This window comes from Thauera sp. DNT-1, assembly GCF_055393985.1.
The window spans coordinates 3,761,777-3,817,128 of record NZ_AP043752.1; the positions used below are offsets into that span (position 1 = coordinate 3,761,777).

The 55,352-nt window shown below is 69.6% G+C and carries 54 protein-coding genes (2 of these 54 running past the window's edge); 41 read left to right on the forward strand and 13 right to left on the reverse strand.

Annotated elements, in window-relative coordinates; translation table 11 throughout:
- From ACZ5PP_RS17390 to ACZ5PP_RS17440, 11 genes are all read left to right on the forward strand, one after another.
- Positions 1 to 1,980, forward strand: partial view of a GspE/PulE family protein gene (locus ACZ5PP_RS17390; protein ID WP_004322783.1) — the 3' portion only. Its footprint begins 366 nt before the window's first position; only the last 1,980 of its 2,346 coding nucleotides appear in the window; its start codon lies beyond the left edge, outside the window; its stop codon occupies positions 1,978 to 1,980.
- A gap of 70 nt (positions 1,981 to 2,050) precedes the next feature.
- Positions 2,051 to 2,746: a ribulose-phosphate 3-epimerase gene (rpe, locus tag ACZ5PP_RS17395; protein ID WP_004322782.1), complete on the forward strand. Its 696-nt coding sequence runs from the start codon at positions 2,051 to 2,053 to the stop codon at positions 2,744 to 2,746.
- Positions 2,743 to 3,423 carry a phosphoglycolate phosphatase gene (locus tag ACZ5PP_RS17400; protein ID WP_040829465.1) on the forward strand — a complete coding sequence of 227 codons (681 nt, stop codon included), beginning with the start codon at positions 2,743 to 2,745 and terminating at the stop codon, positions 3,421 to 3,423. The genes rpe and ACZ5PP_RS17400 overlap by 4 nt, the downstream gene beginning before the upstream one ends.
- A gap of 313 nt (positions 3,424 to 3,736) precedes the next feature.
- Complete coding sequence (trpE, locus tag ACZ5PP_RS17405) at positions 3,737 to 5,209, forward strand: anthranilate synthase component I (RefSeq protein WP_004322780.1); 1,473 nt, start codon at positions 3,737 to 3,739, stop codon at positions 5,207 to 5,209.
- A gap of 85 nt (positions 5,210 to 5,294) precedes the next feature.
- On the forward strand, positions 5,295 to 5,882 hold the full coding sequence (locus tag ACZ5PP_RS17410) for an aminodeoxychorismate/anthranilate synthase component II (RefSeq protein ID WP_004322779.1): 588 nt from the start codon (positions 5,295 to 5,297) through the stop codon (positions 5,880 to 5,882).
- A gap of 21 nt (positions 5,883 to 5,903) precedes the next feature.
- Positions 5,904 to 6,947 carry an anthranilate phosphoribosyltransferase gene (trpD, locus tag ACZ5PP_RS17415; RefSeq protein ID WP_004322778.1) on the forward strand — a complete coding sequence of 348 codons (1,044 nt, stop codon included), beginning with the start codon at positions 5,904 to 5,906 and terminating at the stop codon, positions 6,945 to 6,947.
- Positions 6,944 to 7,744, forward strand: a complete 801-nt coding sequence (gene trpC, locus ACZ5PP_RS17420; protein ID WP_464826374.1) for an indole-3-glycerol phosphate synthase TrpC — start codon at positions 6,944 to 6,946, stop codon at positions 7,742 to 7,744. Before trpD ends, trpC begins: the two co-directional genes overlap by 4 nt.
- A gap of 9 nt (positions 7,745 to 7,753) precedes the next feature.
- Positions 7,754 to 12,040 (forward strand): translocation/assembly module TamB domain-containing protein, encoded by a 4,287-nt coding sequence (locus ACZ5PP_RS17425; RefSeq protein WP_464826375.1) that lies wholly within the window; start codon positions 7,754 to 7,756, stop codon positions 12,038 to 12,040.
- Positions 12,041 to 12,118: 78 nt separating this feature from the next.
- Entirely contained in the window at positions 12,119 to 12,688 is a 570-nt protein-coding gene (msrA, locus tag ACZ5PP_RS17430; protein WP_004307886.1) for a peptide-methionine (S)-S-oxide reductase MsrA, read from the forward strand.
- A 33-nt stretch (positions 12,689 to 12,721) separates the two neighbouring features.
- Positions 12,722 to 13,066, forward strand: a complete 345-nt coding sequence (locus ACZ5PP_RS17435) for an FKBP-type peptidyl-prolyl cis-trans isomerase (RefSeq protein WP_004307885.1) — start codon at positions 12,722 to 12,724, stop codon at positions 13,064 to 13,066.
- A gap of 100 nt (positions 13,067 to 13,166) precedes the next feature.
- A complete protein-coding gene (locus ACZ5PP_RS17440; protein WP_004307883.1) occupies positions 13,167 to 13,625 on the forward strand; it encodes an Lrp/AsnC family transcriptional regulator in 459 nt (152 codons plus the stop codon).
- Between the two features lie 222 nt (positions 13,626 to 13,847).
- Here ACZ5PP_RS17440 and ACZ5PP_RS17445 read toward each other — a convergent pair whose 3' ends face one another.
- The gene (locus ACZ5PP_RS17445; RefSeq protein WP_464826376.1) at positions 13,848 to 15,188 is read right to left on the reverse strand and encodes a sodium-dependent transporter; all 1,341 of its coding nucleotides are present in this window, start codon (positions 15,186 to 15,188) and stop codon (positions 13,848 to 13,850) included.
- Positions 15,189 to 15,663: 475 nt separating this feature from the next.
- Here ACZ5PP_RS17445 and ACZ5PP_RS17450 point away from each other — a divergent pair, with 475 nt between their 5' ends.
- From ACZ5PP_RS17450 to ACZ5PP_RS17475, 6 genes are all read left to right on the forward strand, one after another.
- Complete coding sequence (locus ACZ5PP_RS17450) at positions 15,664 to 19,260, forward strand: indolepyruvate ferredoxin oxidoreductase family protein (RefSeq protein ID WP_012584803.1); 3,597 nt, start codon at positions 15,664 to 15,666, stop codon at positions 19,258 to 19,260.
- A gap of 549 nt (positions 19,261 to 19,809) precedes the next feature.
- A complete protein-coding gene (locus ACZ5PP_RS17455) occupies positions 19,810 to 20,859 on the forward strand; it encodes a Glu/Leu/Phe/Val dehydrogenase dimerization domain-containing protein (protein WP_004307877.1) in 1,050 nt (349 codons plus the stop codon).
- A gap of 469 nt (positions 20,860 to 21,328) precedes the next feature.
- The gene (gene coxB, locus ACZ5PP_RS17460; RefSeq protein WP_012584805.1) at positions 21,329 to 22,495 is read left to right on the forward strand and encodes a cytochrome c oxidase subunit II; all 1,167 of its coding nucleotides are present in this window, start codon (positions 21,329 to 21,331) and stop codon (positions 22,493 to 22,495) included.
- Between the two features lie 3 nt (positions 22,496 to 22,498).
- Positions 22,499 to 24,109 carry a cytochrome c oxidase subunit I gene (gene ctaD / locus ACZ5PP_RS17465; RefSeq protein WP_004307874.1) on the forward strand — a complete coding sequence of 537 codons (1,611 nt, stop codon included), beginning with the start codon at positions 22,499 to 22,501 and terminating at the stop codon, positions 24,107 to 24,109.
- Positions 24,110 to 24,137: 28 nt separating this feature from the next.
- A complete protein-coding gene (locus tag ACZ5PP_RS17470) occupies positions 24,138 to 24,665 on the forward strand; it encodes a cytochrome c oxidase assembly protein (RefSeq protein ID WP_012584807.1) in 528 nt (175 codons plus the stop codon).
- A 46-nt stretch (positions 24,666 to 24,711) separates the two neighbouring features.
- Positions 24,712 to 25,596, forward strand: coding sequence for a cytochrome c oxidase subunit 3 (locus ACZ5PP_RS17475; RefSeq protein ID WP_004307870.1), 885 nt, complete (start codon positions 24,712 to 24,714; stop codon positions 25,594 to 25,596).
- A 17-nt stretch (positions 25,597 to 25,613) separates the two neighbouring features.
- On the opposite strand, the gene ACZ5PP_RS17480 is transcribed toward ACZ5PP_RS17475, so the two are convergent.
- Positions 25,614 to 25,823 carry a DUF2909 domain-containing protein gene (locus ACZ5PP_RS17480; RefSeq protein WP_004307868.1) on the reverse strand — a complete coding sequence of 70 codons (210 nt, stop codon included), beginning with the start codon at positions 25,821 to 25,823 and terminating at the stop codon, positions 25,614 to 25,616.
- 23 nt (positions 25,824 to 25,846) lie between these two features.
- Between ACZ5PP_RS17480 and ACZ5PP_RS17485 the strand changes: the two genes are divergently transcribed.
- From ACZ5PP_RS17485 to cyoE, 4 genes are all read left to right on the forward strand, one after another.
- On the forward strand, positions 25,847 to 26,632 hold the full coding sequence (locus tag ACZ5PP_RS17485) for an SURF1 family protein (protein ID WP_004307865.1): 786 nt from the start codon (positions 25,847 to 25,849) through the stop codon (positions 26,630 to 26,632).
- A complete protein-coding gene (locus ACZ5PP_RS17490; protein ID WP_004307863.1) occupies positions 26,619 to 27,179 on the forward strand; it encodes a hypothetical protein in 561 nt (186 codons plus the stop codon). Before ACZ5PP_RS17485 ends, ACZ5PP_RS17490 begins: the two co-directional genes overlap by 14 nt.
- A 10-nt stretch (positions 27,180 to 27,189) precedes the next feature.
- Positions 27,190 to 28,260 carry a COX15/CtaA family protein gene (locus ACZ5PP_RS17495; RefSeq protein ID WP_004307862.1) on the forward strand — a complete coding sequence of 357 codons (1,071 nt, stop codon included), beginning with the start codon at positions 27,190 to 27,192 and terminating at the stop codon, positions 28,258 to 28,260.
- 91 nt (positions 28,261 to 28,351) lie between these two features.
- Entirely contained in the window at positions 28,352 to 29,260 is a 909-nt protein-coding gene (gene cyoE, locus ACZ5PP_RS17500; RefSeq protein WP_004307860.1) for a heme o synthase, read from the forward strand.
- Between the two features lie 7 nt (positions 29,261 to 29,267).
- Here cyoE and recQ read toward each other — a convergent pair whose 3' ends face one another.
- The 4 genes from recQ to ACZ5PP_RS17520 all read right to left on the reverse strand — a co-directional run bounded on the left by recQ (position 29,268) and on the right by ACZ5PP_RS17520 (position 34,579).
- A complete protein-coding gene (gene recQ, locus ACZ5PP_RS17505) occupies positions 29,268 to 31,160 on the reverse strand; it encodes a DNA helicase RecQ (RefSeq protein WP_370695902.1) in 1,893 nt (630 codons plus the stop codon).
- Positions 31,161 to 31,244: 84 nt separating this feature from the next.
- The gene (locus tag ACZ5PP_RS17510; RefSeq protein WP_276661130.1) at positions 31,245 to 31,718 is read right to left on the reverse strand and encodes a YbjN domain-containing protein; all 474 of its coding nucleotides are present in this window, start codon (positions 31,716 to 31,718) and stop codon (positions 31,245 to 31,247) included.
- A 203-nt stretch (positions 31,719 to 31,921) separates the two neighbouring features.
- Positions 31,922 to 32,836 (reverse strand): MerR family transcriptional regulator, encoded by a 915-nt coding sequence (locus ACZ5PP_RS17515; RefSeq protein WP_004307857.1) that lies wholly within the window; start codon positions 32,834 to 32,836, stop codon positions 31,922 to 31,924.
- A 144-nt stretch (positions 32,837 to 32,980) separates the two neighbouring features.
- Positions 32,981 to 34,579 (reverse strand): Na/Pi cotransporter family protein, encoded by a 1,599-nt coding sequence (locus tag ACZ5PP_RS17520; protein ID WP_041589790.1) that lies wholly within the window; start codon positions 34,577 to 34,579, stop codon positions 32,981 to 32,983.
- Between the two features lie 277 nt (positions 34,580 to 34,856).
- Here ACZ5PP_RS17520 and ACZ5PP_RS17525 point away from each other — a divergent pair, with 277 nt between their 5' ends.
- The 11 genes from ACZ5PP_RS17525 (at position 34,857) to ACZ5PP_RS17575 (ending at position 44,556) form a co-directional block, all read left to right on the forward strand.
- Positions 34,857 to 35,123 carry a hypothetical protein gene (locus ACZ5PP_RS17525; RefSeq protein ID WP_004323826.1) on the forward strand — a complete coding sequence of 89 codons (267 nt, stop codon included), beginning with the start codon at positions 34,857 to 34,859 and terminating at the stop codon, positions 35,121 to 35,123.
- Positions 35,120 to 35,926, forward strand: coding sequence for a GTP cyclohydrolase FolE2 (gene folE2 / locus ACZ5PP_RS17530; protein ID WP_464826377.1), 807 nt, complete (start codon positions 35,120 to 35,122; stop codon positions 35,924 to 35,926). Before ACZ5PP_RS17525 ends, folE2 begins: the two co-directional genes overlap by 4 nt.
- Before the next feature lie 5 nt (positions 35,927 to 35,931).
- Entirely contained in the window at positions 35,932 to 37,305 is a 1,374-nt protein-coding gene (locus ACZ5PP_RS17535; RefSeq protein WP_464826378.1) for an NAD(P)/FAD-dependent oxidoreductase, read from the forward strand.
- A complete protein-coding gene (locus ACZ5PP_RS17540; protein ID WP_043744554.1) occupies positions 37,305 to 38,075 on the forward strand; it encodes a DUF1365 domain-containing protein in 771 nt (256 codons plus the stop codon). Before ACZ5PP_RS17535 ends, ACZ5PP_RS17540 begins: the two co-directional genes overlap by 1 nt.
- Complete coding sequence (locus ACZ5PP_RS17545) at positions 38,075 to 39,316, forward strand: SAM-dependent methyltransferase (RefSeq protein ID WP_004323818.1); 1,242 nt, start codon at positions 38,075 to 38,077, stop codon at positions 39,314 to 39,316. Before ACZ5PP_RS17540 ends, ACZ5PP_RS17545 begins: the two co-directional genes overlap by 1 nt.
- Positions 39,317 to 39,402: 86 nt before the next feature.
- Complete coding sequence (locus tag ACZ5PP_RS17550) at positions 39,403 to 40,020, forward strand: chalcone isomerase family protein (protein WP_004323816.1); 618 nt, start codon at positions 39,403 to 39,405, stop codon at positions 40,018 to 40,020.
- Positions 40,017 to 41,561: an MFS transporter gene (locus ACZ5PP_RS17555; protein ID WP_464826379.1), complete on the forward strand. Its 1,545-nt coding sequence runs from the start codon at positions 40,017 to 40,019 to the stop codon at positions 41,559 to 41,561. The genes ACZ5PP_RS17550 and ACZ5PP_RS17555 overlap by 4 nt, the downstream gene beginning before the upstream one ends.
- Positions 41,562 to 41,723: 162 nt before the next feature.
- Positions 41,724 to 42,257 carry a DUF3833 domain-containing protein gene (locus tag ACZ5PP_RS17560; RefSeq protein ID WP_004330039.1) on the forward strand — a complete coding sequence of 178 codons (534 nt, stop codon included), beginning with the start codon at positions 41,724 to 41,726 and terminating at the stop codon, positions 42,255 to 42,257.
- Entirely contained in the window at positions 42,254 to 43,156 is a 903-nt protein-coding gene (locus ACZ5PP_RS17565) for an SDR family NAD(P)-dependent oxidoreductase (RefSeq protein ID WP_464826380.1), read from the forward strand. Before ACZ5PP_RS17560 ends, ACZ5PP_RS17565 begins: the two co-directional genes overlap by 4 nt.
- An 11-nt stretch (positions 43,157 to 43,167) precedes the next feature.
- The gene (locus ACZ5PP_RS17570) at positions 43,168 to 43,647 is read left to right on the forward strand and encodes a nuclear transport factor 2 family protein (RefSeq protein ID WP_197068775.1); all 480 of its coding nucleotides are present in this window, start codon (positions 43,168 to 43,170) and stop codon (positions 43,645 to 43,647) included.
- A gap of 303 nt (positions 43,648 to 43,950) precedes the next feature.
- Entirely contained in the window at positions 43,951 to 44,556 is a 606-nt protein-coding gene (locus ACZ5PP_RS17575) for an SCO family protein (RefSeq protein WP_464826381.1), read from the forward strand.
- 63 nt (positions 44,557 to 44,619) lie between these two features.
- On the opposite strand, the gene rpoH is transcribed toward ACZ5PP_RS17575, so the two are convergent.
- The 5 genes from rpoH to ACZ5PP_RS17600 all read right to left on the reverse strand — a co-directional run bounded on the left by rpoH (position 44,620) and on the right by ACZ5PP_RS17600 (position 47,029).
- Entirely contained in the window at positions 44,620 to 45,471 is an 852-nt protein-coding gene (rpoH, locus tag ACZ5PP_RS17580; RefSeq protein ID WP_012584822.1) for an RNA polymerase sigma factor RpoH, read from the reverse strand.
- Between the two features lie 85 nt (positions 45,472 to 45,556).
- Positions 45,557 to 45,976 carry a type II toxin-antitoxin system VapC family toxin gene (locus tag ACZ5PP_RS17585; protein ID WP_004303911.1) on the reverse strand — a complete coding sequence of 140 codons (420 nt, stop codon included), beginning with the start codon at positions 45,974 to 45,976 and terminating at the stop codon, positions 45,557 to 45,559.
- Positions 45,973 to 46,236 (reverse strand): antitoxin, encoded by a 264-nt coding sequence (locus ACZ5PP_RS17590; protein WP_004303913.1) that lies wholly within the window; start codon positions 46,234 to 46,236, stop codon positions 45,973 to 45,975. The genes ACZ5PP_RS17585 and ACZ5PP_RS17590 overlap by 4 nt, the downstream gene beginning before the upstream one ends.
- Positions 46,237 to 46,377: 141 nt before the next feature.
- Positions 46,378 to 46,788 carry a putative toxin-antitoxin system toxin component, PIN family gene (locus tag ACZ5PP_RS17595; protein WP_464826382.1) on the reverse strand — a complete coding sequence of 137 codons (411 nt, stop codon included), beginning with the start codon at positions 46,786 to 46,788 and terminating at the stop codon, positions 46,378 to 46,380.
- Complete coding sequence (locus ACZ5PP_RS17600) at positions 46,781 to 47,029, reverse strand: type II toxin-antitoxin system Phd/YefM family antitoxin (protein ID WP_004303917.1); 249 nt, start codon at positions 47,027 to 47,029, stop codon at positions 46,781 to 46,783. Before ACZ5PP_RS17600 ends, ACZ5PP_RS17595 begins: the two co-directional genes overlap by 8 nt.
- Before the next feature lie 132 nt (positions 47,030 to 47,161).
- Between ACZ5PP_RS17600 and ACZ5PP_RS17605 the strand changes: the two genes are divergently transcribed.
- From ACZ5PP_RS17605 to ACZ5PP_RS17615, 3 genes are all read left to right on the forward strand, one after another.
- Positions 47,162 to 47,428 (forward strand): type II toxin-antitoxin system Phd/YefM family antitoxin, encoded by a 267-nt coding sequence (locus ACZ5PP_RS17605; RefSeq protein WP_004303919.1) that lies wholly within the window; start codon positions 47,162 to 47,164, stop codon positions 47,426 to 47,428.
- On the forward strand, positions 47,425 to 47,826 hold the full coding sequence (locus tag ACZ5PP_RS17610; protein ID WP_004303921.1) for a type II toxin-antitoxin system VapC family toxin: 402 nt from the start codon (positions 47,425 to 47,427) through the stop codon (positions 47,824 to 47,826). Before ACZ5PP_RS17605 ends, ACZ5PP_RS17610 begins: the two co-directional genes overlap by 4 nt.
- A 173-nt stretch (positions 47,827 to 47,999) precedes the next feature.
- Positions 48,000 to 49,139, forward strand: coding sequence for a porin (locus ACZ5PP_RS17615; protein WP_004303922.1), 1,140 nt, complete (start codon positions 48,000 to 48,002; stop codon positions 49,137 to 49,139).
- Between the two features lie 681 nt (positions 49,140 to 49,820).
- Here the strand turns inward: ACZ5PP_RS17615 and ACZ5PP_RS17620 are convergent.
- On the reverse strand, positions 49,821 to 50,171 hold the full coding sequence (locus tag ACZ5PP_RS17620) for a type II toxin-antitoxin system YhaV family toxin (RefSeq protein ID WP_004303924.1): 351 nt from the start codon (positions 50,169 to 50,171) through the stop codon (positions 49,821 to 49,823).
- 259 nt (positions 50,172 to 50,430) lie between these two features.
- On the opposite strand from ACZ5PP_RS17620, the gene tnpA reads away from it, so the two are divergent.
- From tnpA to tnpC, 3 genes are read left to right on the forward strand one after another with little or no spacing between them, the layout of a single operon-like run.
- The gene (tnpA, locus tag ACZ5PP_RS17625; protein ID WP_464826383.1) at positions 50,431 to 50,688 is read left to right on the forward strand and encodes an IS66 family insertion sequence element accessory protein TnpA; all 258 of its coding nucleotides are present in this window, start codon (positions 50,431 to 50,433) and stop codon (positions 50,686 to 50,688) included.
- Positions 50,688 to 51,047 (forward strand): IS66 family insertion sequence element accessory protein TnpB, encoded by a 360-nt coding sequence (gene tnpB / locus ACZ5PP_RS17630; RefSeq protein ID WP_464826384.1) that lies wholly within the window; start codon positions 50,688 to 50,690, stop codon positions 51,045 to 51,047. The genes tnpA and tnpB overlap by 1 nt, the downstream gene beginning before the upstream one ends.
- 29 nt (positions 51,048 to 51,076) lie before the next feature.
- Positions 51,077 to 52,693, forward strand: coding sequence for an IS66 family transposase (tnpC, locus tag ACZ5PP_RS17635; protein ID WP_464826385.1), 1,617 nt, complete (start codon positions 51,077 to 51,079; stop codon positions 52,691 to 52,693).
- On the opposite strand, the gene ACZ5PP_RS17640 is transcribed toward tnpC, so the two are convergent.
- Positions 52,676 to 52,933, reverse strand: a complete 258-nt coding sequence (locus ACZ5PP_RS17640) for a type II toxin-antitoxin system PrlF family antitoxin (protein ID WP_464826386.1) — start codon at positions 52,931 to 52,933, stop codon at positions 52,676 to 52,678. The genes tnpC and ACZ5PP_RS17640 overlap by 18 nt on opposite strands.
- A 209-nt stretch (positions 52,934 to 53,142) precedes the next feature.
- Between ACZ5PP_RS17640 and ACZ5PP_RS17645 the strand changes: the two genes are divergently transcribed.
- From ACZ5PP_RS17645 to ACZ5PP_RS17655, 3 genes are all read left to right on the forward strand, one after another.
- Entirely contained in the window at positions 53,143 to 54,030 is an 888-nt protein-coding gene (locus ACZ5PP_RS17645) for a transposase (RefSeq protein ID WP_051021687.1), read from the forward strand.
- A complete protein-coding gene (gene ampD, locus ACZ5PP_RS17650; RefSeq protein WP_043744388.1) occupies positions 54,027 to 54,554 on the forward strand; it encodes a 1,6-anhydro-N-acetylmuramyl-L-alanine amidase AmpD in 528 nt (175 codons plus the stop codon). The genes ACZ5PP_RS17645 and ampD overlap by 4 nt, the downstream gene beginning before the upstream one ends.
- Positions 54,555 to 54,912: 358 nt before the next feature.
- Positions 54,913 to 55,352: the beginning of a lytic transglycosylase domain-containing protein gene (locus ACZ5PP_RS17655; RefSeq protein WP_464826387.1), read on the forward strand. The gene runs 469 nt beyond the window's last position; the window shows 440 of its 909 coding nt (coding positions 1-440); it begins with the start codon at positions 54,913 to 54,915; its stop codon lies off the right edge, out of view.

Here is a 55,352-nt window from a genome sequence, read left to right on the forward strand (position 1 = left end):
GACGCCAGCACCGGCTTCCACTCGCGCCAGATGCTGGTCGCGCCCATCCGCGATCCCGACACCGGCAGCCTGCTCGGGGTCGTGCAGCTCATCAACACGCTCAACCGCGAACCCTTCTCCAAGATGACCGAGGAGGGGCTGATGGGGCTCGCACAGACGCTCGGCGTCGCCTTCCTGCGCCACAACCGCCAGGCCGGGCGCCTGCGTTCGCGCTTCGAGGCGCTGGTGGTCGATGGCCGCATCACCGCCGAGGAGTTCGCCGACGCCACCCGCGAGGCGCGCGAGAGCGGGGCGGGCACCGAGAACCTGCTGATCGAGCAGCTCGGCCTCAGCCACGCCGAACTCGGCGCAGCGGCCTCGCGCTATTTCGGCGTGCCCTATCAGCCCTTCGTCGCCAACCACGTCAAGCCGATGGACCTGCTGCGCAACATCAAGCGCGAGTTCGTCGAGCGCAGCCTGTGGCTGCCCTGGGAGGAGAACCCCGAGGGCGTGGTGATCCTGTGCGTCGACCCCGAGCAGGTGCGCAGCTCGGGCGTGGCGCAGAACGTGCTGCCGAAGAAGCGGCTGACCTACCGCGTCACCACCCAGCGCGACTTCGAGCTGACGGTCGAGCAGTTCTTCGGTGTGACCCTGGACGACGCCTCGGTCTCGGACCTGCTGTCCGGTCTCGACGATCACGAGGAGGACGCCCTCTCGCTCCGGGACGAGGTCAACGCCGCCGCCGACAACGAGCTCGTCAAGCTGGTCAACAAGATCATCATCGACGCCTATCGCCAGGGCGCCTCCGACATCCACATCGAGCCCCGCCCGGGCAAGGAGAAGACCCAGATCCGCTTCCGCAAGGACGGCTCGCTGGTGCCCTACATCGAGATCCCGGCAAGCTACCGCAACCCGCTCGTCACCCGCATCAAGATCATGTGCGACCTCGACATCTCCGAGCGCCGCAAGCCGCAGGACGGCAAGATCCGCTTCCGCAAGTTCGCCCCGGTCGACCTGGAGCTGCGCGTGGCCACGCTGCCCACCCAGGGCGGCATGGAGGACGTGGTGATGCGCCTGCTCGCGCACAGCGAGCCGATCCCGATCGACCAGCTCGGCCTGCTGCCCTTCAATCTCGAGCGCCTCAAGAGCGCGATCGCCAAGCCCTACGGCATCTTCTTCGTGTGCGGCCCCACCGGCTCGGGCAAGACCACCACGCTGCACTCCATCCTGAGCTACATCAACACCCCGGATACCAAGATCTGGACGGTCGAGGACCCGGTCGAGATCACCCAGAAGGGCCTGCGCCAGGTGCAGGTCAACCGCAAGGCCGGCATCGACTTCGCCACCATGATGCGCGCCTTCCTGCGCGCCGACCCGGACGTGATCATGGTCGGCGAGATGCGCGACCACGAGACCGTCTCGGTCGGCATCGAGGCCTCGCTGACCGGCCACCTGGTGTTCTCGACCCTGCACACCAACAGCGCGCCCGAATCGGTCGTGCGCCTGCTCGACATGGGCATGGACCCGTTCAACTTCGCCGACGCGCTGCTCGGCGTGCTCGCCCAGCGCCTGGCCAAGCGCCTGTGCCTGAAGTGCCGGGTACCCTACCGCGTCGGCGAGGACGAGCTCGCCAGCCTGCTCGACGAATATTGCGAGGACATGCACCTGACCCCGGACTTCGCCGCCGACCCGAAGACCGCCCGCGAGCGCGTGCTGGGGCGCTGGCGCGAGGCCTTCGGCGACAAGGACGGCGGCTTCAGGCTCTACCGCGCGGTCGGCTGCGAGCACTGCAACCAGGGCTACAAGGGGCGGGTAGGCCTGCACGAGCTGATGCTCGGCTCCGACGCGATCAAGCGCCAGATCCAGTCGCGCGGCCGCGTCGACCAGATCCTCGGCCAGGCGCTCGCCGAAGGCATGCGCACGCTGCGCCAGGACGGCATCGAGAAGGTGCTCGCCGGCATCACCGACATGAAGCAGGTGCGCAAGGTCTGCGTGCGCTGAGCGCGGCAGGGGCGGCCGATCGGCGGGGCGCGGGTTAGAATCCGCGCTGCCACCCGCACCGGAGCCCACCATGTACCGCATCGCCCCCAGCCTGCTGTCCGCCGACTTCGCCCGCCTCGGCGAGGAGGTCCGCGACGTCATCGCCGCCGGCGCCGACTGGATTCACTTCGACGTGATGGACAACCACTACGTCCCCAACCTCACCATCGGCCCGCTGGTGTGCGAGGCCATCCGCCCGCACACCTCGGCGCCGATCGACGTGCACCTGATGGTGAAGCCGGTCGATCGCATCGTGCCCGACTTCGCCAAGGCCGGCGCCAACGTCATCACCTTCCACCCCGAGGCCTCCGAGCACGTCGACCGCACGCTCGGGCTGATCCGCGACGCCGGCTGTCAGGCCGGCCTGGTGTTCAACCCGGCCACACCGCTCGACTGGATGGACCACGTCATGGACAAGCTCGACGTGGTGCTGCTGATGAGCGTCAACCCCGGCTTCGGCGGGCAGAAGTTCATCCCCGAGACCCTCAACAAGCTGCGCGCCGCGCGTGCCAGGCTGGACGCCTACGAGGCGCGCAGCGGTCGCCGCATCCTGCTCGAGATCGACGGCGGGGTGAAGACCGACAACATCGCCGCGATTGCCCGCGCCGGAGCCGACACCTTCGTCGCCGGCTCCGCGGTATTCGGTGCCGCGAAGGCCGCCGATCCGCACCGCTACGACTCGATCCTGGGTGCGCTGCGCGCCGAGCTCGCCGCGGTGCAGGCATGAGGATGGACGCGCGCTTCGCGCCGCGCGCGGTGCTGTTCGACCTCGACGGCACCCTGCTCGACACCATCGCCGACCTCGCCGACGCCGCCAACCTCATGCTCGCCGAGCTCGCCCGCCCGGCGCGCAGCCTGGAGGAGATCCACAGCTTCGTCGGCAAGGGCATTCCCAACCTGGTGCGGCGCTGCCTCACCGAGGGCACGCACGCCGATGAGGACGAGATCGACTCCGCCGTGGCCGTGTTCCGCCGCCACTATGCTGTGGTCAACGGCGCGCGCACGCGCATCTACCCCGGGGTCGGCGAACTGCTCGAGCGCCTGCGCGGACACGGGCTGCCGCTGGCGGTGGTCACCAACAAGGCCGAGGCCTTCACGCTGCCGTTGCTCGAGCGCATGGCGATTGCGCACTATTTCGACGCCGTGGTCAGCGGCGACACCTTGCCGGTCAAGAAACCCGACCCGGCGATGCTGCACCTGGCCTGCGCGCGCCTCGGCGTGGCCGCCCGGCAGGCGCTGATGGTCGGCGACTCGGCCAACGACGCCTTCGCCGCGCGCGACGCGGGCATGCCGGTGCTGCTGGTGCGTTACGGCTACAGCGAAGGCATGCCGGTGGACAGCATCGAATGCGATGGGCTACTATCGAACGCACTCGAAGTGCTGGACCATATCGGTCCTGCATAGGCGCAAACCGGCGGCAGGGGCGGCGCAATCCCTCGCAATCCCGCTGCGGGCTCGCAAGGTCCAGTGGCTGCGCCGGCGCCCTTTCATCCGCCCTCGTCCGTCTCTCCACCAACGACTTCATCGTGATGCTCGCACCCCGGGATCGCCTGTTCTCCGCCTCGTCCTCCGCCCAGCCCGACTGGCGCGGCGGCTGGCGTTGGCCTTTGGGCCACTGAACGCGACCTCCCCCTGCGGGGCCCGCCGCGCACGCTGCGCGACGCCTTCCCCGCCCGCTGCAAGCCCTTCCGATCGATCCGTCCCACGTGGAGCCCCCATGCTCGAACACGAATTCAACGCCCTCGCCGCCGAGGGCTACAACCGCATCCCGCTCACCCTCGAGACCTTCGCCGACCTCGACACCCCGCTCTCCATCTACCTGAAGCTCGCCAACGAGCCCTACACCTACCTGCTCGAATCGGTGCAGGGCGGCGAGCGCTTCGGGCGCTATTCCTTCATCGGCCTGTCCTCGCCCACCCGCATCGAGGTCTATGGCCGCTCCGCCCTGCTGCTCACCGGCAACCGCCTGGTCGAGCGTCGCGACTACGGCGACCCGCTCAACTTCGTCGCCGAGTTCATGAACCGCATCAAGGTGCCGCCGCGCCAGCACCTGCCGCGCTTCGCCGGCGGTCTGGTGGGCTGTTTCGGCTACGACACCGTGCGCTACATCGAGCCGCGCCTGGCCAAGACCGAGAAAGCCGACACCGTCGGCACGCCCGACATCCTGCTGCTGCTGTCGGAAGAGGTCGCGATCGTCGACAACCTCAGTGGCAAGCTCACCCTCGTCGTCTATGCCGAGCCCGAGGTGCCGGGCGCGTACAAGCGCGCGCAGAGGCGCCTGCGCGAGCTCCTCGCCCGCCTGCGCGAGGCGGTGGCGATCCCCGAGGAGTTCCGCGGCGAGTCCGCCGAGCCGGTGTCGAGCTTCGGCGAGGAAGCCTTCAAGGACGCGGTGCGCCGCGCCAAGCAGTACATCGTCGACGGCGACCTCATGCAGGTCGTGCTGTCGCAGCGCATGAGCAAGCCCTACGCCGCCAGCCCGATGGCGCTGTACCGCGCGATCCGCTCGCTCAACCCCTCGCCCTACCTGTTCTACTTCAACCTCGAGGACTTCCACGTCGTCGGCGCCTCGCCCGAGATCCTCACCCGGCTCGAGGACGACGTCGTCACCGTGCGTCCGATCGCCGGCACCCGCAAGCGCGGCGCCACCCCGGCCGAGGACCTTGCGCTCGAACAGGAACTGCTCGCCGATCAGAAGGAGATCGCCGAGCACGTGCAACTGCTCGACCTCGGCCGCAACGACGCCGGCCGCGTCTCCGAGGTCGGCACGGTCAGGGTCACCGAGCGCTTCACCGTCGAGCGCTACTCGCACGTGATGCACATCGTCTCCAACGTCGAGGGCAAGCTGCGCGAGGGCCTCGACGCGCTCGCCGTGCTGCGCGCCACCTTCCCCGCGGGCACCGTGTCGGGCGCGCCCAAGGTGCGCGCGATGGAGATCATCGACGAGCTCGAGCCGGTCAAGCGTGGCATCTACGCCGGCGCGGTGGGCTACCTCGGCTTCCATGGCGACATGGACCTGGCGATCGCGATCCGTACCGCGGTGGTGAAGGACGGCCAGATCCACGTCCAGGCCGGCGCCGGCATCGTCGCCGACTCCGACCCCGACGCCGAGTGGAACGAGACCCAGAGCAAGGCGCGCGCGATGCTGCGCGCCGCCGAGATGGCCGAAGGCGGACTCGACACCCGCTTCTGAGCGCGGCGCCTGCGCCGTTCTCCGTCCACCACGCCTCGATACTGGCGATGCCCGCGCGGCGCGCGGCTTCGCGAAGGGAAAGACCATGCTGCTGATGATCGACAACTACGACAGCTTCACCTACAACCTCGTGCAGTACTTCGGCGAACTCGGCGCCAAGGTCAAGGTGTACCGCAACGACGAGATCACCCTCGAGCAGATCGGCCGCCTCGCGCCCGAACATCTCGTCATCTCGCCCGGGCCGTGCTCCCCGGCCCAGGCCGGCATCTCGGTGGCGGCGATCAAGGCCTTCGCCGGCAAGCTCCCCATCCTGGGCGTCTGCCTCGGCCACCAGAGCATCGGCGAGGCCTTCGGCGGGCGCGTCGTGCACGCGAAGCGCCTCATGCACGGCAAGACCTCGCCGGTGCATCACATCGACCAGGGCGTCTTCCGCGGCCTGCCCAACCCGCTCACCTGCACGCGCTACCATTCGCTGGCGATCGAACGCGCCAGCCTGCCCGATTGTCTGGAAGTGACGGCGTGGACCGAGGACGGCGAGATCATGGGCGTGCGCCACAGGACGCTCGACGTCGAGGGCGTGCAGTTCCACCCCGAGTCCATCCTCACCGAGTGCGGCCACGCGCTGCTGAAGAACTTCCTCGACCGCGGCGCCAGCCAGCCGGCGGCCGCCTGAAACGAACGCTGCGAGAGCCCCATGACCACGATTACCGCCCAGCAAGCCCTGCAACGCACGATCGAACACCGCGAGATCTTCTTCGACGAGATGCTCTCGCTGATGCGCCAGATCATGGCCGGCGAGATCTCCCCGGTGATGACCGCCGCCATCCTCACCGGCTTGCGCGTCAAGAAGGAGACCATCGGCGAGATCACCGCCGCCGCCACGGTGATGCGAGAGATGTCCACCAAGGTCGTGGTCGAGCCGCCGCACGACCACTTCCTCGACGTCGTCGGCACCGGTGGCGACGGCGCCAACACCTTCAACATCTCCACCACCACGATCTTCGTCGCCGCGGCCGCCGGCGCGCGCGTCGCCAAGCATGGCGGACGCGGGGTGTCGTCCAAGTCGGGCGCGGCCGACGTGATCGAGGCGCTCGGCGTCAACCTGGATCTCACCCCGCAGCAGGTCGCCGAGTGCATCGAGGCCACCGGCATCGGCTTCATGTACGCGCCCGCCCACCACAGCGCGATGAAGAACGTCGCCCCGGTGCGGCGCGAGATGGGTGTGCGCACCATCTTCAACATCCTCGGCCCGCTCACCAACCCGGCCGGCGCGCCCAACACGCTGATGGGCGTGTTCCATCCCGACCTGGTCGGCATCCAGGCGCGCGTGATGCAGCGCCTCGGCGCCAACCACGTGCTGGTGGTGCATGGCCTGGACGGCATGGACGAGGTCAGCCTGGGCGGTGCCACCCTGGTCGGCGAGCTCAAGGACAACAAGGTCGTCGAGTACGAGATCCACCCCGAGGACTTCGGCCTCGCTATGGCGGGCAGCCGCCAGCTGCGCGTCGAGGACGCCGCCGAGTCGCGCGAGGTGCTGCTTGGCGTGCTCGACAACCGCCCCGGCCCGGCGCGCGAGATCGTCGCCTTCAACGCCGGCGTGGCGCTGTACACGGCCAACCTGGTCGACACCATCGGCGCCGGCATCCTGCGTGCGCGCGAGATCATCGAGAGCGGCGCCGCGCGCGCCAAGCTCGACGAGTTCGTGCGTTTCACCCGGCAGTTCGGGAGCGGCCGATGAGCGACATCCTGCAGAAGATCTGCGCGGTCAAGGTCGAGGAGGTCGCCGCCGCCGCCGCCGCGCGGCCGCAGTGTCTGGTGCGCGAGGACGCCGCGGCGCAGCCGCCCGCGCGCGATTTCGTCGGCGCGATCCGCGCCAAGCACGCCGCCCGCCGTCCCGCGGTGATCGCCGAGATCAAGAAGGCCAGCCCCTCCAAGGGCGTGATCCGGCCCGACTTCCACCCCGCCGAGATCGCCGCCGACTACGAGCGCGCCGGCGCCGCCTGCCTGTCGGTGCTCACCGATCGCGGCTTTTTCCAGGGCGCGCCCGAATACCTCCAGGCTGCACGCGCCGCCTGCCACCTGCCGGTGCTGCGCAAGGACTTCCTGGTCGATCCCTACCAGGTCTTCGAAGCGCGCGCGATGGGGGCCGACGCCATCCTGCTGATCGCCGCCTGCCTCGACCTGGCGCGGATGCGCGACATGGAGCAGCTCGCGGTCGAGCTCGGTATGGCAGTGCTGGTCGAGGTGCATGACGCCGCAGAGCTCGAGCACGCGCTGCAGCTCGAGACCCCGCTGATCGGCATCAACAACCGCAACCTGCGCAGCTTCGAGGTCTCGCTGCAGACCACGCTCGACCTGTTGCCGCGCATCGCCAGCGGCGCGGCGGGCCGCATCGTGGTCACCGAGTCGGGCATCCTGAAGCCCGAGGACGTCGCCCTGATGCAGGCCAATGCGGTGCACACCTTCCTGGTCGGCGAGGCCTTCATGCGTGCGCCGCATCCGGGCGCCGAGCTGCAGGCACTGTTCGGCCGCTGAGGCGCCCGGGTGAGCGCGCACGACCACGACGCCTCGCCCGCGCCCGCCGCGCCGCCACGCCGGCGCCGGCTGGCGCGCGCGCTCGGCTGGGGCGTCGCGCTGCCGCTGGCGCTGCTGTGCGGCGGCGGCGCCTGGCTCGCCGGCACGCAATCCGGCCTCGACGCCGCGCTCGGCCTCGCCGCACGGGCCACTTCCGGCGCGCTGCAGGTCGAGGGCGCGCGCGGCCGGCTGTTCGGCCGTCTCGACGTGGATCGGCTGGCCTGGCGCGGGCCGGGGCTGGAGCTCGAAGTGCGCGCTCTCTCGCTCGCGTGGACGCCCGCGGCGCTGCTGCAGCGCCGCGTCGATATCGAGCATCTGACCGCGGGTCGCGTGCTGCTCGCCCAGGCGGTGGCCGAGGACCCGCCCGCCTCTGCGCCCCTGGCGGCGCCATCCTCCTTGGCGCTGCCGGTCGCGATCGCGCTGCGCCGGCTCGCCGTCGGCGCCTTCCTGATGCGCGAGCTGCCCGCAGGCGGTGACCTTGCCGTGCCGCTCGCCGGCGCCGCACCGGGTTCGGCGGATGCTGCCGTGCCGGTGCAGGGCGAGGTCGCGGCTGCGGCGGGCGAGGCGGCGCAGGCGCTCGATCGCGCCGCCGACGTCGCCAGCGACCCGGCGCTCGCCGCCGAGGCCGCGACCGAGGTCGCCGCCGAGCAGGGCCTGGTGTTCTCCCGCCTGGAGGCCGCGCTCTCCAGCGACGGCCGCCATCACCGCCTCGAATCCCTCTCCGTCGCGCTGCCGCAGGGCCGCGCTCGCGCGGCGCTCGCGCTCGACGGCGTGGCGCCCTTCGCACTCGCAGGCGAGGCGGGCTTCGACGGCGTGGTCGAGACCCACGCGGTCGCGGTGCAGGCGACGCTGGCCGACAGCCTGCTCGAACCGCGCCTGCAGGCCAAGGCCACGCTGGGTGCGGCGCATGCCCAGATCGAGGCCCGGGTCGAGAGCTTCGCCGCCGATCCCCTGCGGCAACTGCGGCTGAAGGCCGGCGGCATCGATCCGGCGGCCTTCGCTGCCGGTGCGCCCAGCGGCGAGTTCGCCATCGAGGCCGAGCTCGCCGCCCCCGCCGCGGGCGAAGGCCTGCTCGCCGGCCCGATCCGCGTCACCAACGCCCGCCCGGCTGCGGTGGACGCCGGCGGGATTCCGCTCGAGGCGCTGTCGGCGCAACTCGACTGGAAGCGCGCCGAGCTCGCCCTCGACGCCGTCGAGTTCCGCCTCGCCGGCGGCGGCACCATCGCCGGTCGCGTGGCCTGGCACCCGCCTGCGCTGCCCGACGCGACCGCCTCCGCCGCGCCAGCGGCCGAGGCCGGGTTCGGCCAGTTCGTCGCTGCGCTCGAACTCGCCGGCATCGATACGCGCGCGCTCGACGGCCGCCTGCCGCGTCAGATCGTCGCCGGCCGGGTGGATGCCGAGGCCGGCGCGCAGCGCCAGACGGCGCGGCTGGCCCTCATGGTGGGCGCGGCGCGCATCGACGCCGACGCCAGCCTGAGCGTCGTGCCCGCCGCGCCCCCCTCGCCGGTGGCCGCTGCGAGCGCCGCCGGCGAGGGGGGGGCGCAAACCGCTCGTGAAGGCGCCGCTGCCCCCCCTGTTCCTGCGCCGGCAACGGACCTGCCCGCCGCCGTGCACGCCGGAGCGGCACGCAGCTTCACCCTCTCGGCCCGCCTGCGCGGCGTCGATCCGCGCGCGCTGCGGTCCGAGCTGCCGAGCGCTCGCCTCGACCTCGATCTGGACGCGCGCGGCGACCTGTCTGCCGAGGGGCTGCCGCAGGCGGTCGCGCTCGACTTCACCCTCCCCGACAGCCGCCTCGACGGGCGCCCGCTGCGCGGCGAGGGCCGCCTGCGTGTCGAAGGCCTGCGCGTGCCCGAGGCGAAGATCGACCTGAACATCGCCGGCAACACCCTGCGCGCCGAGGGGGCTTTCGGCGCGCCCGGCGACAGCCTGGCGCTGCGCCTGGACGCGCCCGCGCTGGCGGCGATCGGCTTCGGGCTCGGCGGGCGCGCCGGCGCCGAGGGCCGCATCGGTGGCACGCTGGAAGCGCCCAACGGGCGCCTGGACCTCTTCGGCGAGAACCTCGCCCTGCCCGGCGACGTGCGCCTGGCGGGCTTGAACGCCCGTGTCCGCCTCGATTCCGGCATCGACGGCCCCTTCGAGCTCGCGCTCGGCCTCAGCCGGCTCGGCAGCCGCGCGCGCGGCGCCGACGGCGCGCCACCGCCCGACTGGCTGGCGAGTGCGCGCATCGAGGCCGGCGGCACGCGCGCGCGCCACCGCCTCGACGCCGACCTCGCCACACCGAAAGTGGAGGGCGTCGCCGACACCCTGCGCCTCGCGCTCGAAGGCGGCCTGCCTGCGGGCGAGGCGCCGCGCTGGAGCGGCCGCCTCGCCGCGCTCGAGGTCGGCGGACGTTTCCCCGCCCGTCTGCAGGCGCCGGCCACGCTCGAGCTCGGCGCCGATCGCGTGCGCCTCGGTCGCGTCGAGATCGAGGCCGGCGACAAGGGCCGCATCCGCCTGCTCGAGACCGCCTGGTCGCCGACGCAGAGCGTGCTGCGCGGCGACCTCGCCGGGCTGGTGGTCGAGACCGAACCCCGGCGCCGCGACGGCCGTCCGCGCCGCAACGCCGACCCGCTGAGCCTGGGGGCGCGCTGGGACCTCGCGGTCGGGCGCACGCTGGAAGGCGAGGCGCGCGTGTTCCGCGAATCCGGCGACATCAGCGTGGAGGGCGAGCTGCGTACCCGGCTCGGCCTGGAGAAGCTCGAGGCGGTGCTGAACGCGCGCGGCGATCGCATCGACCTCGCCGTCGACGTGCAGGGCAAGGAGCTCGGCAGCGTGCAGGGCGAGGCCGGGCTGCGCGCGCGACGCGGTGCCGACGGCCTGTGGAGCGTGCCGCCGGCGACCGCGATCCGCGGCGCGGCGCGGATCGACATGCCCTCGCTCGCCTGGCTCGGGCGCCTCTCGCAGGAGAGCGTCGAGCTCGCCGGGCGCATCCGGGGCGACTTCACCGTGGGCGGCACGATCGAGTCGCCGCGCGCGAGCGGCCGCATCGAGGGGCGCGAGCTCGGCTTCACCCTCGTCGACCAGGGCCTGATGCTCGCTGGTGGCGAGCTCGATGTCGACTTCGACCAGGAGCGCGTGCGCCTGGAGCGGCTCGAGTTCGTCTCCGAGAACCGCGTGCGTCCGCGCGAGAATCGCATCCCCTTCGAGCGCCTCACCGCCACGCCCGGGCGCTTCACCGCGCGCGGCGAGCTTGCGCTCGACAGCGGCGCGGGCGATTTCCGCTTCGACGCCGACCGCCTGCCGCTGCTGCAGCGCGACGACCGCTGGATGCTGCTGTCGGGCGGCGGCACGGCGCGCAGCACCTTCGAGTCGCTGGCGCTGGACGCGGAGTTCCGCGCCGACGCCGGCTACCTCGAGTTCGCCGAGGCGCTGCCGCCCAGCCTCTCCGACGACGTCGTCGTGCTCGGGCGTGAGCCCGCACCGGCGCAGCAGGGCGGCGGCTTCGCGGTGAATGCGGATGTCAGCGTCGGCCTCGGCGACGCGCTCTACCTCTCGGCGCTCGGCCTCGAGACGCGGCTCGCCGGCGGGCTGCGCATCCGCCTGCAGCCGGGGCGGCCGCTGTCGGCGGTGGGCACGATCGAGACCGTGGGCGGCGGCTACCGCGGCTATGGGCAGAACCTCACCCTGGAACGCGGCCTGATCAACTTCCAGGGCCCGCTCGACGCGCCCGGACTCAACATCGTCGCGCTGCGCAAGGGCCTGGAGGTGGAGGCCGGGGTGGCGATCACCGGCAGCGCCAAGCGCCCGCAGATCAAGCTGGTGTCCGATCCCGAGGTGCCCGACCCCACCAAGCTGTCGTGGATCGTGCTCGGGCGCGCGCCGGACGCCGGCTCCGGCGCCGACCTCGGCCTGCTGCTCCCGGCCGCCGCGGCCCTGCTCGGCGGGCCGGGCGGCGGCATGACCGAGGAGCTCTCGCGCAGCCTCGGCTTCGACTCCTTCTCGATCGGCCAGGGCGAGCTCAACAGCACCACGCGCACGCGCAGCAGCCGGGTGCTCGGCAGCGGTCAGACGGTCTCGGGCGGGCCCTCGGTCGCCGGCCAGGTGCTGAGCCTGGGCAAGCGCCTCGGGCCGGACCTTTTCCTCAACTTCGAGCAGGGCCTGGGCGGGGCCGCCACCCTGGTCAAGCTGACCTACCAGGTCTCGCGCCGCCTGTCGGTGATCGCCCGCGGCGGCACCGACACCGCCCTCGACCTCCAGTACGGCTTCTCCTTCCGTTGAGGCGCGTGGCGGGCGGGGAATGATTCCCCTCCCGTGCGGTCTCTCCGATGCCATGACCAACCCCGATGGAGCGAACAGATGACAGAGAGCAAGAACGATCCGGTACGCGAGACCGCCATCCTGGGCGGGGGCTGTTTCTGGTGCCTGGAGGCGGTGTTCGACCTGGTGGCCGGCGTGGATGAGGTCGTGCCCGGCTATTGTGGCGGCCACGTCGAGCTGCCGAGTTACCGCGACGTGTGCTCCGGCGGCACCGGTCACGCCGAAGTGGTGAAGATCGTGTTCGATCCGGCGAAGGTGAGCTACCGTGAGCTGCTCGACGTCTTCTTCACCATCCACGACCCCACCACGGTCGACCGCCAGGGCAACGACGTGGGCCCGCAGTACCGCTCGGTGATCTTCGCCACCTCCGAGGCGCAGCTGCACACCGCGCTCGCCACCATCGAGGCGCTCGGCGAGCGCCGCGTGTTCCCGAAGGCGATCGTCACCCGGGTCGAGCGTGCGCCGCGCTTCTGGCCGGCCGAGCCGGAGCACCACGACTACTATGTGAACAACAGCGACCAGCCGTATTGCCAGTACGTGGTGGCCCCCAAGATCACGAAATTCCGCAGCCACTTCGACCTGCGCCGCTGGCCCGAAGGCAGCAGGTAGAATGCGCGCTTTCACTCACGGCAGGAGAACGGCATGACCCAGACCACCACCGCCAGCGGGCTCGTCATCGATGAACTCGAGCTCGGCAGCGGCGATACCGCCGAGAAGGGCCGCATGGTGTCGGTGCATTACACCGGCTGGCTCACCGACGGGCGCAAGTTCGACTCGAGCAAGGATCGCAACGATCCCTTCGTCTTCCCGCTCGGCGCCGGCCACGTGATCCGCGGCTGGGACGAGGGCGTGCAGGGCATGCAGGTGGGCGGCAAGCGCAAGCTCACCATCCCGCCCGAGCTTGGCTACGGCGCGCGCGGCGCCGGCGGTGTGATCCCGCCTAACGCCACCCTGGTGTTCGAGGTCGAACTGCTCAAGGTGCTGTGATCCCACGCGGGGGCGGGCGCCCCCGCCGCGAGGCGGTGCGGCCGCCTCGCCATCGACACCAGGAGAACCCGGCGTTTCGAGCCGGGCAAGGCAGGGAGACATGAAACTCGACCCGGCGCAGCGTCACATCCTGACCCTGCTGCAAAAGGACTCCACCCTCAGCACGCAGGCGCTCGCCGACAAGGTCGGCATGTCGCCGACGCCGTGTTGGCGGCGTGTGCGCGAGATGGAGGAGGCGGGCGTGATCCGCGGCTACGTCGCGCTGGTCGACCGCCACAAGGTGGGCCTGGGCACCTGCGTGTGGGTGCGCGTCAAGCTCAAGCAGCACAGCGCCGACGTGCTCGATCGCTTCGAGCGCGTGGTCAAGGCCTGCGAGCAGGTGGTGGAGTGCTACGAGCTGCTTGGCGAGACCGACTGCCTGCTCAAGCTCTACCTGCCGAACCTCGAGGCCTTGTCGGTGTTCATGCACGAATTCCTGCTCAAGATCCCCGAGATCGACGTCACCCATTCCGCGGTGGCGCTGCGCGAGATCAAGAACGAGACCGCCCTGCCGCTGTGAGGCGGGCAGGGCGGTCGCGGTGTCGGCACGATGCAGGCTGCGCGCCGCGCTTTCTGGAGCGCCGGATCGCGACTCGCGTCGCTCCTGCGGGCGCGGCAGGATCGCGACTCGCGTCGCTCCTACGGGCGGGGCAGGATCGCGACTGGCGTCGCTCCTGCGGGTGCGGCCGGGAGTGCCGCGATGTTGTAGGAGCGACGCAAGTCGCGATCGGTGCGTCGGTTCCTACAGATTGCTCCAGAACACGAACAGCACACCCACCGGCGCGACGTAGCGCGACAGCAGCGTCCACAGCCCGAATCCTGCATCGCCGAGGCCCAGCTCCGCCTTGACACCCTGCTGGTCCAGCTTCCACGCCGCGAACACGATCGCCCCCAGGCCGGCGAGCGGCAGCATGAACTTGCTGGTCGCGTAGTCGAGCAGGTCGAAGATGTTCATGCCGAACAGCTTGACGTCGCTCCACACGTTGAAGGACAGCAGCGCGGCAATGCCCAGCGCCCAGATGGTGATGCCGGCGATCAGCGTGGCGGCGACGCGGCCGAGCGGGGTGCGCTCCTCGATCAGCTCCACCACCGGCTCGAGCAGCGAGATCGACGAGGTCAGCGCGGCGAAGGTCAGCAGCAGGAAGAACAGTGCGCCGATCACCAGGCCGCCGCCCATGTGGCCGAAGGCCAGCGGCAGGGTCACGAACACCAGGCCGGGGCCGGCCGCGGGGTCCAGGCCGTTGGCGAACACGATCGGGAAGATCGCCATGCCGGCGCACAGCGCGAACACCGTGTCCATGATCACCACGGTGCGCGCGGCGCGCAGCAGGTTCACCTCCTGCCCGAGGTAGGAGCCGTAGGCCATCATGATGCCCATGCCCAGCGACAGGGTGAAGAAGGCGTGGCCGAGCGCGGCGAGCAGCACCTTGCCGTCGAGCTTGCTCCAGTCCGGGTTGAAGAGGTAGGCGAGGCCCTGGCCGAAGCTGCCGGTGGTCATCGCGTAGCCGACCAGCACCAGCAGGATCACCCCGAGCGCCGGCATCATCAGCTTGGTGCCGCGCTCCAGGCCGGCGGACACGCCGAGCGCCACGACGACGACGGTGAGCAGCATGAAGATCGAGTGCCAGGTCAGCAGCTCGGCCGGGCGGGCGAGGAAGCCCTCGAAGGCGCCGCCGATCGCCGCCTTGTCCAGGCCGATGAAGGCGCCGGTGGCGGCGTCGCGCATGTAGGCCAGCGCCCAGCCGCCGATCACCGAGTAGAAGGACAGGATCAGGAAGGCGGCGAGCACGCCGATCGCGCCCACCACGGCCCAGTTGGTGCTGTGGCCGTTGTCGCGCGCGACCTGGGCCATGGTGTTGATCGGGTTCTTCTGCCCGCGCCGGCCGATCATCCACTCGGCGACCAGGATGGGCACGCCGATGAAGGCGATGCAGGCCAGGTAGACCAGCACGAAGGCGGCGCCGCCGCTCTGGCCGACCATGTAGGGAAACTTCCAGATGTTGCCGAGGCCGACGGCGGAGCCGGTGGCGGCGAGCACGAAGCCCATCCGCGACGACCATTGGCTGTGTGCGTGCTTGGCCATGTCAGCGTTCCCTGCGGAGAGTGGGTGCGACGGGGGCGTGCGGCCGCGCGGGGGCGGCGCCGCGGGTGGCGGCGTTCGGGTTCATGCAGGTCTCCTCGGATCGTTTCACGCTCGTGGCGTGTGGAGGGAAAAGGCGCGGATTCTAAACGTCCGAGGCCTGCCGCCCAAGCGGGGATGCCTGCGCCGCGACGTGTGCGGATCCGTGCCGACCCCTTTTGTGGTCGCCGGACGGTTGGGTCCGGATGGCGCGCATCGTACGGCTTGATGCGTGAAATAATTTTTCTTATATCGGCGTCCGCAGCCCCGATTGCGCAAAATCTTTTCCGCCGCTCGCCCTAGCATGTGCATCCACGAGCGCCGCAGGCCGAGCCGGCCGCGGTTGCGCACCGACCCACCCGCAGAGGAGACCACGCCGACCCGCCGGCAGCCCGCGCCAGACGCGCAGGCCTGCCGACCGGCGGCGGTTCACGCCACCATGTCGAACATCGCCCCCACCGTCAGCCTCGACGATAAATACACCCTCAAGACCGGCCGCGCCTGGATGACCGGCATCCAGGCCCTGGTACGCCTGCCGATGATGCAGAAGCTGCGCGACGAGGCCGCCGGCCTGAACACCGCCGGCTTCGTCACCGGCTACCGCGGCTCGCCGCTCGGCAGCGTCGACCAGGAGTTCTGGAAGGCGAAGCGCTTCCTCGAGCCGATGAACATCCGCTTCCAGCCCGGGCTCAACGAGGACCTCGCCGCGACCTCGGTGTGGGGCACGCAGCAGCTCGGCCTCGACCCCAACGCCAAGGTCGATGGCGTGTTCTCCATCTGGTACGGCAAGGGACCCGGCGTGGACCGGACCTGCGACGTCTTCCGCCACGCCAACGCCGCCGGCACCTCGCAGCATGGCGGCGTGCTGGTGATCGCCGGCGACGACCACGCCGCCAAGTCCTCGACCCTGCCGCACCAGACCGAGCACGTGTTCAAGGCGCTGATGATGCCGGTGCTCGCCCCCGCCGGCATCCAGGAATACCTGGAATACGGCCTGCACGGCTTCGCGATGTCGCGCTACTCGGGCTGCTGGGTGGCGTTCAAGGCGCTGACCGACACGGTGGAGACCTCGTCCTCGGTCGACATCGATCCCTTCCGCGTGGACATCCGGGTCCCGAGCGCGCAGGAGTTCCCGCTGCCGCTCGACGGCCTCAACCTGCGCTGGCCCGACCCCCCGCTGGTGCAGGAGGAGCGCCTGCTCCACCACAAGCTCTACGCCGCGCTCGCCTACGGCCGCAAGAACGGGCTGGACCGCATGGTCATCGACCCGCCGCAGGCGCGCCTGGGCATCCTCACCAGCGGCAAGAGCTACCTCGACGTGCGCCAGGCGCTCGACGACCTCGGCATCGACGAGACCACCGCCGCGGCGATCGGCCTGCGCCTGTACAAGGTCGGCATGGTGTGGCCGCTCGACGCCGAGGGCGTACGCCGCTTCGCCGACGGCCTCGACGAGATCCTCGTGATCGAGGAGAAGCGCCAGTTCCTCGAGTACCAGCTGAAGGAAGAGCTCTATAACTGGAAAGATGAGGTGCGCCCGCGCGTGATCGGCAAGTTCGACGAGAAGGGCGAGTGGAGCCTGCCGCACGCCGACTGGCTGCTGCCCGCCGCCGGCGAGCTCACCCCGGCGATGATCGCGCGCGCGATCGCCGGCCGCATCGCGCGCTTCCACACCTCGGACCGCATCAAGGCGCGGCTCGCCTTCATCGAGGCCAAGGAGGCCGCGCTCGCCAGGCCGCGGCTGTCCATCCAGCGCGTGCCGCACTACTGTTCCGGCTGCCCGCACAACACCTCGACCAAGGTGCCGCAGGGCTCGCGCGCGATCGCCGGCATCGGCTGCCACTACATGGCGACCTGGCTGTCGCCCGAGCACACGCAGACCTTCTGCCAGATGGGTGGGGAGGGCGTGCCCTGGATCGGCCAGGCGCCGTTCACCAACACCCCGCACGTGTTCGCCAACCTCGGCGACGGCACCTACATGCACTCGGGCATCCTCGCCATCCGCGCCGCGGTGGCGGCGAAGGTGAACATCACCTACAAGGTACTCTACAACGACGCGGTGGCGATGACCGGCGGCCAGCCGCACGACGGCACGCTGTCGGTGCCGATCATCGCCCGCCAGCTGCTCGCCGAGGGCGTGGGCACGGTGGTGGTGGTCAACGACGGCACGCCGCGCGCCTACGGCCCGGCCGATCTGCCGCACGGCGTGGCGGTGCGCCACCGCGACGAGCTCGATGCCGTGCAGCGCGAGCTGCGCACCGCGCCGGCCGTCACCGCGATCATCTACGACCAGACCTGCGCCGCCGAGAAGCGCCGCCGCCGCAAGCGCGGCAAGTTCCCCGACCCGGCCAAGCGCGTGGTCATCAACGACCTCGTGTGCGAGGGCTGCGGCGACTGCAGCGACAAGTCGAACTGCATGTCGGTGGGCGCGGTCGAGACCGAGTTCGGCCGCAAGCGCTTCATCGACCAGTCCTCGTGCAACAAGGACTATTCCTGCGTGAAGGGCTTCTGCCCGAGCTTCGTCACCGTCGAGGGTGGCAAGCTTCGGCGTGGCAAGGCGAGCGGCGCGAGCGCCCTCGGCGGCCGTCTCGCGGACGAGCTGCCCGAGCCGCAGCTGCCCGACACCGCCGCGCCCTGGGGCATCCTCATCACCGGTGTCGGCGGCACCGGCGTGGTGACCATCGGCGCGCTGCTCGGCATGGCCGCGCACCTGGAAGGCAAGGGCATCTCGGTGCTCGACATGGCGGGGCTGGCGCAGAAGGGCGGCGCGGTGTGGTCGCACGTGCGCATCGCCGACCGCCAGGAGCAGCTCCACGCCGCGCGCGTCGCCGCCGGCGAGGCCAACGCCGTGATCGGCTGCGACCTCGTGGTGGCGGCCAGTGACGAATCGCTCGCCAAGATGCAGCATGGGCTCACCCGCGTCCTCATCAATCGCGATCAGACCAACACCAGCGAGTTCGTGCGCGGCTTCGCCGCCCAGGCGCGCAGCGGCGATGTGCTCGCCAACCCCGACCCGCAGTTCCCGGCGGCGGCGATGGAGGCACAGATCGTCGACGCGGTCGGTGCGGACAAGGCCGAGTTTCTCGACGCCACCGCGCTCGCCACCGAGCTGCTCGGCGATTCGATCGCCACCAACCTGTTCATGCTCGGCTTCGCCTGGCAGCGCGGCCTGGTGCCGCTTTCGCGGCAGGCGATCGAGCGCGCGATCGAGATCAACGGCACCGCGATCGAGGCCAACAAGGCCGCCTTCCTGTGGGGCCGGCGCGCCGCGGTCGACCTGCGTGCGGTGCGTGAGGCCGCCAAGCCGCGCTTCGGCACGCCCGCGCACCACCGCCTGTCGACCAGCGTCGACGAGCTGATCGCGCGTCGCAAGACCCATCTGACCGACTACCAGGATGCCGCCTACGCCGAGCGCTACCTGCGCCTGGTCGAGCGCGTGCGGGTCGCGGAGGCGAAGGTCGCGCCCGGCATCACCCTGCTGACCGAGGCGGTGGCGCGCGGCTACCACAAGCTGCTCGCCTACAAGGACGAGTACGAGGTCGCGCGCCTGTATACGGACAGCGACTTTCTCGCGCGCGTCGAGGAGCAGTTCGAGGGCGACTACAAGCTCGTCTTCCACCTCGCGCCGCCGATGCTGGCCGACAAGGACCCAGCCAGCGGCGAGCTGAAGAAAAAGGCTTACGGTCCCTGGATGCTGAAGGCGATGCGTGTGCTGGCGAAGCTCCGCCACCTGCGCGGATCGAGGCTCGACCCCTTCGCCCGCAGCCACGACCGCAAGCTCGACCGCGAGCTGATCGCCGACTACGAGCGTGTGGTCGACGAGATCGTCGTCAACCTCGACCGCGCCAACCACGAGGCCGCGATCGAGCTGGCGGCCCTCCCCGAGCAGATCCGCGGCTACGGCCACGTGCGCGAGCGCTACCTCGCCGGCGCACGCAGGCGCCAGGCCGCGCTGCTGGAGGACTTCCGCCACCGCCGCGCACCGGGCACGCCGCTCGCCACCAAGGCGCGCAAGACCATCGCGATCATCCCGGGCTGAGGCACGCCGCCGTATTCGCGACTTGCGTCGCTCCTACGAAGATCGCCGCGCTGGCGCAGGCGCTGTGGGAGCGACGCCAGTCGCGATCGACGATCGCGAATCGAGCGCGGTACAGACCGGCAGCGCCGTAATCGCGACTGGCGTCGCTCCTACGGAAAACCGGCGCGCTTCCGGAGGTGCCGGTGGGAGCGACGCAAGTCGCGATCGACGATCGCGAATCGAGCGCGGTGCAGAACGGCAGCGCCGTAATCGCGACTGGCGTCGCTCCTACGGAAAACCGGCGCGCTTCCGGAGGTGCCGGTGGGAGCGACGCAAGTCGCGATCGACGATCGTGAATCGAGCGCGGTGCAGAACGGCAGCGCCGTAATCGCGACTGGCGTCGCTCCTACGGAAAACCGGCGCGCTGGCGGAGGCGCTGTGGGAGCGACGCAAGTCGCGATCGACGGCGAACCGGAACCCCTCTTCACCCCTGCCGCAGCGCCGGCGTCGCCACCCCTGGCGCCGGGACTGCGGAAATCATCCACGTTCCCACAAGGAAGGAGACACAGCATGGCCGTATTTTCCCTGAGCGACTTCGCCGACCACGAGCAGGTGGTCTTCGTCAGCGACGACAAGAGCGGACTGAAGGCGATCATCGCCGTCCACAATTCCAACCTCGGCCCCGCGCTCGGCGGCTGCCGCATGTGGCCCTATGCCAGCGAGGAGGAGGCGGTGCGCGACGTGCTGCGCCTGTCGCGCGGCATGACCTACAAGTCGGCGATGGCCAGGCTCAAGCTCGGTGGCGGCAAGTCGGTGATCATCGGCAACCCGCGTACCGACAAGACGCCCGCGCTGCTCGCCGCCTTCGCGCGCGCGCTCGAGCAGCTGAACGGCCGCTACATCGCCGCCGAGGACTCCGGCACCAGCGTTGCCGACATGAAGTACATGACGCAGTTCACCCGTCACGTCGCCGGCATCCACGACAAGCCTTCGGACGAGGGCACGCGCAGCGGCGACCCGTCGCCGGCCACCGCCTACGGCACCTTCGTCGGCATCCAGACGGCGGTGAAGGAGCGTCTCGGCCGCGACTCGCTCGAAGGCCTGCGCGTGGCCGTGCAGGGCGTGGGCAACGTCGGCTTCGATCTCGCCCGCCAGCTCGGGGAGGCGGGCGTGAAATTGTGGGTCACCGACATTCACCGCGAGCCGCTGGTGCAGGCGGGCAAGGAACTGGGTGCCACCGTGGTCGCGCCGGAGGAGATCTTCGGGCTCGACGTCGATGTGTTCGCGCCCTGCGCGCTCGGCGCCATCCTGAACGATTCGACCATCCCGCAGCTGAAGGCGAAGATCGTCGCCGGCGCCGCCAACAACCAGCTCGCCGAGCCCCGCCACGGCCTCGAGCTGATGAAGCGCGGCATCCTCTATGCGCCCGACTACGTCATCAACGCCGGCGGCATCATCGACGTGTATCACGAGCGCATCGGCTTCGAGCGCGCCGCACTGATCCGCCACATCGAGGGGATCCGCGACAACCTCATGGAAGTCTTCGAGCGCGCGCGCGAGGAGGAACGTCCCACCGCCGAGGTCGCCGACGCGATCGCCGAGGAGCGCTTCCGGCGCTGAGCCGCGGGCGTCGCGCGGGGCGGTTGCACGGCACGGCACGTCCACCATGCCCCGAGCGAAGGCACGATCGAACGCTCGGAGGCGTTCGGATCGCGCCCGGGCACGGCAAAGAACGCCTCCGGGCATTCGGCCATGCCCGAGGCTCGGTGCAGCCCCCAGCGGCCCGGCCGTGCGCGTCCCTGTGCTGCGCGCGCGAGGCATCGTCTTGCGCTTGCCGATGCGCCTGCATGCAGTGCGAATGCGAATGGCTCGCGCTGCCGTTCGCATCCATCCTTGCCTTTCGTATTTTCCCGCATATATTGACGTAAGAGTTCCGCCCGTCGTGATGGCGGCCGCCCAGGCAAGGCCTGGCGGCCCGGGTCCGTTCCCCAGGACCGCGCACCACGCCATGACGCCGACTCGGGACGGCGGACCTTCGTGCACGCATTCGCGGCGGTTTCACGCCCATAACGATAAAGGGGGGTCGGCAGTGAGACACCATTCATCCGGGGCGAGGCCCGGGACGCTCCCTCCCGGCCGTGCCCTGGTCGCGGCCTCGATGCTGGTGGCCGGCGTTCCTGCGGGCGCGCAGGACATGCGCCTGAACATGACGCGCGGCGCCACCGAGCTCAGCCGGCAGGTCTTCGACCTGCACATGACCATCTTCTACATCTGCGTCGCCATCGCGCTGGTCGTGTTCGGCCTGATGTTCTGGTCCATCGTGCGTCACCGCAAGGCCAGGGGGGCAGTGCCGGCGCAGTTCCATGGCAGCCTGAAGGTCGAGATCCTGTGGACCGCGATCCCGGTTCTGATCCTCGTGGCGATGGCGGTTCCGGCCACCCGCACGCTGATCGCGATGGAAGACACTTCCGCATCCGAGCTCACCGTGCTGGTGACCGGTTCGCAGTGGAAGTGGCACTACAAGTACCTCGACTACCCGATCGAGTTCTACTCGGTGCTCGCCACGCCGCGCGCGCAGATCGCCAACGCGGCGGACAAGACGCCGGACTACCTGAGGGCGGTGGACAAGCCGCTGGTGCTGCCCAGTGGCAAGAAGGTGCGCTTCCTGCTGACCGCCGACGACGTCATCCACTCGTGGTGGGTACCCGACTTCGCGATCAAGAAGGACGCGGTGCCCGGCTTCATCAACGAGACCTGGGCGCGCATCGACAAGCCCGGCTTGTACTACGGCAAGTGCGCCGAACTGTGCGGGCGCGACCACGGCTTCATGCCGGTGGCGGTCGAGGTGAAGACGCCCGCGGACTTCGAGGCCTGGGCGGCGCAGCAGGTGGCCGCCGCCGAGCAGGCCAAGGCCGAGGCCGAGAGCGCCGGACCGATGAGCATGGACGAACAGATGGCGCTCGGCCGGCAGGTCTATGAGCGGGCCTGTGTCGCCTGCCACCAGGCCGGCGGCGAGGGCCTGCCCGGCGTGTTCCCGGCATTGAAGGGCAGCGCGATCGCCACCGGCGAGCCGGCGGCCCACCTCCACATCGTGCTGTTCGGCAAGACCGGCACCGCGATGCAGGCTTTCGGCAAGCAGCTCGGTGTCAAGGAGCTGGCCGCGGTCATCACGTACGAGCGCAACGCCTGGGGCAACGCCAAGGGCGACCAGGTGCAGCCGGCCGACATCGCGGCCGCGATCGCGAAGGGGGAGTGAGTCATGAGCACCCAGGTCACCGGCACCCTCGATGCACACGGCGCTGCAGGGCGTCCGCGCGACCACGACCACAAGCCGCGCGGCCTCGCGCGCTGGCTGTTCAGCACCAACCACAAGGACATCGGCACGCTCTACCTGCTGTTCTCGCTCGCCATGCTGTTCACCGGCGGCAGCCTGGCGATGGTGATCCGCGCCGAGCTCTTCCAGCCCGGGCTGCAGTTCGTCGATCCGCACTTCTTCAACCAGATGACGACGGTGCACGGCCTGGTGATGGTGTTCGGCGCGGTGATGCCGGCCTTCGTCGGCCTGGCGAACTGGATGATCCCGCTGATGATCGGCGCTCCCGACATGGCGCTGCCGCGGATCAACAACTGGAGCTTCTGGATCCTGCCGTGCGCGTTCGCGATCCTGCTGTCCACGCTGTTCATGGAAGGCGGCGCGCCGGCCGCCGGATGGACCTTCTACGCGCCGCTGTCGACCAAGTACAGCGGAGATTCGACCGCCTTCTTCGTGCTCGCGGTGCACCTGATGGGGGTGTCCTCGATCATGGGGGCGATCAACGTCATCGTCACCATCTGGAACATGCGCGCGCCGGGCATGGGCTGGATGAAGCTGCCGCTGTTCGTGTGGACCTGGCTGATCACCGCCTTCCTGCTCATCGCGGTGATGCCGGTGCTGGCCGGCGTGGTCACCATGGTGCTGACCGACAAGTACTTCGGCACCAGCTTCTTCGACGCCGCGGGCGGCGGCGACCCGGTGATGTTCCAGCACATCTTCTGGTTCTTCGGCCATCCGGAGGTGTACATCATGATCCTCCCGGCCTTCGGCATCGTCTCCACCATCATCCCCACCTTCGCGCGCAAGCCGCTGTTCGGCTACGAGTCGATGGTGATCGCCACTGCCAGCATCGCCTTCCTGTCCTTCATCGTGTGGGGTCACCACATGTTCACCACCGGCATGCCGGTGGTCGCCGAGCTGTTCTTCATGTATGCCACCATGCTGATCGCCGTGCCCACCGGAGTGAAGGTGTTCAACTGGGTGGCGACGATGTGGCGCGGCTCGATGACTTTCGAGGTGCCGATGATGTTCTCGCTCGCCTTCATCGTGCTGTTCACCATCGGCGGCTTCTCCGGGCTGATGCTGGCCATCATCCCCGCCGACTTCCAGTACCAGGACACCTACTTCGTCGTCGCCCACTTCCACTACGTGCTGGTGACCGGCGCGGTGTTCGGCATCATCGCCGCGGTGTACTACTGGATCCCGAAGTGGACCGGCGTGATGTACGACGAGCGCCTCGCCCAGGTGCACTTCTGGTGCTCGCTGGTGTCGGTGAACATGCTGTTCTTCCCGATGCACTTCGTCGGCCTCGCCGGCATGCCGCGGCGCATTCCCGACTACGCGCTGCAGTTCGCCGACCTCAACGCCTTCATGAGCATCGGCGGCTTCCTGTTCGGCCTGTCGCAGCTGCTCTTCCTGTGGGGCGTGGTGCGCTGCATGCGCGGCATCGGCGACAAGGCCACCGATCGCGTGTGGGAGGGCGCACAGGGGCTGGAGTGGGAGGTGCCGTCGCCCGCGCCTTACCACACCTTCGACACTCCGCCGGTGGTCAAGTGAGCGCACGGCGGCACAGGGAGGACGCGAGATGTCTGCCCACCGTAGTTTGATCAACAAGCTGCTGCTGGCCTGTGCGGCGATGTTCGCCTTCGGCTTCGCGCTCGTGCCGCTGTACGACGTGTTCTGCGACATCACCGGCATCAACGGCAAGACCGACAAGGTGGCGGCGGCGGCCCCGGACCGCGTCGACCGCGGGCGCGAGGTCAGCGTCGAGTTCCTAGCCACCCACGACCCCGCGGTGGCGGTGGACTTCGCGCCCGAGACCGCGCGCCTGCGGCTCAACCCGGGGGAGCTGCAGCTCGTGTCCTTCGTGGTCGAGAACCGCAGCGACCAGCCGATCGTGACCACCGCCGTACCCTCGGTGTCGCCCGGCGAGGCCGCCCGCCACTTCATGAAGATCGAATGCTTCTGCTTCCAGGAGCAGCCGCTGGCGCCGGGCGAGCGCAAGCTCATGCCGGTGCAGTTCTACGTCGATCCGGAACTGCCCGAGCGTTTCAAGAACCTGACGCTGTCGTATCGCCTGTATCGCAGCGTCGGCCAGCGCGCGAGCCGCTGACGCGGCGCGGCCCGGGCGCGCGCGACCGCAGCAAGGGAGAAGCACCATGGCGACGACCACGCATCAGAAGTACTACGTCCCGCACGACAGCGCCTGGCCGATCGTCGGGGCGCTCGCCCTGCTGCTGATCGGCTACGGCGCGGCGACCTGGATCAGCCAGCTCGACCAGCCCGAGGCGCGTAGCGGCCCCTGGGTGTTCGGCGCTGGCTTCGCGCTGCTGGTGGTGACGCTGTTCGGCTGGTTCGGCAAGGTCATCGACGAATCGCAGCGCGGGCTCTACAGCGCGCAGCTCGAGCGTTCCTTCCGCCAGTGCATGAGCTGGTTCATCTTCTCCGAGGTCATGTTCTTCCTCGCCTTCTTCGGCGCGCTGTTCTATGCGCGCGTGGTGGCGGTGCCGTGGCTGGACGGCGCCGGCGACAACGCGATGACCGCCGCGATCCTGTGGCCGAATTTCGAGGCCGCCTGGCCGCTGCTCCAGACCCCCGGCGGCACCGCGACCCAGGCCATGCCATGGACCGGCATTCCGCTGCTCAACACCCTGATCCTGCTCGCCTCGTCGGTGACGCTGCAGGTGGCGCACGTGGCGATCGAGCAGGGCAAGCGCCTGCGCCTGAAGCTCTTCCTGTCGATCACCGTGCTGCTCGGCGTGGTGTTCCTGTTCCTGCAGGGCTACGAGTACATGCACGCCTATCGGGATCTCGGCCTGCGCCTGGATTCGGGCGTGTATGGCAACACCTTCTACCTGCTCACCGGCTTCCACGGCCTGCACGTGACCATCGGCGCGCTGATCCTGCTCGTGATGCTGCTGCGCATCGTGATCAAGGACCACTTCACCGCCCAGCGCCACTTCGGTTTTCAGGCCGCGGCGTGGTACTGGCATTTCGTGGACGTGGTGTGGCTCAACCTCTTCGTCTTCGTCTATGTGCTGTGAGGCCCGGCCATGCGGACTCAGTACGGACGTGCATGCGGCGTGATCACCCCGGTGGCGAGCAGCACCAGCAGCAGCCCCAGCACTGCCGCCGAGAACGCCAGCCGGCGGCCGAGGAACTTCGACATCGGCGGGGCGCTGCCGTCGCCCTTCAGCATCACGTACAGCGCCTGGAACAGGCTGACGACGACCAGCACGAGCAGCACGACGATGACGAGCTTGAAGGCCATGGGTGAGCTCCGGCGGAGGACCGATGAAGATTAGCGCGTTCGGCCACGCCTGGGTGCTGCGCTGGCGATGGATGCTCGCGGTGCTCGCGATCGCCGCGCTGCCGGCAGGCCTGTCGGCGTGGCAATGGCAGCGCGGCGAGGACAAGGCCGCCACGCTGGCGCGGATCGCGCGGTGGGCGAGCGAGGGCGCGGTGGGCCTGGACGGTCTCGGTGCGCGTACCGATGCGGCACAGATCGACGGCATGGTGCTCGACTTCGAGGCGCGCTGGATCGCGCCGATGGTGTGGCTGGTGGATAACCGCGTCGTCGACCGCAGGCCGGGTTACGACGTGGTGATCGCGGTCGAGGACATCGGCGCGGCCCGCGTCGCCGGCAGCCGCAACGCCCCGGCGCGGGCGGCGCTGGTGAATCTCGGCTGGATCGCGGCCGAGGGCGGACGCGAGGTGCTGCCGACGCCGGTCATCCCGTCGCAGTTGCGCGTGCACGGCCTCTTGCGCACCGAGCTTGGCGGCCTGCTGCTCGGCACCAACCTAGAGGACCACGGGCATTGGCCGATGCGCATCCAGCGCGCGGACCCGGCGCAACTCGCGGTCTGGCTGGCGGTGCCTCTGGCGCCGGGGCTGATCTACCAGCAGCAGGCCTCGCCCTTCCATATCCATTACCGGCCGGTGGTGCTGCCGCCCGCGCGCCACCGCGCCTACGCGCTGCAATGGGGCCTGCTCGCACTCGCGGTGGTCGCCGTCGCGCTGGCTGCGAGCGCACGCCGGGTGCCGGCCGTTTCAGGGGAGATCGCGCATGAGCAGCCGTAAGTTCTTCAGCCTCTTCGTGCTCTGTGCGCTGGTCCCGCTGGCGGCGGCGTGGGCGAGCCTGCGCTGGGGCTGGTTTTCCGCCGCGCCGACCGTCAATCACGGCGAGTGGCTGACGCAGGAGCTGCGGCTGCTGCCGGCGCCGGAACGTGGCGGCGGGCGCTGGCATCTGGTCTACGTGCCGGCGGCGGAGGGTGAGCCGGCGTGCGCGGAGGAGGGCGGGGCGGGCACTCCCGCGTCCCGCTGCGCGCAGGCACTGCGGATCCTGCAGCAGCTTCACGCCGGCCTCGGCCGCAAGCAGGCGCGGGTGCAGGCGCTGGTGCTGGCGGTGGAGAGCCCGGTCGTGCGCGCGCGCTTTCCGCACGTCGAATGGCAGGCCGCGCAGGTCGGCGATGTCGAGGTCCAGGGGCGGATCGTGCTGGTCGATCCGCGCGGCCTCGCCCTGCTGCGCTACGCGGTCGAGCCCGGCCCGCAGCAGGCGCAGCGGGTGGCGGGCGACATCCGCAGCGACCTGCTGCGCCTGATGAACTACGAGCGCAGCGGTGTGTGAGGAGAGGGCGATGACGCGCGTGCGCTGGCTGGTGGATGCAACCCTGGTGCTCGCCCTGGCGGTGATCGCGCTCGGCGCCTACACCCGGCTCACCGACGCCGGGCTGGGCTGCCCCGACTGGCCGGGTTGCTACGGACGGCTGACGCCGCCGGTGCATGACGAGCACATCGCGGCGGCGCAGGCGCGCTTCCCCGCTGCGCAGGTCGATCCCTTCAAGGCGCGCAACGAGATGGTGCACCGCTACCTCGCCGGCCTGCTCGGGCTGTGCGTGCTGGCGATCTTCGCGGTCTCGCGCCGCCTGCCGCGCGGGCGCGGGTTGGCCGCGGCGCTGCTGGCGCTGGTGGTGTTGCAGGCCGCGCTCGGCATGTGGACGGTGACGCTGAGCCTGATGCCGGTGGTGGTGGTGGCGCACCTCTTCGGCGGCTTCGCGCTGCTGTCGATGCTGGCGCTGCTGCGCGTCGAGCTCGGCCACGACCGCCCCGAGCCTGCCCGGCCCGCCGAGCCCGGGCTTGTCCGGCTGCTGCCGCTGGCCTGGCTCGCCGTCGTCGTGCTGCTGGCGCAGATCGCGCTCGGCGGCTGGACCTCGGCCAACTACGCAGCGGCGGTGTGCCATCAACTGCCTTTGTGCGAAAGCGGCTGGAGCGCGCGGTTCTCGCTGCGCGCCGCCTTCGGTTTGCCGCTGGGACACGAGACCTACGAGTTCGGCGTGCTGCCCTACGAGGCCCGGATGAGCATCCACGTGCTCCACCGCATCGGTGCACTGGTGGCCACCGCCGTGCTCGCCAGCCTGGTGCTGCTGTGCCGGCGTCGGGCGGCGAGCGTGCGCCTGCGCCGGCTCGCGGCGGCGGTCGGCGCCTTGCTGGTGCTGCAGGTGACGCTCGGCCTGGTCAACGTCGTCGGCCAGGTACCGCTCTTCAATGCGGTCGCCCACAACCTGACCGCGGCCTGCCTGCTGGCCGCCCTGGTGCTGCTGGTGCGGCAGATCCGGGTGAACGCGGCTCGAGGGGCGGGTGCCCGAGGACGGGCGTGGGCGGGACCTTCGCACGGGGGAGCGCTCGAGGGCCCGCTGAGGGCCCGCTGAGGGCTCGATGAGGGCTCGCGAGCGGCTTGCCGGAGAGTGGCGCGCGATCTCGGGCGGCAAGGCCCGACGGAGAGAGGCAGGGGAGGCGGACATGGACGGCTACAAGCGAATTCCGACGGCGGCAGGCAGCCTGGGCGAGGCGCTCGCGCTCGGTCGCGCGTTCTGGCAGCTCACCAAGCCGCGCGTGGTGGCGCTGCTGGTGCTGACCGCCTGGGTGGGCATGATGCTCGCCACCACCGGGCTGCCCGACTTCGCGCGCATGCTGGTGGCGAGCCTGGGCATCGCCATGGTGTCAGGCGCGGCGGCGGCCTTCAATCACGTGCTCGACCACAAGATCGACGCCCGCATGGCGCGTACCCGGCTGCGTCCGCTGCCCAGCGGGCGCCTGAGCGGCGCGCAGGCGCTGGGCTTCGCGTGCGCGCTCGCCGCGGCGGGCTTCGTGCTGCTGCTGGTGGAGGTCAATGCGCTCACCGCGTGGCTGACGCTGGCCGGGCTGTTCGGCTACGCGGTCGTCTACACCGTGTTCCTCAAGCGCGCCACCCCCCAGAACATCGTCATCGGCGGGGTCGCGGGCGCGCTGCCGCCGGTGCTGGGATGGACGGCGATGACGGGCACGGTCGGCGCCGAGGCCTGGCTGCTGATGATGATCGTCTTCACGTGGACCCCGCCACACTTCTGGGCGCTGGCCATCCACCGCGTCGAGGACTACCGCCGCGCCGGCCTGCCGATGCTGCCGGTCACCCATGGCATCGAGTTCACCCGCACGCTGGTGCTGCTCTACACCGTGCTGCTGCTTGCAGTGTGCCTGCTGCCGTATCTGGTGGGGATGAGCGGGCCGTTCTACCTGGCGGGCAGCCTGGCCCTGAACCTGCGGTTCCTGCACCACGCCTGGCGGCTCAAGTTCGCTCCGCGCGCCGACACGGCGATCCGCACCTTCCGCTTCTCGATCACCCACCTGATGATGCTGTTCCTCGTGCTGCTGGCGGACCACTATCTGTGATCGAGGATCAGCCCGCTTCGGCGACCAGCTGCAGGATCGCCGCCCCGTAGTGCTCCAGCTTGCGATCGCCCACGCCGCTGATGCCGGCCAGCTCCGCCAGCGTGTGCGGACGGGCGATGGCGATCTCGCGCAGCGTCGCGTCCTGGAAGACCACGTAGGCCGGCACGTTGCGCTCCTTGGCGGTGGCGAAGCGCCAGGCGCGCAGGCGGTCGAAGAGCGTGGTGGGGATGCCGTCGGGGATATCCAGGCTTGCGCCGCTGCGCCGCCGGGCGCGGCTGCGGCTGCGCTCGGGCTCCAGGCGCAGGTGGAACTCGGCCTCGCCGCGCAGCAGCGGGCGGGCCGCGTCGGTGAGGCGCAGCGCGTTGTAGCGCTCGTGGTCCACCGCGACCAACTCGCGCGCGACGAGCTGGCGGAACACCGTGCGCCAGCGCTTCTCGTCGAGCTCGCTGCCGATGCCGAAGGTGGTGATGTCCTGGTGGCGGCGCTCGACCACCTTTTCGGTGAGCTCGCCGCGCAGCACGTCGATCAGGTGGCCGGCGCCGTAGCGCTGGCCGGTGCGGAATACGCAGCTCAAGGCCTTGCGCGCCGCCTCGGTGGCGTCCCACGTCTGCGGCGGGTGCAGGCAGTTGTCGCAGTTGCCGCAGGGGGTCGATTGTTCACCGAAGTAGGCAAGGAGGTGCTGGCGGCGGCAGTCGGTGGCCTCGACCAGGCCGACCAGCACGTCGAGCCGGTTGCGCGCGAGGCGCTTGAACTCCTCGTTCGCCTCCGACTCGTCGATCATGCGGCGCTGCTGCACCACGTCCTGCGCGCCCCAGGCCATCCAGGCCTGCGCCGGCAGGCCGTCGCGCCCCGCGCGGCCGGTCTCCTGGTAATAGCCCTCGATCGAGCGCGGCAGGTCGAGGTGGGCGACGAAGCGCACGTCGGGCTTGTCGATGCCCATGCCGAAGGCGATCGTCGCCACCATGATCAGCCCGTCCTCGCGCAGGAAGCGGCTCTGGTGCTCGGCGCGGATCTCCTGCGTCATGCCGGCGTGGTAGGGCAGGGCGGCGAGGCCCTGCTCCTGCAGCCAGGCGGCGGTCTCCTCGACCTTGCGCCGCGACAGGCAATACACGATGCCGGCCTGGCCGGGACATTCCTCGCGGATGAAGTCGAGCAGCTGGCGGCGCGGGTCGTTCTTCTCGACGATGGTGTAGCGGATGTTGGGGCGGTCGAAGCTGGAGACGAAGCGGCGCGCCGCCTGCAGGTTGAGGCGCTCGGCGATCTCCTCGCGGGTCTGGCGGTCGGCGGTGGCGGTGAGCGCGATGCGCGGGATGGCCGGGTAGCGCTCGGGCAGGATGGAGAGCTGCAGGTACTCGGGGCGGAAGTCGTGGCCCCACTGCGACACGCAGTGCGCCTCGTCGATCGCGAACAGCGAGAGCCGACCGGTGTCACGCAGGTGGTCGAGCTGGTCGAGGAAGCGCGGTGTCATCAGGCGCTCGGGGGCGACGTAGAGCAGCTCGAGCTCGCCGTCCCAGAGCGCGCGCTCCACCGCGCGCGCGCGCTCCATGTCCAGGCTGGAGTTGAGGAAGGCGGCGCGCACGCCGGCCTCGACCAGCGCGCTCACCTGGTCCTGCATCAGCGCGATCAACGGCGACACCACGATCGCGGTGCCGTGGCGCAGCAGCGCCGGGATCTGGTAGCACAGCGACTTGCCGCCACCGGTCGGCATCAGCACCAGCGCGTCGCCGCCGCCAGCCACGTGCTCGACGATTTCCCCCTGCTCGCCGCGGAAGGCGGGGTAGCCGAAGACGTGCTCGAGCACGCGATGCGCGGCGTCGCCGAGGGGAACGTCGCGCTGGTCGAACGTGGTCGGGGGGGGCGTGCGTGGTTCGCCGGGCAGGCGGGGGAAATCGGTGGGCATGGCGCGCATTTTACCGCGCCGGGTCTCGTCCGATGACACGGACCGGTGGCAGCCGGGCGTCTGCGACGCCCGGGCCCGCATCCGTCATTCCTCGAGGACGACCTTCTTGTATTCCTTGAGGGCCTTGGTCCACCAATTGAAGGAGTCCTCGATGTTCCGGGTGCTGACGCCGTAGTCGAGGTTCACCTCCATCTCGAGGTTCGGATCACCGTCCTTGTCGAGAAAAGCCTTGCCGAAGCGCTTGGTCCGGTTCCATTCGTTGATCTTTTCCAGCGAGACCTTGGGGCCGCTCCAGCTGGCGGAGAACTGGATGTCGTCGCAGTCGGCGCCCTTCACGCAGCCGTAGAAATAAATGCCGTATTTCGTGCCCTCGATCCGTCCGGTGATGCGCGGATCCCCCTGGCTGTCCTTGTCGAGCTCGGCGGAGCCGAATCCTCGGGCGATCTCGTGGAGGCGTTCAGGCTTTGTCGCGTCGATCAGCGAGTCTGCGAACGCGGGACCGGCTGCTGCGCTCAGCAGGGCGCAAAAAAACAGACTTCCCTTCGAAAGTCCCTTCATGGAATCACTCCTGTTGTGGAAACACGGGCGGTGGCGCATCCGGCAAAAGCGCGCGCCCTGACGGACGCGCGCGAGCGCAAGAATATGCTTGCGAGATTCTACGGGGCGGCTTGGCGCGGATGCCGTGAAGTTTTACCGCACATGAACCCGGAATAGGCCCGTCGTCAGCGGGCGCGCGCACGGTCGCAGGGCGCGTGCGGCGCTCAGGCGCTCGCCTTGCGCCATTCCTGCAGCGCCGCCAGCGTGTCCGCCAGGTCGCCTACCACACGGATGCCCGGCAGGCGCTTCTGCTTGTCGCGGACCGCGCCGCCGCCGGCCCAGATCCCGATTTCCTCCGGCAGCAGCGCGCGCAGCTCGAGCAAGCCGTCGATCGCCTGGCGTGCCGGATAGGCGATGCTGAAGGACAGCCCGACGATGTCGAAACCTCCACCCACCGCCGCGCTGCGGATGTCCGCGAGCGGCGTGCGCGTGCCGAGCGACAGGCAGCTCGCGCCCTCCGGCACCAGCATCGCCTCCGCCATCAGCAGGCCGAGCACATGCTCCTCCTCGGGGAAGGTCGTCAGCAGCACGCGCGGTCGGCCTTCGCTCGCGGCATGCGCGCCGATCGCGCTGCGCAGCAGGTTCTGCACCTGCTCGGTGAACAGATGTTCCTCGGGAACATCCACCTCGCCGCGCATCCACGCCTCGCCCACCGCCGCCGCCAGCGGCGCCACCGTCTCGGCGACGAAGCGCTGCAGCCCCTGCTTCATCAGCGCCTGGCGCAGTGCAGCGGCGAGCTCCACGCTGCGATGCAGGCGCACGAGCTGCAGCAGACCGTCGTCGCGACCGGCAGGCGTGCCGCCCTCCGGGCACAGGCAGGAATCGAGCATCGAAGACAGCTCCTCGACGCTTGCGCCCACGATCCGGGCCGGTCGACGGCCGTGGTCGAGCAGGCGGCGGATCATGCGCAGCTTCTCCACCTGGTCGGACGGGTAGACACGCTCGCCGTTGGCGTCGCGCGTCGGCGCAGGGAAGCCGTAACGCCGCTCCCACACCCTCAGAGTGTCCTTCGCCAGGCCCGTGTCGCGTTCGACGGCAGCGATGCTGAAGGCGGTTTCAGACGGGTTCGGGGCGTTCATCGGCAGCAGCTTTCGGGAGATGGTCGTTAAGAGGATGGTAGGCGGGAGAGTTTATTTTGTCCAGGACAAATGAGGCGCCGACGCTGGAGGCGACTTCATTTTCCGACCGCGATGCATGCGCCCACGCCCCCAATCGATCGGCGCTCACTCCACCCCGTTCTCTCCCGCCTTTTCCTCCGCCTGCTGCGGCGTCAGGTCGCCGTCCAGTACCGCCAGCATGCGCGCCGCCTTGGCCACCTGCTCGATCGCGCGGCGCTCCAGGCTGGCCAGGCGCAGCCAGTCCTGCAGCGTGCGAATGTCGATGCGGGCGTGCGCACCCTCCAGCAGCAGCGCCTCCTTGAAGGCCTGGTAGCGCAGCTCCGCCTCCTCCAGCCGCACCTCGACCGCCGGCGCGGAGAAGTCCTCGCGCGCCGCGTCCGCGCTCGCGGCCAGCGCCCCGGTGGCCTGGCGGAAGGCCGCGGCGATCGGCTCGAGCTCGCTGCCCGGCGGCGCGCCGAGCGTGGTGGCCAGCGCGCACGCCTGGCGCACCGCGGTGACCGCGCTCTCCTGATACTGCAGCGCGCGCAGGCTGTGCGCCACCGCCTCGACCAGCGCCGGCGGCAGGCGCATGGCGTTGAGCTTGCGCACGTAGTCGCCGATCGCCGGCGCCAGCGCATCGAGCGTGCTCGCCTGACGCTCGATCCAGGGCTCGTCCGGCGGCACCCGCGTGGCGGCGGTGAGCGCGGTGAGGGCGAAGGACTGCGTGCGGCCCAACTCCAGGCGCAGCGCGCGCAGCGCCAGGTCGGGCACCGCCAGCGAGGGCGCGTCGAGATAGCGCGGGCGGGCGATCTCCTCCTCGCGGCTGCGGAAGTGGCTCGCCAGGAATCGGCGCAGCGGGCGTGCCAGCGGCACCATCAGCAGCACCCCGAGCACGTTGAAGGCGGTGTGAAACATCGCCAGCATCACCGCCGGCGTGGCCGGCTGCTCGAACCAGTTGCGCAGCGCGCCGAGCAGGCCGATCAGCAGCGGCAGCAGCGCGATCGCCACCGCGCCGGTCACTAGGTTGAAGATCACGTGGGTGGCCGCGACCCGGCGCGCGTTCGAGGTCGCGCCCAGCGCCGACAGGATCGCCGTCGAGGTCGTGCCGATGTTGGTGCCGATCACCATCGCGCACGCCGCCTCGATCGACATCAGCCCGCCCTGGGCGGCGGTGATGATGATCGCGATCACCGCGCCCGAGGCCTGCATCAGCACCGTCAGCACGGTGCCGATGCCGACCAGGATCAGCCAGCCGGTGAAGCCGGGTGCGATGTGGTCCTGCAGGTTCATGGTCGCGCCGAAACCCGAGAAGGTGTCCTTGAGCGCGTCGATGCCGAGGAAGAGCACGCCGAAGCCGGCCAGCGCCTGGCCGAGCGCGCGCTGGCGGACCGTGCGTCCGGCCAGCATCAGGGTCGCGCCGATGCCGACGAAGGGCAGCGCGAAGGCGTCGATCCGGAAGCTGAAGCCGAGCGCCGCCACCAGCCAGGCGTTGAGCGTGGTGCCGACGTTGGAGCCGAAGATCACCCACATCGCGTTCTGCAGCGACAGCAGCCCGGTGTTGACGAAGCCGATGCTCGCCACCGTGACCGCGGTGGAGGACTGCACCAGCGCGGTCATGGTCATGCCGGCGCCGAGGCCGCGCACCGGCGTGGCGGTGCCGCGCTCGAGCAGGCCCTCGAGCGCGCGGCCGGCGGCGAGCTTGAGGCCCTCGGTGAGCATGTGCATGCCGAGCAGGAACAGGCCGATGCCGCCGAGCAGGCCGGCGACGATCGGATAGATGGCGAGCGGGCTGGTGTCCAGGGCGGGCCTCTCGTGCGGGAAGGGGGCGTCACGACAGCGTAATGCCGGATCGCGCGGGCGGGGAGGGCATTGTTCGCGGCGGGGACCATCGCGCTTTGGACCGGATGGCAAACAATTTCAATTTGTCCTGGACAAATTATTGACAGCTCTGCGGTGCTCGCCTATCGTGGAATCGTCATCCACGCTTGTCCAGGACACGGCCATGAACGCGAAAATGCTCTCCAGGCGCGCCGGCATGCTCTCCGCCGCTACGGTGCTCGTCTCCTTCGGGATCTCCGCGGCTTCGGCCGCACCGCCCCAGGTCGTCGCGGCGGCAGCCGCCGTCGCTCCTGCCGGGCCCGTCGTGGACAACACGGTCGCGACCCCGGCCCCGGCCTCGATCCAGACCCCGCTCGAACTCCTGCTCTTCGTGCACCGCGCGGATCTTCCGCTGCGCCCCCTCCCCACCAAGCAAAAGGATCATTCATGAACGCCCCGGAAAAATTCTTCCTGCCCGACGTGCAATCCAGCGCCGACCACCGCGCGCTGGCGATCCAGCAGGTCGGCGTGCGCGGCCTGCGCTACCCCATGGCGGTGCGCGATCTCGACGGCGGCGTGCAGCACACCGTCGCCACGCTGGAGATGACGGTCGGCCTGCCCGCCGAGGTGAAGGGCACCCACATGTCGCGCTTCGTCGAGCTGCTCGAGGCCGAGCGCGACGCGCTCGATCTCGACGGTCTGCGCGGCCTGTTCGCCGACATGCTGGTGCGGCTCGAAGCCGAGAGCGGCCGCATCGAGGCGCGCTTTCCCTGGTTCATGAAGAAGGCCGCGCCGGTTTCGGGCGTCGAAAGCCTGCTCGACATCGACGCCCGCGTGGTGGTGGAAAAGACCGCGGGCGGCGAGATCCGTAGCACCCTCGAGGCGGTGGTGCCGGTCACCAGCCTGTGCCCGTGCTCCAAGAAGATCTCCGCCTACGGCGCGCACAACCAGCGCTCGCACATCACCCTGTCGGCCACGCTGCGCGGCGACCTCGGCCTGCGCGAGCTGGTGCGCATGGCCGAGGAAGAAGCCTCGTGCGAAGTCTTCGGCCTGCTCAAGCGCCCGGACGAGAAGTGGGTCACCGAGCGCGCCTACGACAACCCCAAGTTCGTCGAGGACCTCGTGCGCGACATCGCGTTGCGCCTGCGTGCCGATGTGCGCGTGGCCTCGTGGCGGGTGCAGTCGGAGAACTTCGAGTCCATCCACAACCATTCCGCCTACGCCCTCGTCGAGGGCGAGAACGCGCCGGAGTAATCGCCATGAAGATGGGTGAGATCGAGCGCCTGCACGCCACGGGCGAGGCGGGCCGGGGTGCCGAGGGGCGGCGGATCGCCGTGATCGGCGGCGGCATCGCCGGTCTGTCGACCGCCTGGCTGCTCGCGCCGCAGCACAGCGTGACGCTGTTCGAAGCGGGCAGCTACGTCGGCGGTCACACCAACACCATCGACGTGACCGTCGACGGCCTCACCCATCCGGTGGACACCGGCTTCCTGGTCTTCAACCGCCGCACCTACCCCAACCTGTGTGCGCTGTTCGCGCTGCTGCAGGTCGAGGCGGTGGAGACCGAGATGAGCTTCGGCGTCAGCCTGGCCGAACCCGAGCTCGAGTGGGCCGGCACCGACCTTGCCAGCGTGTTCGCCCAGCGCGGCAACCTGGTGCGTCCTGCCTTCCTCGCCATGTTGCGTGACATCCTGCGCTTCAACCGCGAGACCACGCGGATGGCGAGCGAAGGTGGCATGCCGGCCCTGTCGCTCGGCGAGTATCTCGACCTGGAGGACTACTCGCAGGCCTTCCGCGACTGGTACCTGCTGCCCATGGCCGCGGCGATCTGGTCGTGTCCGACGCGCACCATGCTCGCCTATCCGCTCGCGACCTTCGTGCAGTTCTGCCACAACCACGGACTGCTGCAGATCCTCGATCGTCCGACCTGGATGACGGTGAAGGGCGGCGGACGCAGCTACGTGCGCCGCATGCTCGCCCGCCTCGACGACGTGCGGGTGAACGCGCCGGTGCAGCGCGTGGTACGCGGCGAGGACGGGGCGTGGGTGCACACCGCGGCCGGGCCGGAGCGCTTCGACGAGGTCGTCTTCGCCTGTCACAGCGACCAGGCCCTGGCCATCCTCGGCAGCGAGGCCACGCCGGACGAGCGCCGCATCCTCGGCGCCGTGCGCTACCAGGCCAACGTTGCGTACCTGCACACCGACACCGCGCTCCTGCCACGCCGCCCGAAGGTGTGGTCGGCGTGGAACTACCTCGCCGGCAAGGGCGCGCCCGACGCGCGTCCGGTGTCGGTCAGCTACCTCATCAACCGCCTGCAGCCGCTGCCTTTCCAGACCCCGGTCGTGGTGTCGCTCAACCCCTTCATCGCGCCCGCAGCCGACAAGACCTTCCGTCGCATCGAGTACGCCCACCCGGTGTTCGACCACGGCGCGATCGACGCCCAGGCCGCGCTGCCTTCCATCCAGGGCCGCGAGCGCTGCTGGTTCGCCGGCGCCTGGACCGGCTACGGCTTTCATGAAGACGGCCTCAAGTCGGCGGTGGCGGTGGTCGAGGCGATGGGCGTGGAAGTGCCGTGGCGGCGCGGCCGCGTGCCGGCGGCGAAGCGGGCCGGGACGGCGCTGGAGGCGGCGTGATGCCCGACGCGCTCCAGCCCGCGGTGTGCTTCGGCGCGGTCATGCACGAGCGCCACGTGCAGGCGCACAACCGCTTCGTGTACCCGAGCGCCTTCCTGCGCCTGCCGCTCGGCCGCCTGGACCAAGTGCGCGCTCCGCTGCTCGGCATCGAGCGTGCCAACCTGTTCAGCTTCCGCAGCCGCGACCACGGCGCGCGCGACGGCTCGCCCTTGCTGCCGTGGATCCGCGCCCTCCTGAACGAGCGCGGGCTGGCCGCGGCATGCGACGGCGAGATCGTGCTGCAGACCATGCCGCGCATTCTCGGCTTCGTCTTCAACCCGGTGAGCTTCTGGTTCTGCCACGACCGCGCGGGCGGCCTGCGTGCGGTGCTGGCCGAGGTGAACAACACCTTCGGCGAGCGTCACAACTACCTGCTGCACCACGCCGACCTGCGCCCCATCGGCGCGGGCGATGAGCTGCGCGCCTGCAAGCGCTTCCATGTCTCCCCCTTCTTCCCGGTGCGCGGCGAGTACCGCTTCCGCTTCGAGCAGCGCGGCGCCGTGCATGCGGTGTCGATCGAGCTCTGGGACGGCGGCGAGCGCCAGCTCTCCACCCGCCTGGCGGGCCGCGCCGAGGCCGTCGGTGGGGCCAGCATGGCGAAGTGGCTCGCGCGCCAGCCCTTCATGACCCTGGGCGTCGTCGCCCGCATCCACTGGCAGGCGCTGCGCCTGGCCCTGCGGCGGGTGAGCTTCTTCCGCAAGCCCGCGCCGCCGCTCGAGGAGACTACCTGATGAACGCGCTCGACCATGCCCTGCAGCCGCTCGCCGGCCTGCGCCTCGCGCGCCTGCCGCGCGCCACCCGGCTGTGCCTGGAGATGCTCGACCGCCTCGACGGCGGCGCGATCGCGGTGGAGCTGCCCGACGGCGTGCGCGTGCGCGCCGGCCACGGTGCGCTCGTCGCTCACCTGCGGGTGCGCGACCACGCCGTGTTCGACGAGGCGCTCGCACGCGGCGACATCGGCTTCGGCGAAGCCTGGATGGACGGCCTGTGGGACACCGAGGACCTCCCCGGCCTGCTGCGCCTGCTCTCGGCCAACCGCACCCGCCTGCAGGGCGCGATCTACGGCCGCATGTTCCGCCTGCTCAGCCACCGCCTGCAGCACCTGCTGCGCGCCAACACGCGCAGCGGCTCGCGGCGCAACATCGAGGCCCACTACGACCTCGGCAACGACTTCTATGCGCTCTGGCTCGACCCCACCATGACCTACTCGGCGGCGGTGTTCGCCTCGCCCGACGAGTCGCTGCAGGACGCCCAGCTGCGCAAGTACCGCCGCATCCTCGGCGAGCTCGGCGCGCGGCCCGGGCAGACCATCCTGGAGGTGGGCTGCGGCTGGGGCGGCTTCGCCGAGGTCGCCGCCACCGAGTTCGGCTGCAAGGTGCTGGGCATCACGCTGTCGCCGGCGCAGCTGGCGTTCGCGCGTGCGCGCGCCGAGCGCGGCGGCTTCGCCGACCGGGTGGATCTGGAGCTGTGCGACTACCGCGACGTGCGCGGCCAGTACGACCATGTGGTGTCGATCGAGATGATCGAGGCGGTGGGCGAGCGCTTCTGGCCGACCTACTTCGCCCAGCTCTCCGCACTGCTGAAGCCGGGCGGGCGCTGCGTGGTGCAGGCGATCACGATCGCCGACGCGCTGTTCGCGCGCTACCGGCGCGGCACCGACTTCATCCAGCGCCACGTCTTCCCCGGCGGCATGCTGCCCAGCCCGGGCGCGGTGGCGCAGCAGGCCGGGCGCGCCGGGCTCGAGGTGGTGGGCGACTTCGCCTTCGGGCGCGACTATGCGCGCACGCTCGCGCACTGGCATCGAAGCTTCGACGCGCAGGCTGCAGCGGTGCGCGCCCAGGGCTTCCCCGAGCGCTTCCTGCGCATGTGGCGTTTCTATCTCGCCTACTGCGAGGCGGGCTTCGACACCGGCGACCTCGACGTGCATCACTACGTGTTCGCGCATGCCGCCGCAGGGTCGCAAGGCGGCTGAATGGTGATGGGCGCGGCGGAGGGAAGCGATCTGTGCCGACCCCCTGGCCGCGCCGTCCCCGCATTTCAGGGCCTGGAGGTGACCCCATGAGCGCCCCGATCCGCTTTCCCGCACGCTCCCCGCGGAGCCTGCGTCGCAGCTTCGAGCGGTTCGCCCGCCTCCCGCGCGCGCTCGGCGCAGTGCTGGCGTGCTGCATGCTGCTGGCGCTGGAGACGGTGCACGCGCTCGGCCTGCCGCCGCAGCTCGTGGCGAGCACGGTCGGGCTGCGCGAGGTCGGCCGCGGCGAGCTGCGCTGGCTCGGCTTCAAGCTCTACGACGCCGCGCTGTGGGCGCGCGCGCCGGGCGAACAGGCCACGGCAGACGAGCACGTGCTGTCGATCCGCTACGCGCGCGCGGTCACGTCCGCGCGTCTGGTCGAGCTCAGCCTCGACGAGATGCGCCGCCTCGGTCTCGCCGACGAGCCGACGCTGGCGCGCTGGGGCGAGGCGCTCGCTGCCGCGCTGCCTTCGGTCGCGGCCGGAGACACGCTGACCGGCCTGCACCGTCCGGGGCAGGGCGCGGCCTTCTGGCACGACGGCCGCGCCACCGCCGAACTCGACGACCCGGCGCTGGCGCAGGCCTTCTTCGCCATCTGGCTCGACGAGCGCACCCGCGAGCCCGCGCTGCGCGCACGCCTGCTCGGGCTCGAGGAGGTCACGAGATGAGCGACCGCGCACGCGCCGCGCCGGATCGCCACCACGGGGGCGGAGCATGTGCCCGCGCGGCCTGCGCGCCTGGCGCCGGGCGTGCTCCGGATGCCGACCGCGTCGAGTGGGGTGCGCTGCTCGCCTACGGCGCCCTCGGCCTGCCACTCGCCTTCGCGGCGCTGCCGATCTACGTGCATGTGCCGCGCCTGTATGCGGAAGGCCTGGGCCTGTCGCTCGCGCTGGTCGGTGCCGTGCTGCTCGCGGCGCGCGTCGTCGACGCCATCACCGACCCGCTCATCGGCTGGGCCAGCGACCGCCTGCCGCGGCGCCGGCTGTGGGTCGCGCTGGCGCTGCCCGCGCTCGGCGCCGGCATGCTCGGCCTGCTGATCCCGCCCGCAGGCGCCGGGGCGGCGTGGCTGTTTGGCCTGCTGGTGGCGGTGTCGCTGGCCTATTCGGTGGCGAGCATCGCCTACAACGCCTGGGGCGCCGAGGTTGCCGCCACGCCGGCCGCGCGCACCCGCTTCGTCGCCAGCCGCGAGGCCTTCGCGCTCGTCGGTGTGGTGCTGGCGGCGGCGCTGCCGGGGCTGCTGGGCGAGGGGGTGATCGGTGGCACGGCTGGCGTCGGCCAGTCGGCGGTCGCCACTGAAGGCGGCGCCGCGGGCGGTGTCGGTGCGTCAGGGGGCGGTGGCGACGGCGGCGCGGCGGGGCTCGCACGGCTCGCCTGGCTTTTCCTTCCGCTGCTCGTGGTCTTCGGCCTGTGGACGCTGTGGCGTGCGCCCGCTCCGCCGCGGCTCGCTGCGACGCACGCGCCGATGTGGCGGGGCCTGCGCGCGGCGCTCGCCGACGCGGCCTTCCTCCGCCTGCTCGCGGTGTTCGCGGTCAATGGCATCGCCGCCGCGATCCCCTCGGCGACGGTGCTCTTCTTCGTCGCCGACGTGCTGCAGGCCGAGGCGCTTGCCGGCGCCTTCCTTGCCCTGTATTTCCTCGCCGCCGCGGCCGGGCTGCCGCTGTGGACGCGGCTGTCGCAGCGCATCGGCAAGCTGCGCGCCTGGCTCGCCGGCATGGCGCTCGCCGTGGCGGTGTTCGCCTGGGCAGGCCTGCTCGGCAGCGGCGATCTGCTCGCCTATGCCTGCATCTGCGCGCTCTCGGGCCTGGCGCTCGGCGCCGACCTCACCCTGCCGCCTTCCATGCTCGCGGACCTGCTCGCGCGCGGGCGGGCCGGGCGTGCGCCGGCCCGCTCGCGCGCGCTCGAGGCGGGTGCCTGCTTCGGCTGGTGGAGCTTCGTCACCAAGGCCAACCTGGCGCTCGCCGCCGGCCTGGCGCTGCCCCTGCTCGCGCTGCTCGGCTACGCCCCGGGCGCGCGCGAGCCCACTGCGGTCGCCGCGCTCGGGGCGGTGTACGGCTTCGCACCGGTCGCCCTCAAGCTCGCCGCCATCGCCCTGCTCTGGCACGGGCGAGCCGTGCTCGATCCCGGCACGGGAGACGACCCGCCCGGGATCGCGACTTGCGTCGCTCCCACAAGCGTCGACCGGCGCCGCAGTGGAAACGGCAGCGGGTGAGGCGGCCCGTAGGAGCGACGCAAGTCGCGATAACGCGGCGACCGGCGCTGGGGGGGGGAACGGCAGCGGGTGAGGCGGCCCGTAGGAGCGACGCAAGTCGCGATCGCAGCACCGACGCTGCGACGACGCAGCAAGCCGGAATCTGGTCGGAGGAGAGGAATCGTGAAACGCTTTTTCCTGATGTGCGTCGCCCTGATGGGGCTTTGGGGGTGCAGCAGCGTGAAGATCGACGAATACCGTGCCGAAACGCCCGTGCTCGAGCTGCGCGACTACTTCGACGGCACGATCGACGCCTGGGGCATGTTCCAGGACCGCTCGGGCAAGGTGGTCAAGCGCTTCCACGTGCTCATCGAGGCGAGCTGGCAGGGTGACACCGGCACGCTCGACGAACAGTTCACCTACTCCGACGGCACGACCCAGCGCCGCGTGTGGACGATCACGCGCCTCGGTCCCGGGCGCTACAGCGGCCGTGCCGACGACGTGGTCGGCGAGGCCGCCGGCGAGGCGGCCGGCAACGCGCTGCGCTGGCGCTACGTGCTGGCGCTGCCGGTGGATGGCAAGGTGTACAACGTCGACTTCGACGACTGGATGTTCCTGATGGACGAGCAGGTCATGCTCAACCGCTCGCTGATGAGCAAGTGGGGCTTCCGCCTCGGCGAGGTCACGCTGTCCTTCCACAAGAGGCCGCGCCCGTGACCGCACCGGCTGCCCGCCGCGGCGGGTTCGCGCCCCTCAACACGCCGATCCGCGAATGGGCGGGGCGGCGGGTGTGGATCGTCGGTGCGTCCTCGGGCATCGGCGAGGCGCTCGCGCTCGCGCTCGCCCGCAGGGGCGCGCGCCTGGCGCTCTCCGCGCGCGGGCGCGAGCGCCTCGAGGCGGTGTGCGCGGCCTGCGACGCGGCTGCCGGCGCGGGCCCGACCGCCGGGGACGCGGGCGCGCTCGCGAATGCGGCCGTCGAGCCTGCGCACCGCGCCGAGTCGCCCGCTTCCGCGGGAGTGCTCGCGCTTGCGCTCGACTTGTCGCGCGCGGGCGAGATCGAACGGGCGCGCGACCGGCTGCTCGCCGCCTGGGGCGGCATCGATCTCGTGGTCTTCAACGCCGGCACCTACCGCCCGTTGCGCGCCTGGGAGCTCACTGCGGAGGCCGTGCGCGAGACGCTGGAGACCAACCTCGTCGGCACCATGAGCGCCACCGCGGCAGTCCTGCCGACCCTGCTCGCGCAGGGTCACGGCGCCATCGCGCTGGTCGGCAGCGTCGCCGGCTACGGCGGACTGCCGAAGGCGCTCGTCTACGGCCCGTCCAAGGCGGCGCTGATCAACTTCGCCGAGGTCCTCCACCTCGACCTGTCGCCGCGCGGCATCGGCGTCTTCCTGATCGACCCCGGCTTCGTCGCCACGCCGCTGACCGCGCAGAACGACTTCGCCATGCCCGCGCTGCAGACGCCCGAGCAGGCGGCCGCTGCGATCGTCGACGGCTTCGCGCGCGGCGACTTCGAGATCCACTTCCCGAAGCGCTTCACGCGCGCGCTCAAGCTCCTGCAGCTGCTGCCGCGGCCGCTGTATTTCGCGCTGATCCGCCGCGCAACTGGCCTGTAGGGCTTGCCGCCATGACCGACCCGAAGCCTCCGGAGCACCTTCCATCGAGCGCCGCTTCGGCGGAACCCGTGCGGCAATCTCCCGCCCGGCGCCTGGCGCGCTTCTACGAGACGCTCACTCCCGCCGCACTGCCTGGGCTCGACCAGCTCTACGCCCCCGACGCGCGCTTCAAGGACCCCTTCAACGAGGTCGCCGGCACCGCCGCCATCGGCCGCATCTTCGCGCACATGTTCGCCACCGCCGAGGCGCCGCGCTTCGAGGTCACAGACTGCATCGAGCAGGGCGAGCAGGCGATGCTGGGCTGGGCGTTCCACTTCGCGCTGCGCGGACGGCCACTCGTGGTGCGCGGTGTCACGCATCTGCGCTTCGACGCCGACGGCCGCGTGGTGCTGCACCGCGACTACTGGGATGCCGCCGAGGAGCTGTACGAGAAGCTGCCGCTGATCGGCGCCCCGCTGCGCTGGCTGCGGCGCAGGATGTCGGCGGGGTGAGGTGTGGGGGGAGGTGACGGGAGCACTGCGATCGCGACTTGCGTCGCTCCCACAGGGGCCTTCGGAAGGCGCGGCGGTTTTTCGTAGGAGCGACGCAAGTCGCGATCCCCGCCGCGCGGGGAATCCGCGTCGGCGCGTGCTCCAGCGCTGCGATCGCGACTTGCGTCGCTCCCACAGGGGCCTTCGGAAGCGCGGCGGTTTTTCGTAGGAGCGACGCAAGTCGCGATTCCCCGTTGCGGCGCGGGTTCCGGCGTGCTGGCGAAGGGACTATCATCGACCCCTGATCCGCTTGCCCGTCCCCTCATGCCCTCCTGCCTCTGCGCGCCGCTGCGCACCCTCCTCCTCGCCGTCATCGCGCCCCTTCTCCTGCTCGCCGGCTGCACGCCCGCCGAGCCGGTGTTCAAGAGCACCGACATCACCGGCACGAGCTATGGCAAGACGCTGCGCCTTACAGACCACAACGGCCAGGAGCGCACGCTCGCCGACTTCAAGGGCAAGGTGGTGACGATCTTCTTCGGCTACACGCAATGCCCCGACGTCTGCCCCACCGCGCTGTCGGGCATGAGTACGGTGATGCAGGAGCTCGGCCCCGACGCCGAGCGCGTGCAGGTGCTCTTCGTCACCGTCGACCCCGAGCGCGACACGCCCGAGCTGCTCGCGCAGTACGTGCCGGTGTTCGATGCGCGCTTCCTCGGCCTCTACGGCACGCCCGAGAAGATCGCCGAGCTGGCGAAGGAATTCCGCGTGTTCTACCGCAAGAGCGGTGACCTCGCCGGCCACTACACCATCGACCACACCGCCGGCACCTACGTCTTCGGCCCCGACGGCCGGCCGCGGCTGTACGTGAGGCACGCCGAGGACCCGCAGGTGGTCGTGGCGGACATCAAGGCCTTGCTGGCGGGGAAGTGAGGGCGCGCGCTCCAAGGGAAAACGGCGGCCTCGGGCCGCCGTTTCGTTGTCTGGGGCGGGTGGTCACGCCACCGCGGCCAGCATCCCGCGCATCTTCTGCATCGCCTTGGCCTCGATCTGGCGGATGCGCTCGGCCGACACGCCGTATTCCGCCGCCAGCTCGTGCAGCGTGGCGCTGTCGCCCTCGGCGAGCCAGCGCCGCTGCACGATCGCGCGGCTGCGCTCGTCCAGGCTGGCGAGCGCGTCGCGCAGGCCGCTGTCCTGCAGGCGGGCGAGCTGAGCCTGCTCGACCTGCTCGGAGGGCTCGGCGTGCGGATCGGGCAGGTAGGCGATGGGTGCGAAGCGCTCGTCCTCGTCATCGCTGCCGGCGTCGAGCGGGATGTCGCGACCGCTCAGCCGCGTCTCCATCTCGACCACTTCCTCGGGCTTCACGCCCAGCTGCGCCGCGATCGAGCGCACCTCGGCGGGCTGCAGCGTGCTGCTGTCCTGCTTCATGCCGCGCAGGTTGAAGAAGAGCTTGCGCTGCGCCTTGGTGGTGGCGATCTTCACCAGGCGCCAGTTCTTCAGGATGTATTCGTGGATCTCGGCCTTGATCCAGTGGATCGCGAACGACACCAGACGCACACCGCGCGTGGGGTCGAAGCGCTTGACCGCCTTCATCAGTCCGATATTGCCTTCCTGGATCAGGTCGGCGTGGGGCAGGCCGTAGCCGAGGTAGCCGCGCGCGATCGCCACGACGACGCGCAGATGCGACATCACCAGTTGCCGTGCCGCATCCACGTCGCCCTCGTCGCGCAGCCGCGTCGCCAGTTCCACCTCCTGCTGCTCGCTCAGCATGGGCATGCGATTCACGCTCTGGATGTACTGGTCCAGGCTGCCGGCGGCGGGAACGGGAAAGGTCAGGGCTTGTGACATGGGCTGGAGTCCTCCTTGCGCATCAATCTTAGCACTCGGGGCGTGAGAGTGCTAAGGGGCGGCGGGAGTTCCGGAGTAGTCCTCGTCAGTCCTCGTCGGAGGACACCCAGTCCTCGACGCGCAAACCAGCAATGCGCCTGAACTCGCGCGTATTGTGGGTGACCACGGTGGCGTCTTCGGCCAGTGCATGGCAGGCGATCCACAGGTCGTTTGCGCCGATCGGTGTGCCGGCCTCCTTGAGGCGGGTGGCCTGTTCCGCGTAATGCCGGCAGATGGCTGGGTCGGCGGGATAGCGCACCGGTATCTGGCGCGCCAGGGAGTTCAGCCGCCGCAGCACCTCCGTCTTGCGGGTGCTGCGCTCGGCGCCCTTCAACAACTCTGCCCAGGTCACGAAAGACATGCACAGGGTGTCGCTATCAGGAAGTGCGTCGATGCGCTGCGCGATGCTGGGCGGCTGGTTCTTGATCAGGTAGATCAGGATATTGGTGTCGAGCAGGTAGATCACAGCGCCTCGCGCTCCTGCACCGGCAGCGGCGCTTCCCGCTCGGCCTCGAGCGCGGCGACGAAGTCGTCGTCCACTTCGCCCAGCGCTTTCAGGGCCTGCATCAGCGCGGTGCCACGCTGTACCCGCAAGGGGTGGATCACCAGGTCGCCCGCGTCGTTGCGCGTGATGCTGACGCGGTCGGTATCGAGGCGGAACTCTGCCGGGATGCGGACCGCCTGGCTGTTGCCGTTGTTGAAGACGCGGCTGGGCAGTGTTTCCATGGCATCACCTTTTGTAAATACGCTGGCGTGTGTATTTTAGTGCTCGCGTAGCAACAGCGCAAACGTCCGTTGTTTGTTTCGAGTGGGCGGGCTATGCCTCGAACTCGTAAGCCGACCGGTCTGCTGCGCTGCGCCCTTCATTCAACGCATGAGGAACTCGGCTGGCGTCAGGATGGGAATGCCGTGCCATGGGTTCAGCACAAGCAGATCCTTGTCTCCGCTGATGATCGCCGCGGCTTCGCCTGCGAGCGCAACGTCCAGGAACTTGTCGTCGCGCGGATCGCGGCAGGCCGCAACCCTGCGAATGATCGGCACGACCTGCATGACGCCGCCGAGCAGACGGATGAACTCGCGCCGGTCTTCTCGAGATGCATACGGGTCGAACTGGGGCCGTGCAAGCACTTCGACGAGCTCGGCCAGGGTTTCTTCCGAACCGAGCAGGTTGCCGCGGGCGAGCGCCTGATCGACCGCCTGGGCGGCGGTGCTGCGCGGTGCCAGCAGGCGGCTGACGAGCACGTTCGTGTCGACGACGAAGCGCAGGAATTCAGTCATCGGCGAGCAATTCGGCGAGCTTGTCCTCGGTCAGTCCCGCCGCTGCGGCTTTTTCGCCGACTGCGTCGCAAAAGCGCTGGAACTCGGCGACGTTGAGTCGTGTGAGGCGCTCGTACTCCTTCATCGACAGAACGACCGCGACATCGCGCTTCTGGCGGCGGATCACGACCGGTTCGTGTGCGGCCAGGTCGAGCACGCCGGCCAGCCCTTGCTTTGCTTCGGTGGCGGAGACAGTGCGCATGGTTGCCACTCCTTTTCGTTCTGGTGAGTTTGAATTGTATGTTTTGTACAAAATGTGCGCAATTTTGTATTGAATGAACCCGGGCATGCAGCATGCCCCAAGGCCTTGTTGCATTCGCATGCAACCATGGTCATGATCATGGTCATCGATTATCCAGGGAGTACGACCATGCAAACCATCCAGGCCTCCGAATTCAAGGCTCGCTGCCTCGCCCTGATGGATCAGGTGGCGGCCTCGGGCGAGATCCTTGTCGTCACGAAGAACGGCAAGCCGGTTGCCGAGCTGCATCCTTATCAGGGCGCGCGTGCATCGTCGCCTTTTGGTCTGCACCCGGGCGTGCGCATCCTGGGCGACATCGTGTCGCCGGTCGCCGACCAGGACTGGGAGGCCTTGTCGTGATCGTCCTCGATACGCATGTGCTCATCTGGATGGATGCCGACGATGCCGCGATCGGCCCGCAGGCGCGTGCGCGCATCGAACAGGCCTGGCGCGCGGGCGAGGTCGCGGTGAGCGCGATCAGCTTCTGGGAATGCGCAATGCTTGCGGACAAGGGGCGCATCGTCCTGCCGCTTGCTGTTGAAGGCTGGCGGGCGGGCCTGCTGGGCGCGGGGCTGGTCGAGATTGCGCTCGATGGACGCATCGTGCTGGCGGCGGCAGGGTTTGCGGATCTGAATCGCGACCCGGCAGACCGCTTCATCGCCGCTACCGCAGGCGTGCGCAACGCGACACTGGTGACGGCCGACGAGAAGCTGTTGGCATGGAATACGGGCCTGCCGCGGCTCGATGCGCGGCGCTGATCGGGCGTTCTGTTGCACGTCCGCAACACCAAAGCCTGGAATGTCGCGTTTTAGCGCTTCCAGGCTTGCAAGGCGGGCGGCAGGTTTGCAGAATCGCTCCAACTTCTCGCCAGAGAGGTGAGTAGGGCCAAGGCAGGTGCCAAGGTCTCAACTTCAAATTTGAGGAGAAACACATGCAAAAGAAACTGATCGCGCTGGCCATCGCCGGCCTCGTTTCGGCCCCGGCCTTCGCTCAGTCGAACGTGACCATCTACGGTGTGGCTGACGCTGGCCTGGCCGCCGGTTCGCACGGCGACACCGACTTCCGTGGTGTTCTGAGTGGCGTCCTGTCGGGCAGCCGCATCGGCTTCAAGGGCAGCGAAGACCTGGGCAACGGCCTGAAGGGCGTCTTCGTCCTGGAGCAGGGCTTCGACATCGGTAACGGCATTGCTTCGCCGGCCGTTGGTTCCGCTTCCGGCGCGACTGCTGGCCCCGAGTATGGTTCGACGAACGACACGACCGACGGCGACTCCGTCTTCTCGCGCCAAGCCTATGTTGGCCTGAGCGGCGCCTTCGGCACCGTCAGCGTCGGCCGTCAGTACGCTCCGGGCTATTTCTTCAACTACGATGCCGTCCTGGGTGCCTTCATTTCGCCGCAGTCGATCCTGTCGAACAATGCCGGCATGACCATCACCCCGAACAGCGCCGCTCGCTGGGACAACTCGGTCGCTTACACCGGTTCGTTCTCGGGCCTGACCGTTCGCGGCATCTGGGCTGCTCGCGGCAACGAACTGACCCGTTCGGGCGCGGTGGCTCCGGCGGTTGCGGGCACTTCGCCCAGCTACGACGACGCATACGGCCTGAGCGCGGACTACGCGAACGGCCCGCTGGCGGTTGGTGCGGTGTATCAACTGTCGAAGGGTAATAGCTTCACTGGCAATAGCAGCAAGCAGAAGGAATGGGGTGTCGGCGGTAGCTACGACCTCGGTATCGTGAAGCTGGCTGCTTCGTATCAAAACGCTGAGTCGCTGGCCAACACCAACAACAACGATGCCGACCTGTGGCAAGTTGGTGTGATCGTTCCGGTTGGCGCCGCTGGCAACGTCCACCTCGCCTACGGCGAAGTCGACTACGACAACGCGAACAAGACTGGTGCCGAAAGCTACACCCTGGCCTATACCCACGCTGTGTCGAAGCGCACCACCGCGTACGCTGGCTGGAACCGCACCACGAACGACAGCAACGCCTCGAAGTTCGGCCTGGTCCCGACCGTGTCGACCAACACCGGCGACGACTCCGACATCTTCACCGTCGGCGTGCGTCACACCTTCTAATCTGTCACCTCGACAGGTTTGAAAGTAAAAACGGGAGCTTCGGCTCCCGTTTTTTCGTCTACGCCCACGAGATCAAGGGGGGCTCCAGGGTCGGAGGGGGCTCCAGGGTCAGGTCTTTCATTTGCTCATTTCCCTCCCGTCGGTGGCTTCGTGATGGGAAATGGGGGATAGACCACGATTTCCCACTTTTGTGTCTCTTTCCCGCTGTGCTCGTAATCCGCCGGGGACGCGCGGGGCATTCCTTCTGCAGGCTGCGGAACTCGCTTCGCTCGGGCAGTCCTCGCCTGCGCCGGGAATGCCCAACATCCCGGGCTACGGTGATTGTGGCGGCGCGGCCCTTGGCGTGCGACAGAATGCGTCGCCCCTTCTCCGCAGTCAGTTGAGTGCTGCAGGCCGGGGGCAGGAAGCATTTCGCGGTGCGCCTGCTTCGCCCCCATCGAGTTCCACTTTTCGGTCGTGATGCGCCCACGGTTCCCGGATGCGTGCGGGGTGTTCCTGGAGAGGCGAGGACTGTCCGAGCCCGCAGGGCGAGTTCCGCAGCCTCCGAAGGAACGCCCCGTGCGCATCCTTCCCCGATGTGCTCGAGCTGCGCGGGTTGATGGGCTCCCCGCGGTCCGAGCGCCTGGTGCGCAACGGAAGTCGGGGACAGGCCACGATTTCGCGTTTTACGCCGCCACCTTCCTAATCTGCCGAGCGTAAGGTGTTCTCGTCGTTCACCCAGGCAAAGATGATGATTCTGGTCTTGGAGTCGAAGCGAAAGAACAACCGAAAGCGCCGGCCGATCTTGGCGCGGCGCCAGTGCCTGAACCCCGGCCCCATGGTATTGCCTTGTCGGTATTCTTCCCTGTTCGGATCGCCTGGAACGGTCTCGAAGATCAAATTCGCCAGCGCGGCAAACAGCTTGGTGTTTGCGTTGGATTCGTAGCGCTCTGGATCCTGCGCCCGCACGCGCGCGGCAGCGGCATCCAGTTTCTGGAGCTGCGCGATCAGGCAATCGTGGAAGAGCAGATTCCATCCGTGACGCTGGATCACAGCGCGACGTCGCCTTCGATGTCTTCGCGCAGATCCACGTGTTTGCCGAGCGCAGCGAGCATCGAGCGCGTCAGATCGTCGGGTAGCATCGTGATGTGCCGGCCGGAACGGAGTAACCGGTCACTGCGCGGCGTTGTTCTCCCGCCTACCCTCACGCGGAACAATCCCTCCCCAGTTCATCAGGGAGGAGGCGGCAGTGACGAGGGCGACAACGAGCATCAACAAGTGGCAGCGGCGTAGCCGCCAGGAATGGCAAACCGTGTTCGCGCGCTTTGCCGAGAGTGGGTTGGGAGTCGAGCCCTTTTGCGTACGGGAGGGACTGAGCGAGTCGACGTTCCGGCGCTGGCGTAGCGCACTGGGCGATGAGGCGCCGCCAGCGGTGCGCCCGGCCGCCCAGCAGGTGCCCGAGCCCACGGGCTTCGTCGACGCCGGCACGCTCAAACTCGGCGGCACGGGTCGCTTCGAGCTGCGGCTCGATCTGGGCGACGGCGTGATCCTTCACCTGTCGCGCGGCTGATGTTCTTCCCCGAAGGCGCCGTCCGGGTCCATGTCTATGGCCGCCCGGTCGACATGCGCAAATCCTTCGATGGGCTCTACGCGCTCACCCGTCAGGCGCTCGGGTGTGATCCGCTGTCGGGTGAGCTGTTCGTGTTCATCAATCGGCGCGGCACGCAGATGAAGGTGCTGTACTGGGATCGCACTGGATTCTGCGTGTGGGCCAAGCGCCTCGAGCAGGGGCGCTTCGTATCGAACTGGGCGCACGTCAGCACGCGCCAGATGGACTGGACCGGGCTCAAGCTGCTGCTCGAAGGCATCGAACCGGCACGCTACAAGCGCCGTTTCAGGCTGCCTGCGAACGTCGTGAAACCCGCATGAATGCTGGGCTTTGCGGTAAAATTTGGGTCATGCCCGCACCACATTCTGTGCCCGTTCCGACCTTTGCCGAGGCCGCCCAGTGGGCGCCCGAGCGTATCGTCGAACTGGTGCAGACGAACGTCGCCTTGCAGCGTGACCTGGAGGCGATGCGGCTCGAATTTACGGCGCTCAAGCATCAGCTCGAGTGGTTCCGCCGCCAGCTCTTCGGCCAGAAGAGCGAGAAGCGCCTGGTGTCACCCGACCCGACGCAGATGTATCTTGGCCAGTTGCCGATCCCCGACACACAGCCCGATGTCCCCGGCAAGACCGTGGCCGGACACACCCGCCGCGCCTCGCGCATCGACTTCGCCCAGAGCAAGGACGAATCGGCGCTGTTCTTCGACGAGACCCGCGTACCGGTCGAGACCATCACGCTCGCCAACCCCGAGGCCGAGGGGCTGGCTCCCGACCAGTTCGAGGTGATCGGCGAGAAGGTCAGCCACCGCCTGGCGCAGCGCCCGGGCAGCTACGTGATCCTCAAATATGTGCGCCCGGTCATCAAGCGCCGCGACACGCAGACGATCCACTGTCCGGCAGCACCCGCCGGGGTGATCGAGGGCAGCCGCGCTGATGTGAGTTTCCTGGTCGGGCTGCTGCTCGACAAGTTCGCCTGGCACCTGCCGCTCTACCGCCAACATCAGCGCCTGGCCGACGCCGGCATCACGGTCAGCCGCGCCTGGCTCACGCAACTGGCCACGCAGGCGGGGGCGCTGCTCACGCCGATCTATGAGGCGCAGCTGGCCTCGATCCGCGCCAGCCGCGTCAAGGCCATGGACGAGACCCCGATCAAGGCCGGCCGTGCCGGCCCGGGCAAGATGAAGGCCTGCTACTTCTGGCCGGTCTATGGCGAGCTGCACGAGATCTGCTTCCCCTTCTTCGAGAGCCGCGCGCACAGCAACGTCGAGAAGGTGCTCGGGCTCAAGCCGGTCGAAGGCAGTGTGCTGCTCTCGGACGGCTACGGTGCCTACGAGACCTACGCCAGCAAGACCGGGCTCACGCACGCACAGTGCTGGACCCATTGCCGCCGTGAGTTCATCAACGCCGAAGCGGCCGAGCCCGAGCTGGCGGCCAAGGCGCTCGAGTTCATCGGTGCGCTCTACACGGTCGAAGCGAAGATCCGCGACGCTAAACTCAAGGGTGAGGCCAAGCGCGAGTACCGGCTCGATCACGCCCGCCCGATCGTGGCGGCCTTCTTCACCTGGGTGCAGGAACGCCTGGATGCGCAGGGGCTGCTGCCCAGCAGCCCGCTGACCAAGGCGCTCGCCTACGCGCACAAGCGGCGAGCCGCCCTGGAGGTGTTCCTCGCGGACCCGGAGGTGCCGATCGACACCAACCACCTCGAACGGGCGCTACGGCCGATTCCGATCGGTCGAAAAAACTGGATGTTCAGCTGGACCGAGCTCGGTGCCCAGCACGTCGGCGTCGTCCAGAGCCTGATCGCAACCTGTCGGCTGCACGAGATCGATCCGTACGACTATCTCGTCGACGTGCTCCAGCGCGTCGGCCAGCACCCGGCCGCCGACGTCGCACAGCTCACGCCCAGGCTGTGGAAGCCGCACTTCGGCAAGGCGCCGTTGCGCTCGGATATCTCAAGGCGCGTGGCATAGCAACGACGCCGCTGGCTGAGCGCTTACGGAACGGATATCTTTTTCGAGAATAGCGAGGAAGCTGCCGATTGCGGGATCCTCGTGCGCGATTTCGGTTGCGCGCGTCACGATCACTCGGTCGCCGGTGAGGTCGAAGGCGACCTTGCCTCCAACATCCACCCCCAGGGCCTGACGAATGGACTTGGGTAGCGTGATCTGACCTTTGGATGTGATGGTTGCGACTTCGTGAATTGCCGGCATGGTGAGCCTCCGGGGAATCGATATTGAGGCTGAAAGTAAGGAACGATCCTTACTTTGTCAAGTGGCGGAAATAAAGGGGACCCCTAGGGTCAGGTCTTTCATTTGCTCATTCACCCGCCCCCGCCGTGGACGCGAGCTCTTGCTTTGGTCTTGCCTTCCGGATTATCTATTCGGGATAATTCGCACTGTTCCTGCCCTGGGAGAGGATCATGGCGCGGCCGTTGCGAATCGAGCTTGCCGGAGGGGTGTACCACCTGACTTCGCGGGGTGACCGTCGCGAGCCGATCTATGCCGACGATGCCGATCGCCTGTTGTGGCTCGATGTCTTCGGCGAGGTGTGCGACCGCTTCAACTGGCGTTGTCACGCGTGGTGCCAGATGGGCAATCACTATCATCTGGTCGTGGAGACGGCCGAGGCGAACCTCTCCCGTGGCATGAGGCAGCTGAACGGGGTGTACACCCAGGCCGTGAATCGACGCCACGGTCGCATCGGCCACGTCTTCCAGGGGCGCTACAAGGCGATCCTGGTCGAGGCCGACGCCTACCTCGTCGAGCTGTCCCGCTATGTGGTGCTCAATCCCGTGCGCGCGGGCCTCTGCGGCGATGCGCGCGAGTGGCCCTGGAGCAGCCATCGCGCGCTCATGGGGCTGGCCGATCCGCCCCCTTGGCTGGCGACGGACTGGGTGCTGGGCCAGTTCGGGACGGAGCGCACGGCCGCCGTGCGTCGATATGAAGATTTCGTCCGCGCGGGCGTCGGCCTGCCGCCGATCTGGGACCGTCTCAACGCGCAGATCTACCTGGGCAGCCAGGCCTTCGCCGACGAGATGGCGCGCACGGTGCCGGACGACGGGCGCCTGAACGAAGTGCCGCGGCTGCAGCGCCGCCCGCAGGGCGCGTCCTTGCAGGCGTACTCGGAAGGCTGTCCGTCGCGGGATGCCGCGATCGCCGAGGCCGCCGCCTCCGGCGCCTTCACCCTCGCGCAACTCGCCGAATTCTTCGGCCTCCACTACAGTTCGATCAGCCGGATCGTCGCCAAGGGCCGGAAGGCGCGCCAGCCTCCCGGCGCCGGGCGAGCAAGCGAGCAAACGAGTAAATGAAAGACCTGACCCCACTGTGTTCCAACCACGACGAGCGCCCGCCCGGCGCCCTCGTCCGCCTGATCGTCATCCACGCCATCAGCCTCCCCCCCGACCAATTCGGCGGCCCCGGAGTCGAGCAACTGTTCACCAACACCCTGGATCCGCAAGCCCATCCCTACTACGCGACCATCCACCACCTGCGCGTGTCCGCCCACTATTTCATCCGCCGCGACGGCCAGCTGCTGTGCTTCGTCGACCCCGATCGACGCGCCTGGCATGCCGGCGTGTCGTGCTGGAAGGGGCGCGAGCGCTGCAACGATTTTTCGATCGGAATCGAGCTCGAGGGCTGCGACACGATGCCCTTCGAGCCCGCGCAGTACGCGCGCCTGGCGGCGCTGGTCGTCGAGCTGGAGCGGCGCTATCCGATCGAGGCGGTGGTCGGGCATTCCGACATTGCGCCCGGTCGCAAGACCGATCCGGGGCCTTTTTTCGACTGGAAGCGGCTTGACGTGATGTGCGAACAGCGCCGCGCAAGCTGCTGATCGGTTGAAACTTCCCGCAAATTCAAGTGTTTCTTGCTGTTGCCCGGGGGGCGTCAGGTTTTGACAATAAACCTGTGAGCGAATACAATCCGCTCCCTGTTGCATTGCAACATTCCTAATCCGATCTCGGTGCGGCGCCTCCTGGAAGGGAGACGCAGTTTCATGGACGCACGCACCGCGGGGCCCGTCGTCTGGTTGCGGCGAAGGGTCTTAACACCTACTGGCGACCGAGTACTCCTGCCCGTCGTGCCGGCCTACCCGCCGAGCGACGCGGACGCTGCCCCACAGGGCGGCGCCGGGCGGCCCCCACCACAGGGCTCGTCCACGGCAGGGCTCAGGCCACAGCATGGAGGACACCATGAAACACGCAACTCGATTCAAGGCGCTCGCGCGTCAGGCGGGCGGCGCGGCGCGCAGTCTGGCGCACGGTGCGGTTCTTTCTGTAAGTCTCATGGGCATGGGCTGGCTCGGCACGCAGAGCGGCGGAGCCATGGACGTGCGCTACGGCGACGTTCTCAGCCAGCCGGCCGAGCCCACTGCATCCGAACTGGCGATGGCCTCGGTCCTATCCTTCGCGCCGCGGCAGGCCGAAGAAGTCGCACCGTCCTTCGTGGCTGCGGTGCCGGCGCTGGCCGCCTCGACGCGGCTGCACGAAAGCCGGCCGGTGGCCGCGCCGGGTCTGGTCGAGCGCAAGGCCGCGCGGGTCGCCGCGGAACCGATCCCGCCGGTGTTCCACCAGCCTGCGCTGCGCGACATCGCAGCGCTGGTCGACAACCCCTTCGAGGAAGAGGGCGCGCT

Coding starts and splice junctions, on each gene's coding strand:
- rpe (WP_004322782.1), top strand. CDS start 2,051: ATGTACCGCATCGCCCCCAGCCTGCTGTCCGCCGACTTCGCCCGCCTC.
- ACZ5PP_RS17400 (WP_040829465.1), top strand. CDS start 2,743: ATGAGGATGGACGCGCGCTTCGCGCCGCGCGCGGTGCTGTTCGACCTC.
- trpE (WP_004322780.1), top strand. CDS start 3,737: ATGCTCGAACACGAATTCAACGCCCTCGCCGCCGAGGGCTACAACCGC.
- ACZ5PP_RS17410 (WP_004322779.1), top strand. CDS start 5,295: ATGCTGCTGATGATCGACAACTACGACAGCTTCACCTACAACCTCGTG.
- trpD (WP_004322778.1), top strand. CDS start 5,904: ATGACCACGATTACCGCCCAGCAAGCCCTGCAACGCACGATCGAACAC.
- trpC (WP_464826374.1), top strand. CDS start 6,944: ATGAGCGACATCCTGCAGAAGATCTGCGCGGTCAAGGTCGAGGAGGTC.
- msrA (WP_004307886.1), top strand. CDS start 12,119: ATGACAGAGAGCAAGAACGATCCGGTACGCGAGACCGCCATCCTGGGC.
- ACZ5PP_RS17435 (WP_004307885.1), top strand. CDS start 12,722: ATGACCCAGACCACCACCGCCAGCGGGCTCGTCATCGATGAACTCGAG.
- ACZ5PP_RS17440 (WP_004307883.1), top strand. CDS start 13,167: ATGAAACTCGACCCGGCGCAGCGTCACATCCTGACCCTGCTGCAAAAG.
- ACZ5PP_RS17445 (WP_464826376.1), bottom strand. CDS start 15,188: ATGGCCAAGCACGCACACAGCCAATGGTCGTCGCGGATGGGCTTCGTG.
- ACZ5PP_RS17450 (WP_012584803.1), top strand. CDS start 15,664: ATGTCGAACATCGCCCCCACCGTCAGCCTCGACGATAAATACACCCTC.
- ACZ5PP_RS17455 (WP_004307877.1), top strand. CDS start 19,810: ATGGCCGTATTTTCCCTGAGCGACTTCGCCGACCACGAGCAGGTGGTC.
- ctaD (WP_004307874.1), top strand. CDS start 22,499: ATGAGCACCCAGGTCACCGGCACCCTCGATGCACACGGCGCTGCAGGG.
- ACZ5PP_RS17470 (WP_012584807.1), top strand. CDS start 24,138: ATGTCTGCCCACCGTAGTTTGATCAACAAGCTGCTGCTGGCCTGTGCG.
- ACZ5PP_RS17475 (WP_004307870.1), top strand. CDS start 24,712: ATGGCGACGACCACGCATCAGAAGTACTACGTCCCGCACGACAGCGCC.
- ACZ5PP_RS17480 (WP_004307868.1), bottom strand. CDS start 25,823: ATGGCCTTCAAGCTCGTCATCGTCGTGCTGCTCGTGCTGGTCGTCGTC.
- ACZ5PP_RS17485 (WP_004307865.1), top strand. CDS start 25,847: ATGAAGATTAGCGCGTTCGGCCACGCCTGGGTGCTGCGCTGGCGATGG.
- ACZ5PP_RS17490 (WP_004307863.1), top strand. CDS start 26,619: ATGAGCAGCCGTAAGTTCTTCAGCCTCTTCGTGCTCTGTGCGCTGGTC.
- ACZ5PP_RS17495 (WP_004307862.1), top strand. CDS start 27,190: ATGACGCGCGTGCGCTGGCTGGTGGATGCAACCCTGGTGCTCGCCCTG.
- cyoE (WP_004307860.1), top strand. CDS start 28,352: ATGGACGGCTACAAGCGAATTCCGACGGCGGCAGGCAGCCTGGGCGAG.
- recQ (WP_370695902.1), bottom strand. CDS start 31,160: ATGCCCACCGATTTCCCCCGCCTGCCCGGCGAACCACGCACGCCCCCC.
- ACZ5PP_RS17510 (WP_276661130.1), bottom strand. CDS start 31,718: ATGAAGGGACTTTCGAAGGGAAGTCTGTTTTTTTGCGCCCTGCTGAGC.
- ACZ5PP_RS17515 (WP_004307857.1), bottom strand. CDS start 32,836: ATGAACGCCCCGAACCCGTCTGAAACCGCCTTCAGCATCGCTGCCGTC.
- ACZ5PP_RS17520 (WP_041589790.1), bottom strand. CDS start 34,579: ATGCACATGCTCACCGAGGGCCTCAAGCTCGCCGCCGGCCGCGCGCTC.
- ACZ5PP_RS17525 (WP_004323826.1), top strand. CDS start 34,857: ATGAACGCGAAAATGCTCTCCAGGCGCGCCGGCATGCTCTCCGCCGCT.
- folE2 (WP_464826377.1), top strand. CDS start 35,120: ATGAACGCCCCGGAAAAATTCTTCCTGCCCGACGTGCAATCCAGCGCC.
- ACZ5PP_RS17535 (WP_464826378.1), top strand. CDS start 35,932: ATGAAGATGGGTGAGATCGAGCGCCTGCACGCCACGGGCGAGGCGGGC.
- ACZ5PP_RS17540 (WP_043744554.1), top strand. CDS start 37,305: ATGCCCGACGCGCTCCAGCCCGCGGTGTGCTTCGGCGCGGTCATGCAC.
- ACZ5PP_RS17545 (WP_004323818.1), top strand. CDS start 38,075: ATGAACGCGCTCGACCATGCCCTGCAGCCGCTCGCCGGCCTGCGCCTC.
- ACZ5PP_RS17550 (WP_004323816.1), top strand. CDS start 39,403: ATGAGCGCCCCGATCCGCTTTCCCGCACGCTCCCCGCGGAGCCTGCGT.
- ACZ5PP_RS17555 (WP_464826379.1), top strand. CDS start 40,017: ATGAGCGACCGCGCACGCGCCGCGCCGGATCGCCACCACGGGGGCGGA.
- ACZ5PP_RS17570 (WP_197068775.1), top strand. CDS start 43,168: ATGACCGACCCGAAGCCTCCGGAGCACCTTCCATCGAGCGCCGCTTCG.
- ACZ5PP_RS17575 (WP_464826381.1), top strand. CDS start 43,951: ATGCCCTCCTGCCTCTGCGCGCCGCTGCGCACCCTCCTCCTCGCCGTC.
- rpoH (WP_012584822.1), bottom strand. CDS start 45,471: ATGTCACAAGCCCTGACCTTTCCCGTTCCCGCCGCCGGCAGCCTGGAC.
- ACZ5PP_RS17590 (WP_004303913.1), bottom strand. CDS start 46,236: ATGGAAACACTGCCCAGCCGCGTCTTCAACAACGGCAACAGCCAGGCG.
- ACZ5PP_RS17595 (WP_464826382.1), bottom strand. CDS start 46,788: ATGACTGAATTCCTGCGCTTCGTCGTCGACACGAACGTGCTCGTCAGC.
- ACZ5PP_RS17600 (WP_004303917.1), bottom strand. CDS start 47,029: ATGCGCACTGTCTCCGCCACCGAAGCAAAGCAAGGGCTGGCCGGCGTG.
- ACZ5PP_RS17605 (WP_004303919.1), top strand. CDS start 47,162: ATGATCATGGTCATCGATTATCCAGGGAGTACGACCATGCAAACCATC.
- ACZ5PP_RS17615 (WP_004303922.1), top strand. CDS start 48,000: ATGCAAAAGAAACTGATCGCGCTGGCCATCGCCGGCCTCGTTTCGGCC.
- tnpB (WP_464826384.1), top strand. CDS start 50,688: ATGTTCTTCCCCGAAGGCGCCGTCCGGGTCCATGTCTATGGCCGCCCG.
- tnpC (WP_464826385.1), top strand. CDS start 51,077: ATGCCCGCACCACATTCTGTGCCCGTTCCGACCTTTGCCGAGGCCGCC.
- ACZ5PP_RS17640 (WP_464826386.1), bottom strand. CDS start 52,933: ATGCCGGCAATTCACGAAGTCGCAACCATCACATCCAAAGGTCAGATC.
- ACZ5PP_RS17645 (WP_051021687.1), top strand. CDS start 53,143: ATGGCGCGGCCGTTGCGAATCGAGCTTGCCGGAGGGGTGTACCACCTG.
- ampD (WP_043744388.1), top strand. CDS start 54,027: ATGAAAGACCTGACCCCACTGTGTTCCAACCACGACGAGCGCCCGCCC.